This is a genomic window from Nonomuraea sp. NPDC004186 (assembly GCF_053603495.1).
The window spans coordinates 1-56,946 of record NZ_JBSGFQ010000088.1 but is presented as its reverse complement, the minus strand read 5'-3'; the positions used below and the strand labels follow the sequence as shown (position 1 = coordinate 56,946).

The 56,946-nt window shown below is 71.2% G+C and carries 47 protein-coding genes, 1 rRNA gene and 1 pseudogene; 24 read left to right on the top strand and 25 right to left on the bottom strand.

The genetic code is table 11. From position 1 onward, the window contains the following. Positions 1-81: ribosomal RNA gene (gene rrf / locus ACWEPL_RS47095) — 5S ribosomal RNA — on the top strand; the annotation flags it as partial. Between the two features lie 54 nt (positions 82-135). Here rrf and ACWEPL_RS47090 read toward each other — a convergent pair. Then, positions 136-762 carry a LysE family translocator gene (locus tag ACWEPL_RS47090; RefSeq protein WP_397367476.1) on the bottom strand — a complete coding sequence of 209 codons (627 nt, stop codon included), beginning with the start codon at positions 760-762 and terminating at the stop codon, positions 136-138. Positions 763-858: 96 nt separating this feature from the next. Between ACWEPL_RS47090 and ACWEPL_RS47085 the strand changes: the two genes are divergently transcribed. Next, positions 859-1,317, top strand: a complete 459-nt coding sequence (locus ACWEPL_RS47085) for an Lrp/AsnC family transcriptional regulator (protein WP_397367477.1) — start codon at positions 859-861, stop codon at positions 1,315-1,317. A gap of 405 nt (positions 1,318-1,722) precedes the next feature. Here the strand turns inward: ACWEPL_RS47085 and ACWEPL_RS47080 are convergent, their stop codons facing one another. Beyond that, positions 1,723-2,208 carry a winged helix-turn-helix transcriptional regulator gene (locus ACWEPL_RS47080; RefSeq protein ID WP_452440099.1) on the bottom strand — a complete coding sequence of 162 codons (486 nt, stop codon included), beginning with the start codon at positions 2,206-2,208 and terminating at the stop codon, positions 1,723-1,725. A gap of 96 nt (positions 2,209-2,304) precedes the next feature. Between ACWEPL_RS47080 and ACWEPL_RS47075 the strand changes: the two genes are divergently transcribed. Then, the gene (locus ACWEPL_RS47075) at positions 2,305-2,889 is read left to right on the top strand and encodes a dihydrofolate reductase family protein (RefSeq protein WP_452440098.1); all 585 of its coding nucleotides are present in this window, start codon (positions 2,305-2,307) and stop codon (positions 2,887-2,889) included. Between the two features lie 296 nt (positions 2,890-3,185). Here ACWEPL_RS47075 and ACWEPL_RS47070 read toward each other — a convergent pair whose 3' ends face one another. Beyond that, the gene (locus ACWEPL_RS47070; protein WP_452440097.1) at positions 3,186-4,655 is read right to left on the bottom strand and encodes a phosphodiester glycosidase family protein; all 1,470 of its coding nucleotides are present in this window, start codon (positions 4,653-4,655) and stop codon (positions 3,186-3,188) included. Positions 4,656-4,913: 258 nt separating this feature from the next. On the opposite strand from ACWEPL_RS47070, the gene trpS reads away from it, so the two are divergent. Next, a complete protein-coding gene (trpS, locus tag ACWEPL_RS47065) occupies positions 4,914-5,876 on the top strand; it encodes a tryptophan--tRNA ligase (protein ID WP_363984881.1) in 963 nt (320 codons plus the stop codon). 42 nt (positions 5,877-5,918) lie between these two features. On the opposite strand, the gene ACWEPL_RS47060 is transcribed toward trpS, so the two are convergent. From ACWEPL_RS47060 to ACWEPL_RS47045, 4 genes are read right to left on the bottom strand one after another with little or no spacing between them, the layout of a single operon-like run. Beyond that, entirely contained in the window at positions 5,919-6,956 is a 1,038-nt protein-coding gene (locus tag ACWEPL_RS47060; protein WP_452440096.1) for a methyltransferase, read from the bottom strand. A gap of 27 nt (positions 6,957-6,983) precedes the next feature. After that, the gene (locus tag ACWEPL_RS47055; RefSeq protein ID WP_363984877.1) at positions 6,984-8,603 is read right to left on the bottom strand and encodes a PucR family transcriptional regulator; all 1,620 of its coding nucleotides are present in this window, start codon (positions 8,601-8,603) and stop codon (positions 6,984-6,986) included. 57 nt (positions 8,604-8,660) lie between these two features. After that, complete coding sequence (locus ACWEPL_RS47050; protein WP_452440095.1) at positions 8,661-10,289, bottom strand: AMP-binding protein; 1,629 nt, start codon at positions 10,287-10,289, stop codon at positions 8,661-8,663. A 12-nt stretch (positions 10,290-10,301) separates the two neighbouring features. Then, a complete protein-coding gene (locus tag ACWEPL_RS47045) occupies positions 10,302-11,003 on the bottom strand; it encodes a TetR/AcrR family transcriptional regulator (protein WP_363984873.1) in 702 nt (233 codons plus the stop codon). A gap of 159 nt (positions 11,004-11,162) precedes the next feature. On the opposite strand from ACWEPL_RS47045, the gene ACWEPL_RS47040 reads away from it, so the two are divergent. Further along, positions 11,163-12,548, top strand: coding sequence for an MFS transporter (locus ACWEPL_RS47040; protein ID WP_363984871.1), 1,386 nt, complete (start codon positions 11,163-11,165; stop codon positions 12,546-12,548). Here the strand turns inward: ACWEPL_RS47040 and ACWEPL_RS47035 are convergent. Beyond that, entirely contained in the window at positions 12,545-13,243 is a 699-nt protein-coding gene (locus ACWEPL_RS47035; RefSeq protein WP_350724376.1) for an alternative oxidase, read from the bottom strand. The genes ACWEPL_RS47040 and ACWEPL_RS47035 overlap by 4 nt on opposite strands. Positions 13,244-13,501: 258 nt before the next feature. Between ACWEPL_RS47035 and ACWEPL_RS47030 the strand changes: the two genes are divergently transcribed. The 3 genes from ACWEPL_RS47030 (at position 13,502) to ACWEPL_RS47020 (ending at position 17,506) form a co-directional block, all read left to right on the top strand. Next, positions 13,502-14,782 (top strand): aspartate aminotransferase family protein, encoded by a 1,281-nt coding sequence (locus ACWEPL_RS47030; protein WP_452440094.1) that lies wholly within the window; start codon positions 13,502-13,504, stop codon positions 14,780-14,782. Then, a complete protein-coding gene (locus ACWEPL_RS47025) occupies positions 14,779-16,284 on the top strand; it encodes a CoA-acylating methylmalonate-semialdehyde dehydrogenase (RefSeq protein ID WP_452440093.1) in 1,506 nt (501 codons plus the stop codon). The genes ACWEPL_RS47030 and ACWEPL_RS47025 overlap by 4 nt, the downstream gene beginning before the upstream one ends. A 100-nt stretch (positions 16,285-16,384) precedes the next feature. After that, entirely contained in the window at positions 16,385-17,506 is a 1,122-nt protein-coding gene (locus ACWEPL_RS47020; protein ID WP_363984866.1) for an extracellular solute-binding protein, read from the top strand. A 533-nt stretch (positions 17,507-18,039) separates the two neighbouring features. Here ACWEPL_RS47020 and gabT read toward each other — a convergent pair. Continuing rightward, complete coding sequence (gene gabT / locus ACWEPL_RS47015) at positions 18,040-19,368, bottom strand: 4-aminobutyrate--2-oxoglutarate transaminase (protein ID WP_452440092.1); 1,329 nt, start codon at positions 19,366-19,368, stop codon at positions 18,040-18,042. Between the two features lie 124 nt (positions 19,369-19,492). Between gabT and ACWEPL_RS47010 the strand changes: the two genes are divergently transcribed. After that, entirely contained in the window at positions 19,493-20,974 is a 1,482-nt protein-coding gene (locus ACWEPL_RS47010) for a PucR family transcriptional regulator (RefSeq protein WP_452440091.1), read from the top strand. 4 nt (positions 20,975-20,978) lie between these two features. Here ACWEPL_RS47010 and ACWEPL_RS47005 read toward each other — a convergent pair whose 3' ends face one another. Next, positions 20,979-21,605, bottom strand: a complete 627-nt coding sequence (locus ACWEPL_RS47005) for a TetR/AcrR family transcriptional regulator (RefSeq protein WP_357734809.1) — start codon at positions 21,603-21,605, stop codon at positions 20,979-20,981. A 295-nt stretch (positions 21,606-21,900) separates the two neighbouring features. Here ACWEPL_RS47005 and ACWEPL_RS47000 point away from each other — a divergent pair, with 295 nt between their 5' ends. Then, entirely contained in the window at positions 21,901-23,328 is a 1,428-nt protein-coding gene (locus ACWEPL_RS47000; protein WP_363984859.1) for an aldehyde dehydrogenase family protein, read from the top strand. Positions 23,329-23,769: 441 nt separating this feature from the next. Here the strand turns inward: ACWEPL_RS47000 and ispG are convergent, their stop codons facing one another. Continuing rightward, complete coding sequence (gene ispG, locus ACWEPL_RS46995; protein ID WP_350724394.1) at positions 23,770-24,933, bottom strand: flavodoxin-dependent (E)-4-hydroxy-3-methylbut-2-enyl-diphosphate synthase; 1,164 nt, start codon at positions 24,931-24,933, stop codon at positions 23,770-23,772. Positions 24,934-24,972: 39 nt separating this feature from the next. Further along, a complete protein-coding gene (gene dxr / locus ACWEPL_RS46990) occupies positions 24,973-26,151 on the bottom strand; it encodes a 1-deoxy-D-xylulose-5-phosphate reductoisomerase (RefSeq protein WP_452440090.1) in 1,179 nt (392 codons plus the stop codon). A gap of 198 nt (positions 26,152-26,349) precedes the next feature. Here dxr and ACWEPL_RS46985 point away from each other — a divergent pair, with 198 nt between their 5' ends. Beyond that, positions 26,350-27,351 carry a trypsin-like serine peptidase gene (locus ACWEPL_RS46985; RefSeq protein WP_452440089.1) on the top strand — a complete coding sequence of 334 codons (1,002 nt, stop codon included), beginning with the start codon at positions 26,350-26,352 and terminating at the stop codon, positions 27,349-27,351. Positions 27,352-27,406: 55 nt separating this feature from the next. Further along, positions 27,407-28,549, top strand: coding sequence for a trypsin-like serine peptidase (locus ACWEPL_RS46980; protein WP_452440088.1), 1,143 nt, complete (start codon positions 27,407-27,409; stop codon positions 28,547-28,549). Positions 28,550-28,588: 39 nt separating this feature from the next. Here the strand turns inward: ACWEPL_RS46980 and ACWEPL_RS46975 are convergent, their stop codons facing one another. Further along, a complete protein-coding gene (locus ACWEPL_RS46975; protein ID WP_452440087.1) occupies positions 28,589-30,211 on the bottom strand; it encodes an NACHT domain-containing protein in 1,623 nt (540 codons plus the stop codon). A gap of 431 nt (positions 30,212-30,642) precedes the next feature. Continuing rightward, a pseudogene (locus tag ACWEPL_RS46970) lies at positions 30,643-31,175 on the bottom strand (NACHT N-terminal helical domain 7-containing protein); the annotation flags it as partial. Positions 31,176-31,520: 345 nt separating this feature from the next. Here ACWEPL_RS46970 and ACWEPL_RS46965 point away from each other — a divergent pair. Both ACWEPL_RS46965 and ACWEPL_RS46960 read left to right on the top strand, forming a co-directional pair. Then, positions 31,521-32,927 (top strand): alpha/beta hydrolase, encoded by a 1,407-nt coding sequence (locus tag ACWEPL_RS46965; RefSeq protein ID WP_350724402.1) that lies wholly within the window; start codon positions 31,521-31,523, stop codon positions 32,925-32,927. Positions 32,928-33,004: 77 nt separating this feature from the next. Beyond that, positions 33,005-33,847, top strand: coding sequence for a GNAT family N-acetyltransferase (locus tag ACWEPL_RS46960; RefSeq protein ID WP_355210862.1), 843 nt, complete (start codon positions 33,005-33,007; stop codon positions 33,845-33,847). Here ACWEPL_RS46960 and ACWEPL_RS46955 read toward each other — a convergent pair. The 3 genes from ACWEPL_RS46955 to ACWEPL_RS46945 are packed head-to-tail and all read right to left on the bottom strand — an operon-like array spanning position 33,844 to position 36,260. Continuing rightward, a complete protein-coding gene (locus ACWEPL_RS46955) occupies positions 33,844-34,221 on the bottom strand; it encodes a DUF3037 domain-containing protein (RefSeq protein WP_363984845.1) in 378 nt (125 codons plus the stop codon). The two genes, ACWEPL_RS46960 and ACWEPL_RS46955, sit on opposite strands and share 4 nt — an antisense overlap. Beyond that, the gene (locus ACWEPL_RS46950; RefSeq protein ID WP_355210792.1) at positions 34,218-35,048 is read right to left on the bottom strand and encodes a HipA family kinase; all 831 of its coding nucleotides are present in this window, start codon (positions 35,046-35,048) and stop codon (positions 34,218-34,220) included. Before ACWEPL_RS46950 ends, ACWEPL_RS46955 begins: the two co-directional genes overlap by 4 nt. Positions 35,049-35,090: 42 nt before the next feature. Next, the gene (locus ACWEPL_RS46945) at positions 35,091-36,260 is read right to left on the bottom strand and encodes an FAD-dependent oxidoreductase (RefSeq protein ID WP_452440085.1); all 1,170 of its coding nucleotides are present in this window, start codon (positions 36,258-36,260) and stop codon (positions 35,091-35,093) included. A 54-nt stretch (positions 36,261-36,314) separates the two neighbouring features. Here ACWEPL_RS46945 and ACWEPL_RS46940 point away from each other — a divergent pair, with 54 nt between their 5' ends. Further along, a complete protein-coding gene (locus tag ACWEPL_RS46940; protein WP_363984841.1) occupies positions 36,315-36,779 on the top strand; it encodes a MarR family winged helix-turn-helix transcriptional regulator in 465 nt (154 codons plus the stop codon). On the opposite strand, the gene ACWEPL_RS46935 is transcribed toward ACWEPL_RS46940, so the two are convergent. Continuing rightward, entirely contained in the window at positions 36,776-37,309 is a 534-nt protein-coding gene (locus tag ACWEPL_RS46935; protein WP_452440084.1) for a hypothetical protein, read from the bottom strand. The two genes, ACWEPL_RS46940 and ACWEPL_RS46935, sit on opposite strands and share 4 nt — an antisense overlap. Before the next feature lie 68 nt (positions 37,310-37,377). On the opposite strand from ACWEPL_RS46935, the gene ACWEPL_RS46930 reads away from it, so the two are divergent. After that, positions 37,378-37,920: a TetR/AcrR family transcriptional regulator gene (locus ACWEPL_RS46930; protein WP_363984837.1), complete on the top strand. Its 543-nt coding sequence runs from the start codon at positions 37,378-37,380 to the stop codon at positions 37,918-37,920. A 2-nt stretch (positions 37,921-37,922) separates the two neighbouring features. On the opposite strand, the gene ACWEPL_RS46925 is transcribed toward ACWEPL_RS46930, so the two are convergent. Beyond that, entirely contained in the window at positions 37,923-38,792 is an 870-nt protein-coding gene (locus tag ACWEPL_RS46925) for a TIGR03619 family F420-dependent LLM class oxidoreductase (RefSeq protein WP_452440083.1), read from the bottom strand. After that, complete coding sequence (locus ACWEPL_RS46920) at positions 38,789-40,036, bottom strand: LLM class flavin-dependent oxidoreductase (protein WP_355210776.1); 1,248 nt, start codon at positions 40,034-40,036, stop codon at positions 38,789-38,791. The genes ACWEPL_RS46925 and ACWEPL_RS46920 overlap by 4 nt, the downstream gene beginning before the upstream one ends. An 88-nt stretch (positions 40,037-40,124) precedes the next feature. Between ACWEPL_RS46920 and ACWEPL_RS46915 the strand changes: the two genes are divergently transcribed. The 3 genes from ACWEPL_RS46915 (at position 40,125) to ACWEPL_RS46905 (ending at position 44,502) form a co-directional block, all read left to right on the top strand. Next, complete coding sequence (locus tag ACWEPL_RS46915) at positions 40,125-40,946, top strand: TIGR03619 family F420-dependent LLM class oxidoreductase (RefSeq protein ID WP_452440082.1); 822 nt, start codon at positions 40,125-40,127, stop codon at positions 40,944-40,946. A gap of 9 nt (positions 40,947-40,955) precedes the next feature. Next, the gene (locus tag ACWEPL_RS46910; RefSeq protein ID WP_363984832.1) at positions 40,956-42,398 is read left to right on the top strand and encodes a serine/threonine-protein kinase; all 1,443 of its coding nucleotides are present in this window, start codon (positions 40,956-40,958) and stop codon (positions 42,396-42,398) included. Positions 42,399-42,504: 106 nt separating this feature from the next. Next, positions 42,505-44,502 (top strand): protein kinase domain-containing protein, encoded by a 1,998-nt coding sequence (locus tag ACWEPL_RS46905; RefSeq protein ID WP_452440080.1) that lies wholly within the window; start codon positions 42,505-42,507, stop codon positions 44,500-44,502. Between the two features lie 10 nt (positions 44,503-44,512). Here ACWEPL_RS46905 and ACWEPL_RS46900 read toward each other — a convergent pair whose 3' ends face one another. Further along, a complete protein-coding gene (locus ACWEPL_RS46900) occupies positions 44,513-45,736 on the bottom strand; it encodes a Gfo/Idh/MocA family protein (protein WP_452440078.1) in 1,224 nt (407 codons plus the stop codon). A gap of 110 nt (positions 45,737-45,846) precedes the next feature. Between ACWEPL_RS46900 and ACWEPL_RS46895 the strand changes: the two genes are divergently transcribed. After that, positions 45,847-46,953, top strand: a complete 1,107-nt coding sequence (locus ACWEPL_RS46895) for an ROK family transcriptional regulator (protein WP_452440077.1) — start codon at positions 45,847-45,849, stop codon at positions 46,951-46,953. On the opposite strand, the gene ACWEPL_RS46890 is transcribed toward ACWEPL_RS46895, so the two are convergent. Beyond that, entirely contained in the window at positions 46,950-47,474 is a 525-nt protein-coding gene (locus ACWEPL_RS46890) for a TetR/AcrR family transcriptional regulator (protein WP_449951497.1), read from the bottom strand. The genes ACWEPL_RS46895 and ACWEPL_RS46890 overlap by 4 nt on opposite strands. 94 nt (positions 47,475-47,568) lie before the next feature. Here ACWEPL_RS46890 and ACWEPL_RS46885 point away from each other — a divergent pair, with 94 nt between their 5' ends. Further along, positions 47,569-49,785 carry an MMPL family transporter gene (locus ACWEPL_RS46885; RefSeq protein WP_452440076.1) on the top strand — a complete coding sequence of 739 codons (2,217 nt, stop codon included), beginning with the start codon at positions 47,569-47,571 and terminating at the stop codon, positions 49,783-49,785. On the opposite strand, the gene ACWEPL_RS46880 is transcribed toward ACWEPL_RS46885, so the two are convergent. Further along, positions 49,782-50,114, bottom strand: coding sequence for a hypothetical protein (locus ACWEPL_RS46880; protein ID WP_397367510.1), 333 nt, complete (start codon positions 50,112-50,114; stop codon positions 49,782-49,784). The genes ACWEPL_RS46885 and ACWEPL_RS46880 overlap by 4 nt on opposite strands. Before the next feature lie 42 nt (positions 50,115-50,156). Then, positions 50,157-51,245, bottom strand: coding sequence for an alcohol dehydrogenase catalytic domain-containing protein (locus ACWEPL_RS46875; protein ID WP_452440075.1), 1,089 nt, complete (start codon positions 51,243-51,245; stop codon positions 50,157-50,159). Positions 51,246-51,380: 135 nt separating this feature from the next. On the opposite strand from ACWEPL_RS46875, the gene ACWEPL_RS46870 reads away from it, so the two are divergent. Genes ACWEPL_RS46870 through ACWEPL_RS46860 form a run of 3 tightly spaced genes read left to right on the top strand, consistent with a single transcriptional unit; the run spans position 51,381 to position 55,959 of the window. Further along, entirely contained in the window at positions 51,381-52,619 is a 1,239-nt protein-coding gene (locus ACWEPL_RS46870; RefSeq protein ID WP_452440074.1) for an ABC transporter substrate-binding protein, read from the top strand. After that, a complete protein-coding gene (locus ACWEPL_RS46865) occupies positions 52,616-55,216 on the top strand; it encodes an ABC transporter permease subunit (RefSeq protein WP_363984818.1) in 2,601 nt (866 codons plus the stop codon). The genes ACWEPL_RS46870 and ACWEPL_RS46865 overlap by 4 nt, the downstream gene beginning before the upstream one ends. A gap of 2 nt (positions 55,217-55,218) precedes the next feature. Next, on the top strand, positions 55,219-55,959 hold the full coding sequence (locus ACWEPL_RS46860; protein WP_363984816.1) for an ABC transporter ATP-binding protein: 741 nt from the start codon (positions 55,219-55,221) through the stop codon (positions 55,957-55,959). On the opposite strand, the gene ACWEPL_RS46855 is transcribed toward ACWEPL_RS46860, so the two are convergent. Further along, the gene (locus ACWEPL_RS46855) at positions 55,951-56,673 is read right to left on the bottom strand and encodes a dienelactone hydrolase family protein (RefSeq protein WP_350724442.1); all 723 of its coding nucleotides are present in this window, start codon (positions 56,671-56,673) and stop codon (positions 55,951-55,953) included. The genes ACWEPL_RS46860 and ACWEPL_RS46855 overlap by 9 nt on opposite strands. Positions 56,674-56,946: the final 273 nt, after the last annotated feature.

Sequence of the window (56,946 nt, the reverse complement as noted above, 5' to 3'; positions counted from 1 at the left end):
ATTCCGAACCCGGAAGTTAAGCTTCTCTGCGCCGATGGTACTGCACTCGGGAGGGTGTGGGAGAGTAGGTCGCCGCCGGACAATCTTTGAGGGGGGTTCGACGCCTTGTGCGTCGGACCCCCTTTTTTTTTGTGTTCAATGGGTGCCTAGCGTGGCGGCCGCGACCACCAGGAGCATCGTGCCGGAGACGGCCGAGATCCGGCGGGCGGCCTTCGGGGTCCGGGTCAGGGCGTGGCTGGCCCGTGCCGTGGCCAGGGCGAGCAGGCCGTACAGGACGGCGCAGTTCGCGACATGGAGCAGGCCGAGTACGGCGAGTTGAAAGCCCAGAGGGACGCCCGTCTCCGTGGAGATGAACTGGGGCATCAGCGACAGGTAGAGCAGCACTCCCTTCGGGTTGAGCAGGGCCGTGAGCATGCTCTGTCGCAACACCCTGCCCGTGGGCTGCGGGGTCGCGCCCGGGACCGGGGTGGCGGGGTTCCTGAGCGACGCCAGGGTCTTGATCGCCAGGAAGACCAGATATGCGGCGCCGGCGTACCGCATCGCGGGCAATGCGGCGGGGACCGCGCGAAGTGCGGCGGCGAGGCCGGCGGCGGCCAGGACCGTGTGCACGGTGTAGCCCGAGCAGATCCCCGCCACCGCCGTGAGGCCGGTGCGGCGGCCCTGGCCGAGCGAGCGGGCCATGACGTAGAGCATGTCGGGGCCCGGCGTGCAGATCAGCAGCAGGTCCATGCCGAGGAAGAGCACCAGCAGCCGGGTTTCCATGAGAACCACCTCCTTGTGGGACGGTAGTCAAGGAGGGCTGGCACGCGATGGTCTGTTCGTGCTACTTCGGGCGGCGGAGTGGCAGGATATTGCGCTGTGGACAGGATTGACCGCAGGATCCTCCAGGAGCTGCAGCGGGACGGGCGGCTGAGCAACACCGAGCTGGCTGACCGGGTCGGGCTCACACCGTCGCCGTGCCTGCGCCGGGTGCGGCAGTTGGAGGAGTCCGGCGTCATCCGCGGCTACCGGGCGCTGGTCGAAGGGGACGCGGTGGGCCGGGGGTTCCAGGCGTTCGTCACCGTGGTGATGAGGTATGAGGATCACGACACGGTGGCGGAGTTCGAGCGGCTGGTGGCGGGGATGCCGGAGGTGGTGGAGGCGCACCGGCTGTTCGGCGATCCGGACTTCCTGCTGCGGGTGGCGGTGGCGGATCTGGCGGCGTACGAGCGCTTCTACTCCGAGACCCTCTCCGGGCTGCCGGGGGTGGCGCAGGTGACGTCGCACCTTGCAATGAAGGCCGTGAAACCGGACATGGGTCTGCCGGTGGACGCTTAAGATCCGACCGCATGTCACGCGTCCACGCCCGCACGGCGCATATCGGTGGCTACCCGGCGGATGTCAGCGCCTGCACGTTGCCCGTCCATGCCCGCACGTCGCGCGTTCACGCCCGCACGTCGCGCGTCCACGTGCGCACGGCGCATGTTGGCGTCTGCGCGGCGGATGTCAGCGCCCGCACGTCGCGCCTCCACGTCGCGCCTCCACGTCCGCACAGCGGATGTCAGTGCCCGCACGGCGAATGTCGACGCTCGCACAGCGCACATCGACGCTCGCATAGCACACGTCGATGCCGCGCATGGCGTCATGGTCGTCGCGCGGCTGTGTACCTCTCAAGCGAGGGGCATGGCGTCGCGTAGAGCGTTCAGAGCACGGTGGCGTTGTGTCTGATTCCCGTTCAAGGCGTCAGAGCGCGTCGGTGTAGGCCTTGGCGAGGCGTTCCATGACGCTTGGGCCGTTCCGTTCCGGCGGCGGGGCGCCGAGGTGGATGGTCCGGAGCTCGGCCATGAACTCGTTCCACAGCTCCGGTCCGCCGGCCGCGAGCAGTTCCGCTCGCACCCGCAGCCGCTTCGTGGTCGGGCGGTGGCGCAGCCCCCACTCGCCGAGCTGCGCGAAGATCGGGACCAGCTGGATGGACGCCTCGGTCAGGCTGTAGGCGGCCCGCCGTCCGGGCCCCGCGTCCTCGCGGGTCAGCAGGCCCGCGTTCACCAGGCGCTTCAGCCGGTCGGCCAGGATGTTGGAGGCGATCCCCTCCTCGGAGCCGGCGAGCAACTCCCGGAAGTAGCGCCGGCTCCCGAACATCACGTCCCGCAGCACGAGCAGGCTCCAGCTGTCACCGAACGCCTCGACCGCGGCATTGATCGGACAACCAGAACGCGCCGACTCCGCCAACTCACACCTCACCTCCGAACTGGTTGCAATCTACCACCAGTTGGCCTAGCGTGAGATTACCGGTTGCAAATCGCAAGCAGATGCAGGAGGCAACGAATGAGCGACACCGAGCCGCAGACCGCGGGCGGAAAGGTGCTCTGGCACTTCACGATGTCGCTGGACGGGTTCGTGGCGGGGCCGAACCACGAGATGGGCTGGATGGCCGGGACCTCGTTCCGGCCGGGCCTGGTCGATGAGTACGTCGAGACCACGGGTGCCGTGCTGGGCGGTCGAGACGGCTGGGACCATTACCCGGATCCCAGCGGCATCTACGGTGGCGCCTGGAAGGGGCCCCTCTTCGTGCTCACCCATCACCCGGAGGACGCGACGCCCACCGACGGAGTCACGTTCCTGAGCTGCGACCCGGCCGAGGCGGTGCGGATCGGTCTGGAGGCGGCCGGGGGCAAGAACCTCGAGGTGTTCTCGCCGACCATCGGCCGTCAGCTGCTCGAACTGGGGCTGATCGACGAGATCGACCTGCACATCGCGCCGGTCCTGCTGGGTGAGGGCATCCGGCTGTACGACAACCCCGGTGCCGAGCCGATCCGCCTCCACCGGCTCGGTGAAGCCGACCCCGCGTCGGTCGTGAACGTCCGCTACCGGCCCGCCGCAACGGCGAAGACGAGCTCGCCTCGGCCGTGAACGTGCGCTGCCGGCCAGACGCAACGGCGAAGGCCCTCGAGCAGGTGGGCACGGCCGTGCCTCATCGGTGGAGGTGATCTCGCGTCGGGTCGTGAAGGTCCGTTTCCGGCCCGCTGCAGCGGCGAAGGTGCCCACGTGGGCGGGCGCGGCCGTGCCTCGCCGGTGGAGGTGACGTCGCGTCGGGTCGTGAACGTGCGTTATCGGCCGGCCGCAGCGGCGAAGGTGCCCGGGTAGGTGGGGTGCAGCCGTGCACCAGGGGCTGGTGGCACGGCTGCGGTTCGTTCGGGCCTGGTGTGTTACTTGGGCAGGACCAGGAGGGCGTCGCCGACGCCGCGCTCCACGCCGTCCGAGGGCCGGTTGATCAGCTTGTTGCCGACCACCATGGCCGTCGAGCCGCCCCCGTCCAGGTTGATGGCCTGCGTGGCACCCAGCCACCGCATGAACTGGGCGGCCTCGAGGAAGTTCGCCCCCACGGTCACGCCCGGGTTTCGGCCGTCGATGGTGGCGATGATGAGGCTGCCGTTCCTCGTGGTGCCGAGGAGGGTGCGCGGGTGGCGGCGCAGGATCATGTTGACGGAGTCGTGGCCGTCCTGCTTGGCGGTGATCTTCACCTTGCCGTTCCGCACGAGGCCGACGCTGCCCGCGATCACGTTGAGGTCCGGGGTCAGCGCGAGCGCCTTGTCGGTACGCAGGTCCACGACCTTGGTGTCGACCTTGACCGTCCAGTCCTGGAAGGCGTGCTCGTTGAGCCAGTCGGCGGCCAGGCCGTTGCCGTGCAGCACCCGCGTCCCGGCGGCCACTGCGGCGCCCGACTCGCGCAGGCCGACGACCTTGCCGTTGGCGTCGAGGACGGCGTCGGTCCCGCCGGTGGGCGTCTTGGCGCCCCACTCCTCGGTGTACAGCACCAGCTCGTCCGTCGTGACGGCCCGGTTGACGCCGTTGATCTCGGTCTTCTGGCCGTCCTGGGAGGTGGCGGTGACGGTGGTCTTCAGCTCGGTGATCTTGGCCGTACGACCCTTGAGCACGACGGCCGAGCGACCGGGGACGGCCTCGCTGAGCAGCTTGCCCTTGACCACGGACGCGCCGACGGGCTCGCCGCGCAGGGCCTTGTCGGTGTGGATGTTGAAGAAGCCGCCGTTGACGCCGACCAGCGCGTTCTGGGCCTTGGCGATCGACGAGACGGTCTCCCGCTTGGCCACGCTGGTGCCGAGCGAGGCCGCGAACGAGCCGCCGAACGCCCCGGCGTCGATCATCACGACTTTGACGTCCCAGGGACCGGTGGTCTTGAGCCCGTCGTCGCCGAGGTAGTCGACCTTGACCTTCAGCCCCGCTTCCTTGAGCTTCTTGGCGGTCTCCTCGGCCTTCTTCTTGTCGTCGAGGGACCAGAGGCCGACCCGGACCATGTACACGGTCTGGGAGGCGGCGTCGGCGACGCTCGGCCGTACCACCTTCTGCACGCTGGGGGTCTCGCCGGCGGCCTCCACTTCGGCGGCCTTGGCGTCGGCGGTCGTCTGCATTCCGTAGTCGCGGCCGCTCGGCATCAACACGGTCACCGTGTAGCCGTCGGTCGCCGAGCCGGCCTTCACGTCGTACATGTCGATGCCCTGCGCGACGGCGGTCATCGTCTTGGTCGGCACGGGCCTGCTGCCCAGCGGGAACTTGGCCGACGGGAACCGCACCGACGCCTGCTCCGCCGCGGCGGGCAGGGTGGTGAGGGAGAGCGCGGCGGCTATGGCCAGGCCACCGGCGAGGGTGCGTCGAGACATGAATTCTCCAGAGGGCGGAAAAGGGACCGCACCATACTGGCGAGATCATGGTCGCCAGGGCAGGCGAACACGCGAAACGGTAAAAGAGGTTACGAGATTGACACCGCAAACGGATACACTTCGCGTATGACACGCATCAGCATGTGGTGGCGGCCGACAGACGGCCGCTGATTTCCTCATGCACGGGCCGTCTTCGAGACGGCCCTCCAAGCGTGCGGTCCTCTCCGAGACGGCGTGACCTGAAAGAGAGAGACCGAAATGAACGACGTCGTACTCACCGGTGACCGTCCGACCGGATCGCTGCATCTGGGCCATTACTTCGGCTCGCTGGCCAACCGCGTCGCGTTGCAGGACAAGTTCCCGATGTACGTGCTGATCGCCGACTACCAGGTGATCACCGATCGCGATCTACCCGGCGCGATCCAACGCAACATCACCGAGCTGCTGCTCGACTATCTGGCGGTGGGCATCGACCCGGCCAAGGTGACGATCTTCCAGCACAGCGCCGTCCCCGAGCTGAACCAGCTGCTGCTGCCCTTCCTGAGCCTGGTGTCGGTCTCCGAGCTGCACCGCAACCCCACGGTCAAGGACGAGATCGCGCACAGCTCGCAGCGGGCGGTCAGCGGCCTGATGTTCACCTATCCGGTGCACCAGGCGGCCGACATCCTGTTCTGCAAGGGCACGCTGGTGCCCGTGGGCAAGGACCAGCTCCCGCACGTGGAGGTGACGCGGCTGGTGGCGCGCCGCTTCAACGAGCGCTACGGCGAGGTGTTCCCGGAGCCCGAGGCCATGATGGGCGAACGGCCGATGCTGCAGGGGCTCGACGGCGGCAAGATGAGCAAGAGCCGCGGCAACGCCATCGCCCTGTCGGCCACCGAGGACGAGACGGCCGCCCTCATCCGCAAGGCCCGCACCGACTCCGAGCGGCTGATCACCTTCGACGAGACGCACCGGCCCGAGGTGGCGAACCTCCTCACCCTGGCCGGCCTCTGCCTCGGCCGCTCGCCGCAGGACATCGCGGAGGAGATCGGGGACGGGGGCGCGTCCGCGCTCAAGAGGCTGGCCACCGAGGCGGTCAACGAGTTCCTGCGGCCGATCAGGAAGCGCCGCGCCGAGCACACCGAGGAGGAGGTGCGGCAGATCCTGACCGCGGGGAACGCGGCGGCGAGAGAGCGGGCGATCATGACACTGGACGAGGTACGGGCGGCGATGGGCTTCTAGCGGGGTTCGCGGCGGCGGGCGGTGGCGGGTGGCGGCGGGTGCTCAGCGCGGCCGGTGGGTGGGGAGTGAGGCCAGGGCCAGTTCGGTGGGGACGGAGCGGAGGGGGCGGCGGTGCCGGGGTGCGCGGAAGCCCGCGGCCCGCAGCAGCTCCGACATCTCCCGGAAGCCGCGCACCCTGCCGCCGGCCGTGACCAGGTAGTTCAGGTCCAGCAGGTGCAGCAGGGCGCGGCTGGCCCGGCCGGGCATGACGCTGTCCCCGAACTGGTCGCCCACCACGACCGTCCCGCCGGGATTGAGGGCCGCGGCCACCCGCCCCAGGAGAGTGGCGGCCTGCGCGTCCTCCAGCCCGTGGACGACGTTGAACAGCAGCGCGATGTCGTACCCGTCACCCAGGTCGCCGTCCAGGAACGACCCGGCACGCACGCTCAGCCGGGGATGGGCGGCGGTGGCCTGGAGCGCCTGCGGCAGGTCCAGCACAGTGGCGTGGAGCCGGGGGTGCCGCCGCAGCAGCTCCAGGCTGAACCGGCCGTGGCCGCCGCCCACGTCCAGCACCCGCCGGGCGGCGCGCGGCACCGGGACGGCCCTGGCCATCGCCGGAGCCTGCCGCCCGGCCAGCGCCGCCGTCCACGCCTGGAACGACCGGGACAGCTCGGGATCGCCTTCCAGCAGCTCGTAGAAGGGCGTGGCGGGCGCCCCGTCGCGCACCGCCTTCTCCAACCGGGGCCAGATGACGCACGCCGTGCGTTCCCAGAACTCCAGCCCTGCCACCAGGGACTGTGGCGAGTCCGTCGTGAACCACAGTCGTGAGGCGCGGGTCAGGCGGTAGCGGCCGCCGCGGACCCGCAGGTAGCCGAGCCCGGCCAGGGAGCGTAACAGCATGTCCGAGGAGCGGGCGTCCAGGCCGAGCGTGGCGGCGAGCTCGGCGCCGGTGGACGGCCGCTCGCGCAGGGCGTCGAAGACGCCCGTCCTGGCCGCCGCGACGAGCGCGTGCAGGCCCAGGACGCCGAAGTAGTCGAGCATCGGAGGCACGATCGACAGCCGGTGCGCCGCGGCCTCCACGGCGTTGAAGAAGAGGGGCACGAATGCGACGCTAGGCGCCCGGGGCGGTCAGCGGGGTTCGCGGCGGAAGGACTCCAGGGCCAGGAGCGCGACGTGGAGTGACATGCAGGACTCGACGTCGTCCAGATCGGTGTCGAGGACGCGTTCGAGGCGGCGCAGGCGGTCGTAGAAGGCGGGCCTTGACAGGTGGGCCTTCTGCGCGGCGACCGCTTTGTTGCGCCCCGCGTCGAGGTAGATGCGCAGGATCCGGGTCAGGTCGCCGCCCCGCTGGGCGTCGTGCGCCAGCAGCGGCCCCAGCTCCCGCTCCGCGAACGTCTGCAGCCGGGCGTCGTCGCGCAGCAGGTGCAGCAGCCCCCGCAGGCGCAGGTCGGGCAGCCGGTAGAAGGCGCGCCCGTCCGGCTGGCGGACGGCCACGTCTGCCACCTGCTCGGCCTCCAGGAAGCTGCGCCGTACGTCCCTGATGGACTCCACGACCGAGCCCGCCGCCAGCACGAACGCGAGCCCGCCCGGCCGCCACAGCACGCGCAGCCGCTCGGCGAGCGCGGTCAGCGCGGGCTCGGCCTGCGTGCGGGGCGGGAGGGGCAGCAGGACCCCGACGCGTTCCTGGTCGAGGGCGCCGACGAGGGCGGGCAGGCGGGCGTCGCGGCAGGCGGCGGCGGTGGCCTCGGCCAGCTCGCCGAGCTGGGCCTGGCCGTCGAGTGCCTGGTCGGCCGGCTCGGTGGGCCTGATGACCACGCTGATCAGCTTGCGTCCCGTGAGGGGCACGCCGACGGCCCTGGCGCGGGCGGCGGCCTCGTCGGGGTCGGCGTAGGCGTGGGTCAGGATGCCGGTGATGATCGTGCCGTGTGCCTGGCGTTCGAGGGACTCCTGGTGGCGTTCGAGCAGGCGGCCCAGGGCGAGCGTGGTGGCGGCGCGCTCGGCCAGCACCATGTCGCGCGGCGTCGGCGCCGAGTCGCAGATCAGGATCAGCCGGCCCCAGTCCTGCCCGCGCGCCCCCACCGTGGTGACCACCCATCCGGACGCGGCGTCGTACGCGGTCCGCTCGGCCGGGGCCACGCCCCTGGACCTGGCCTCCCAGCCGGCCAGCAGCGCGCCCGCGTCGCGCCCGGCGGACTCGCAGGCCAGCACCTGGTGGGCGAGGTTCTCCAGCAGCACGGGCCGGTTGGACAGCCTGGCCACCTGCGCCAGCACCTCGGCGGGCGAGGCGCCCTCGACCGACAGCTCGGTGAAGACCTCGTGAAGTTGCTCGGAGGCGCGCAGCTCCTCCAGCTGGATGTCGATGATCCGCGCGTGCACGGACTCGGTGATCTGCACGAACGGCGTCTCGCGGGCCAGCACGATGAGCGGCAGCCCGTGCTCCTCGGCCTTCTTGACCACGGCGGGCGGCAGCTCCTTGACGAACCTGCGGCCCAGCTCGACGATCAGCCCCGAGGCGCCCACGGAGGCGAGGTCGCCGATGTAGTCGGCGAGCTTCTCCGGGTCTTCGGGCAGCGCCACGCCCGTGGTGAGCACCAGCTCCCCGCCGCGCAGCAGGTGGGCGAGGTCGGCGATCTCGCCGACGTGCACCCACCGGACCCTGGTGTCGAGCCGGTCGGCGCCCGCGACCACGCGCGGGCTGCCCCGGCGTACGGTCTCCAGTGCGAGGACATCGGCGATGGTGGGCAACACGGGGCAGAGCCTAGCCGATCGTTCTGTAAGAACGGCCATGCTCCCATTTACGCTTTGTCACGCGCTGAGGTCCTCCTCCCGGTACTCCTGGCGAGGTTCCCGCACCCGCAGCTCGACCCGGCGGATCTTGCCGGAGATCGTCTTGGGCAGCTCGGCGAATTCCAGCCGCCGCACCCGCTTGTAGGGCGCCAGTTCTCTGCGGCAGTGCTCGAAGATCGAGCGAGCGGTCGCCTCGTCCGGCTCGAACCCGGGCGCGAGCGTCACATAGGCCTTCGGTACGGCCAGGCGTACCGGATCGGGGGCGGGCACCACGGCGGCCTCGGCCACGGCGGCGTGCTCCAGCAGCACGCTCTCCAGCTCGAACGGCGAGATGCGGTAGTCGGAGGCCTTGAAGACGTCGTCGGTCCGGCCGACGTAGGTGATGTAGCCGTCCTCGTCGCGGGTGGCGACGTCGCCGGTGTGGTAGAAACCGCCGCGCATCGCATCACTCAGTCCACCGACATATCCGGACATGAGGCCCATGGGGCGGCGGGCGTCCAGCGGCAGGCAGATCTCGCCGTCGTCCCCGGGCCTGCCGCTGACGGGGTCGATCAGCACGACGTCGTAGCCGGGCAGCGGACGCCCCATCGATCCGGGCTTGACCGGCTCGTCCGGCGCGTTCCCGATCTGCGCGGTGGTCTCGGTCTGGCCGTAGCCGTCCCGGATCGTGATGCCCCACGCCTTGGCGACCTGGTCGATGATCTCCGGGTTGAGCGGTTCGCCGGCGGCCACGGCCGTGCGCAGCGGCAACCGCCACCCGGCGAGATCCTCCTGGATGAGCATCCGCCACACCGTCGGCGGCGCGCAGAACGTGGTGACCCGCTCGTCCCGCAGCACCTCCAGCAGCGCGGGCGCGGAGAAGCGGTGGTAGTCGTGGATCAGCACGGTGGCGCCCGCGTTCCAGGGGGCGAAGACGTTGCTCCAGGCGTGCTTGGCCCATCCGGGCGAGGAGACGTTGAGGTGCATGTCGCCCGGCTTCAGCCCGATCCAGAACATCGTCGACAGGTGCCCGGCCGGATAGGACGCGTGCGTGTGCTCGACCAGCTTCGGCTGCGAGGTCGTGCCGGAGGTGAAGTAGAGCAGCAGCGTGTCGTCGGCTCGCGTCGGCGCGTCGGGGACGAAGAGCGGGTCCTCCTCGTACGCCTCGTGGTACGGCAGCCAGTTGTAGGCGTCGCCGACGGCGATCTTCGTGTATTCGCCGGCCCCGAACTTGCCCGCGTCGGCGGCGTTGGCGATCACATGGGCGACGCCGCCCCTGACGATGCGCTCCGAGATGTCCTTGGCGGTCAGCAGCGTCGTTGCCGGGATGATGACCGCGCCCAGCTTCATCGCGGCCAGCAGCGACTCCCACAGCTCGGCCTGGTTGCCCAGCATGAGCAGGACCCGGTCGCCCCGGCGCACGCCCTGGAGGTGCAGCCAGTTGGCGACCTGGCCGGAGCGGGCGGACAGCTCGGCGAAGGTGTAGCGGGCGGTGCTCGCTCCCACGATCTTGAGAGCGACGGCGTCGGGGGTCTCGGCGGCCAGCACCCCGTCGAACCAGTCGAGCGCCCAGTTGAACTCCTCGAGCTCCGGCCAGCGGAAGTCGCGGCGGGCGGTGGCGGCGTCGGCGTGGAGGAGGAAATCGCGGGCGGCACGGAAATCGCTCATGCCGGGATCCTGCTACGTCGGCAGCCGCCGCTCAAGGCCGTCGAGCACCGACATGAGCCCGAAGTCGAAGGCCACCTGGCGGAGGGTCTGGGGATCGTCGTAGGCGGTCATGTCCATGCGCTCCAGCATGTCCGGATAGTCCTTGACCGCCCTGGTGACCATCTCCTTCATCTCGGCGGGGTCGTACTCGTGCTCGCCCATGGCGGAGTTCCAGGCGACCTCGGGGATGGTCATGCCGTAGATGTAGGCGGTGAGTGTGCTGCCGGCGTAGTCGACGTCCATCCCCGCGAACCCGGCCAGCTTGAACATCCGGCGCATCCGGTCGGCGACCTGGATGGCGTTGGGGCCGAGCGCGGGCATGCGGCCGAGGAGGTCGGCCGACCACGGGTGGCGCAGGATCACGGAGCGCATGCTGTAGGCCAGTGCCGAGGCCGCGTCGCGCCAGCCGACGTCCTCCGGCTCGGGCATGCTCATCTCGCCCCACACCTGGTCGTAGACCAGCTCCAGGAGCTCGTCCTTGTGGGCGACGTACCAATAGATGCTGGTGGCGCCCGCGCTCAGCTTGGCGCCCAGCTTGCGCATGCTGAGCCCGTCGAGGCCCTCCGCGTCGAGGATCTCGATCGCGGCGCGGACGATCTCGTCACGGCTGCGCCCCGGGCTCGCGGTCTTGCGCGGCTCGCGAAGCCATACGGAGGCGAACTGCTTGCCGGTCATCCTCCAAGGATAAATCCACTCGCACACTGTACGAGGGTTGTCGTAATCCGCTTCGCGTTATTGCGATGGACTGCTGTACGCAGTCCATCGTACGCTGTGCGAGTGGACTCGAACACTGTACGAGACCCCCGCCGCTGGTGGATTCTCGTCGTACTCTGCTTGGCGCTTCTGGTGCTTGTCGTCGACAACACCGTTCTCAACCTCGCCATCCCCTCGCTGAACGAGGAAATGGGCGCGACGCCGTCGGACATCCAATGGATCATCGACGCGTACGTGCTGGCCTACGCCGGTCTGCTGCTCACCTCGGGCAGCCTGTCCGACAAGTACGGCCGCCGCCTGTTCCTGATCGTCGGCCTGGCCTTCTTCGGCGGCGCGTCGCTGCTGGCCGTGCTCGTCACCGAGCCCTGGCAGCTCATCGCCGCCCGCGCGCTGATGGGCATCGGCGGATCGCTGGTCATGCCCTCCACCCTGTCGATCCTGATGACCGTCTTCGACGAGACGGAGCGGCGCAAGGCGATGGCCTCCTGGAGCGCGGTGGCCCTGGTCGGCATGGTGTCGGGCCCCACCCTGGGCGGCCTCATGCTGCAGCACTACTGGTGGGGCTCGGTCTTCCTGGTGAACATCCCCATCGCGGCGATCGCCATCGTGGCGGCCGTCGTGCTCATGCCCGAGAGCCGCAGCAGCGGGCGGAAGATCGACCCGGTGGGCGTGGTGCTGTCGACGGTCGGCCTGACGGCGGCCGTGTACGTCATCATCGAGCGCGAGTGGAACGTGATCGGCATCGCGATCGCGGTCCTCGCCCTCGGCGGCTTCGTGGTCTGGGAGCGCAAGCAGGCACAGCCGATGCTGCCCCTGCACCTGTTCGCCAACCGCAACTTCAGCGGCGCGTCGTTCTCGATCCTGCTGATGGCCTTCGGCGCGGGCGCCGTGATGCTCATGCTGACCCAGTACCTGCAGTTCGTGCTGGGCTACAAGGAGATGCAGGCCGGTCTGGCCATGCTCCCCTACGGCGTGGCCGCCGCGATCTTCAACGGCGTGGGCGCCGGCCTGGGCAAGAAGGCCAGCAACCGGGTGCTGATCGGGACCGGCCTGCTGGTGATGGCCGGCGGGTTCGTCGTCATGGCCACGACCACCGGATACCTCCCGCTCCTGACCGGGCTGGTGATCATGGGCATCGGCGGCGGGCTGGCCGGGCCGTCCGCGTACTCCTCGCTCATGAGCGCCATCCCCATGGAGCACGCCGGCGTCGGGTCGGCGCTCAACGACACCGTCCAGCAGGTCGGCATGGCGATGAGCATCGCGGTCCTGGGCAGCGTGCTGGCCGGGCAGTACACCTCGCAGATGCCGGCCGGCCTGCCCGCCGCCGCCAGGGAGTCGATCGGCGGCGCGCATCTGTCGGGCTTCGCCGAGGCCGGCAACCAGGCGTTCACGTCGGCCATGCACCTGGGCTCGTGGGTCGGGGCCGCGTTCTGCGTGGCCGCAGCGCTGCTCGCCGTGGGTGTGCTGCGCCCGGCCGCGGCAGCCCCGGAACCAGTGAAGGTTTAGCGGACACGGGGCTCGCGCATGCTCTCCAGGCTGTCGAGCTTGTGGGTGCGCTCGTCGTGGCCGATCTGCCGGAGCAGGTCGGCCACCGAGCGGTAGCGGCCGTACTCGGCGGCGTACGTGCCGGGGTCGGGCACGAAGTCCAGCTCAGGGTTCTCGGCCACGAACGTCATGTACTCGTGCTCGGCGTGGTCCTCGAACTCCGCGTTCAGCCGGTAACTCCAGTCCGGCCTGACCAGGAACAGCACCCAGGACACGTGGTAGTAGAAGAACGCGATCAGCCAGGGGGCGGCCCGGTGCAGCAGCCAGGTCTGCCGCTGCCCGGTGCGCTGCACCAGGTCCTGCAGGATCAGCAGGTGCCACTGCTCGTTGTCCTGGTCGGCGCGGGCCTCCACGATCCGCTCGAAGATCCGTCTGGCCAGGGCCGAGCGGCCCCGATGGTGGTGCACGGCCCAGTAGCCCATCCGCTCCCACGCCTGGTACGGCACGCGGGCGATGATCTCCAGCATGGCGAACTTCGTGTACGAGCCCTGCTTGCCGTACATGATGTCCACGGGCTTGAACATCATCTTGGCCAGCAGGCTGTACTTCATGCGCGGGGTGTCCAGCGTGTCCTGCTGGGCCCGGCGGAGCTGCTCGCGGTCGAGCTTGGGCGGGCCGGCGGGCGCCTCGGGGCGGTGGTCGACGGTGACGGTCATCTCGATGTCTCCTTCGTTCTCGGGATGATCCGATGGTGGCCGACTCCTGTGGCCCCGGTCGTCGCCCGCCAGTGGTCATTCGCGGTGCCTCCGGCGGCGTAGTGGCCGCGTGCCGCGTACATCGCCAGGCGGACGGGACATCCCCTAAGGGGCGGCTCTTGGGGAAATCCAGGTAGTTTGCAGGGTGTAAGTGGATTTTTCCCTCGCCCGACACGTTGTAGCGCGGGGCCGGGGAGAAGAAAAGGGATACTCGGTAACATGTCGGAGCTACTCGCGCGCCATCGGGCAGTCATGCCCAACTGGCTGGCCCTCAACTACAACGACCCCATCGAGATCGTCAGCGGCAAGGGCAACCGTGTCATCGACGCAGACGGCAAGAGCTACCTGGACTTCTTCGCCGGAATCCTGACCAACATGATCGGGTACGACGTGCCCGAGGTGCGCGAGGCCGTCGAGCGCCAGATCGCCACCGGCGTGGTGCACACCAGCACCGTCTACCTGCTGCGCGGCCAGATCGAGCTGGCCGAGAAGATCGCGCGGGTCTCCGGCATCCCCGACGCCAAGGTCTTCTTCACCAACTCCGGCACCGAGGCCAACGAGACCGCCCTGCTCCTGGCCACGTACGCGCGCAAGACCGACCAGGTGCTCGCCATGCGGCAGAGCTACCACGGGCGCAGCTTCGGCACGATCGGCGTCACCTCCAACCGCGCCTGGAAGAACAACTCGCTCTCCCCGCTCAACGTGACCTTCCTGCACGGCGCCGACCGGCATCTCGCGCAGTTCAAGGGCATGTCGGACGCCGACTACATCCAGGCGTGCGTGGACGACCTGCGCCACGTGCTGGCCACCGCGGTCTCCAACGACGTGGCGGCGCTGATCGCCGAGCCGATCCAGGGCGTGGGCGGGTTCACGATGGCCCCCGACGGGCTGTTCGCCGCGTACAAGGAGGTCCTGGACGAGCAGGGCATCCTGTTCATCTCGGACGAGGTTCAGACCGGCTGGGGCCGTACGGGCAGCTCGTTCTTCGGCATCGGCAACCACGGCGTGACCCCCGACATGATGACCTTCGCCAAGGGCCTGGGCAACGGCTTCGCCGTCGGCGGCATCGTGGCGCGCGGCGACCTGATGGACGCCCCGCACGCGGTGGGCCTGGCCACGTTCGGCGGCAACCCGATCTCCATGGCCGCCGCCAACGCCACCCTCGACTACGTGCTCGACCGGGATCTGCAGGCCAACGCCGCACGTACGGGGGAGATCATCATCGGCGGCCTCAAGGAGGCCGCCAAGCGCCTGCCCGTGGTCAGGAGCGTGCGCGGCAAGGGCCTGATGTTCGCCGTCGAGCTGGAGAGCCCCGCCCAGGCCGCCCGCTTCATGGAGGAGACCAAGAAGGCGGGCCTGCTGGCGGGCAAGGGCGGCCTGTACGGGACCGCCATCCGCATGGCCCCGCCGCTGACCCTTACGGTGGACGAGGCCGTCGAGGGTCTCGGCATCATCGTGACCGCTCTGGAAACCATCAACGCAGAGGCAGCAGCTCAGTGAAGTCCGTCAAGCACTGGATCAACGGAGCGCTCGCGGACGGGGACTCCCGCGCCGCCGAGCTCTTCAACCCCGCGACCGGGGAGGTCAGCGGCCACGTGGCGCTGGCCTCCGCGGCCGACGTGGACGCGGCCGTGGCCGCCGCCGTCGCGGCCTTCCCCGCCTGGCGGGACGCGTCGCTGGTCAAGCGGGCGCAGGTGCTGTTCCGCTTCCGCGAGCTCATGTACGCGCACCGCGACGAGCTGGCCGCGCTGATCTCCGCCGAGCACGGCAAGGTCCACTCCGACGCGCTCGGCGAGGTGGCCCGCGGCCTGGAGGTCGTGGAGTTCGCCTGCGGGATCCCCCACCTGCTCAAGGGGGGCTTCTCCGAGGGCGTCTCGACCAGGGTCGACTCCTACTCGATCCGCCAGCCGCTGGGCGTCGTGGCCGGCATCACGCCGTTCAACTTCCCGGCCATGGTGCCGATGTGGATGTACCCGGTCGCGATCGCGTGCGGGAACGCCTTCGTGCTCAAGCCGTCGGAGAAGGACCCGTCGGCCTCGCTGCTCATGGCGCGGCTCTGGAAGGAGGCCGGACTGCCCGACGGCGTCTTCAACGTCGTGCAGGGCGACAAGGTCGCCGTGGACCGGCTGCTGGAGCACCCCGACGTGCGCGCCGTGTCGTTCGTCGGCTCCACCCCGATCGCCAGGTACGTCTACGAGACCGGCACCGCGCACGGCAAGCGCGTGCAGGCCCTCGGCGGCGCCAAGAACCACATGCTCGTGCTCCCGGACGCCGACCTCGACCTGGTGGCGGACTCGGCGGTGTCGGCGGGGTTCGGCTCGGCGGGGGAGCGGTGCATGGCGATCTCCGTCGTGCTGGCCGTGGACCCGATCGGCGACGAGCTCGTCCAGAAGATCGTCGAGCGGGTGGACCAGCTGGTGATCGGCCCCGGCGACGACCCGAAGTCCCAGATGGGGCCGCTCGTCACCGAGGTGCACCGCGACAAGGTCGCCTCCTACCTCGACCTCGGCGTCGAGGAGGGCGCGAAGCTGGTCGTGGACGGCCGCGAGTCGGCCGTGCTCGGCGGCGGCAAGGCCGCGGAGACGCCCGGCTTCTGGCTCGGCCCGACCGTGCTGGACCACGTCCGGCCGGGCACGCGGACGCACACGGACGAGATCTTCGGGCCGGTCCTGTCGATCGTGCGGGTGTCCTCGTACGAGGAGGGCCTGGAGATCATCAACGGCGGCCTGTACGGCAACGGCACCGCGATCTTCACCAACGACGGCGGCGCGGCCAGGCGCTTCCAGAACGAGGTCGAGGTCGGCATGGTCGGCATCAACGTGCCCATCCCGGTGCCGATGGCCTTCTACAGCTTCGGCGGCTGGAAGTCCTCGCTCTTCGGCGACACCCACGTGCACGGTACCGAGGGCGTGCACTTCTACACCCGCGGCAAGGTCGTCACCTCGCGCTGGCTCGACCCCTCGCACGGCGGCGTGAACCTCGGCTTCCCCACGAACAAGTAGGCGTGCCACGCCCGGGGCGGGCGGGACGAGCGTCCCTCCCGCCCCACTCCCCGGTAAGCTCCAGCACACGGACCCAGCACATGGGGACAGGGGGGACATCGTGAATCGTCGTCGTCGTGGTTATGCCCTGGCGCTCGCCGCGTCGGCGCTGATCGCCGGCATGGGCGCGGCCCGTCCGACCCCCACCCCCACGCGTACTCCCAGCTCCAGCCCCACCCCCACGCCGAGCGCGACGCAGAGCGACGGCACGCTCCAGATCCTCACCTACCGCGGTTACGCCGAGTACGGCGGCACCAGCCCCAAGGTCAACTGGGTCGGCAACTTCGAGAAGGAGACCGGCTGCCGGATCGCCAAGCTCGACACCGTGCAGAGCGCGAAGGAGATGGAGGACTTCTCCCGCCAGCGGGCGTACGACATCATCTCCGCCGGGCCCGTGCTGGCCGCCAAGCTGATCGAGGACAAGCAGGCGCAGCCCATCGACCCGGCCAAGGTGAGCGGCTACGACGACATCGACAAGCGCTTCCGCGACATGTCCACCGTGTCCGGCAAGGTGTACGGGGTCCCGTACCTGTGGGGCTATCACGAGTTCATCTACGACTCGACCAAGGTCAAGGGCGATCTCCAGCAGGCGTTCGCCTCCGATCGGGTGGCGCTCAAGGACAGCCCGCTGACGATCGCCGACGCCGCGCTGGCCGACGGCTCGGCGAAGGACCCGTACGAGCTGACCAAGGACCAGCTCGACCGCGCGGTGGGGCTGCTCGAGCAGGGCAAGGCGCGCACGTACTGGGGCAGCCCGATCGACCTGGTGCAGGGGTTCGCGACCGGGTCGCTCGACTACGCCCAGGCCACCCCGTACTACCGCCTGCTCCTGCAGAAGGCCGGGAAGCCGGTCAAGGCGCTCCAGACGCCCGAGACGACCGGGTGGGTGGACTCCTGGATGCTCGGCGCGAACGTCCCCGACTCCACCTGCGCCTACCGGTGGCTCAACTGGGTGACCGCGGCGAACGCGCAGCGCGACGCCGCCGCCTGGGTGGGGCTGGCCCCGGCCAACGCCAAGGCGTGCAAGGGGCGGGCCAAGCCGATGTGCGACCTGTACGGGAGAGGCAAGAAGCTCGACCGGGTCGCTTTCGCCGTACGGCCGCCCGGGGATTGCCGGGCGGAAGATGGGGAATGTACGGATTATCTCACTTGGCTGGATAGGTGGCAGAAGCTCGCCAAATGAGGCGGGCGGCCGATCCCCCTGTGACAGTGCCGCGGGCGCGCCCGTTCCCCCCTGGGCGCGGCCTGCTAGGGACGCCCCGGGCCTTCCCCCCCGTCCCGGGGCGTCTCGTCAGAGCGCGCTCGCTCAGCGGGACGGGAAGGCCACCACGGTCGACTTGGGTGTGGGCAGAAGAGCCTCGGCGCAGTCGCCACAGGCCAGGACCGACGAGTCGTCGGGCAGGCGCCCCACGCGCACGCGGGGTCGCGGCCATCTCTTGTGACAGACGACGCAGGCGTCGCCCTCGCGCTGGGCCCAGGTCAGGCCTTCAGGGTCGAACGTCAACATACTCCGCGCCGTTCTGGTCGGACTCCAGCTCATCATGCTTCCTGCAGTCATCGCCCATCCGTATACCGGAACCGTTATAACCCTGACCGTGGCCGTGAGTGTCCTGCTGAGCGTCAAGTCAGGGTGAATTCTCTACCCGAGCGACGCCACTTACACCACAAAATCGGACATCCAGCCGCAAGCCGGATGCCCGATTGATGGGGTTTGTTCTAGAGTTCCGCGATCGCCTTCTCCAGGATTCCGAGGCCCTCCTCAAGAAGGTGCTCGGGGATGACGAGCGGGGGCAGGAAGCGCAGGACGTTCCCGTACGTGCCCGCGGTCAGGACCAGCAGGCCCTCGGCGTGGCAGCGCTTGACGACCTCCTGGACGGCGGCGGGGTTCGGCTCCTTGGTGCCCGGCTCGACCAGCTCGATCGCGATCATCGCGCCCCGGCCGCGGACGTCGCCGATCACGTCGAAGCGCTCCTGGAGGGCCTTGAGGCGGGGGAGCATGATCTCGCCGATCCGGCGGGCCTTCGCGACGAGGTCCTCCTCCTCGATGGTCTCCAGCACGCCGAGCGCGGCCTCGCAGGCCAGGGGGTTGCCGCCGTACGTGCCGCCGAGGCCGCCGGCGTGCACCTTGTCCATGATCTCCGCGCGCCCGGTCACGGCGGCCAGCGGCAGGCCGCCCGCGATGCCCTTGGCCGTGGTGATGATGTCCGGTACGACGCCCTCGTCCTCGCAGGCGAACAGGTCGCCCGTCCGGGCGAAGCCGGTCTGCACCTCGTCGGCCACGAACACGATGCCGTTGGCCTTGCAGAACTCCGCGATGCGCGGCAGGAAGCCCCTGGCCGGCTCGATGAACCCGCCCTCGCCCGCGATCGGCTCGATCACCACGGCGGCCACGTTGCCCGGGCCGATCTGCTTGGTGATCATGTCGATGGCCTGGGCCGCGGCCTCCTCGGCGCAGTTCTCGGGGCCGGTGGGCCAGCGGTACGGGTACGCCAGCGGCACCCGGTACACCTCGGGCGCGAAGGGGCCGAAGCCGTGCTTGTACGGCATGTTCTTGGCCGTCAGCGTCATCGTGAGCAGCGTGCGGCCGTGGTAGCCGTGGTCGAACACGACGACGGCCTGCCTGCCCGTCGCGTGCCTGGCGATCTTTACCGCGTTCTCCACGGCCTCGGCGCCCGAGTTCACCAGGAACGTGCGCTTCTCGTGCTCACCCGGGGTCAGCTCGTTGAGCCTCTCGCACACCCGGACGTACGACTCGTACGGGGTCACCATGAAACAGGTGTGGGTGAAGTCGGCGACCTGCTTCTGGACGCGTTCGACGACCTTGGGCGCGGCGTTGCCCACGTTGGTCACGGCGATGCCGGAACCGAAGTCGATCAGCGAGTTCCCGTCGGCGTCCTGCACCACGCCGCCGCCGGCGCGGGTGACGAAGACCGGCAGCGTGGTGCCGATGCCGGGCGGGACGGCGGCCTGCTTGCGGGCCAGCAATTCCTGCGACTTGGGGCCTGGGATCGCGGTCACGACGCGCCGCTCCTGGGGAATGCTCATGATTCGACGCTACGGCGGGCTCCCACCTGCGCCGATACGTCGATATGTCACACTGAAGGTGGTCGTCTTTGCCGGAATGGACAAATTTCGCATGCCACCTACGCTCCGGACCGTCGTACGCCGCATGAGGCTCCGCCCGGTGGCCGGAATTCCCGGCCATGGGGCCCGCGGCGTGCTGGACGCCGCGGTGCGCTGGGTGGCGGTCAGCGAGCTCGCGGACCCGACGCCGTACCTGGAGGGCGGGGAACTCCTCCTCACCACGGGCATGCGGATGGAAGGCGACCAGTCCCAGTATGTCGCCCGCCTCGTGGCCCGCGGCGTCGCCGGGCTGGGCTTCGGGGTCGGCGTCTCGCACGAGGAGGTGCCCCCGGCCCTGGTGACCGCCGCCGAGGAGGCGGGGCTGCCGCTGTTCGAAGTGCCGCGCGAGACCCCGTTCATCGCGATCGGCAAGGGGGTCAGCGAGCTGCTGGCGGCCGAGCAGTACGACGAGATCAGCCGCGCCTTCGCCGCCCAGGGCCGCCTGACGCGGGCGGCGCTCCGGCCGGAGGGGATGCACGCGGTGATCGACCGGCTCGCCAAGGAGGTCGGGGGGTGGGCCGCGCTGCTGGACGAGGCGGGCGAGGTCCGCCATGCCACGCGCGGGGCCGACACGGACGCCGTCGTCTCCGAGCTCTCCCGCCTCCGCACCGCCACCCGCCCCCCTGAGCCCCGCCTCCCGGAGCCCGGCGGTGGTGGGCTGCTGCCCGCGAGCCTGGCGTTGTCGGGGCCGGGGGAGCACATCGTGGTGCAGCCGCTGGGCGGCGGTGCGCGGCCGCGCGGCTTCTTCGCCGTCGGGGCCGGCCGGCCCTTCTCGCCCGTCACCCACACGGTGATCAACGCCGCGGGGTCCCTGCTCACCTTGGCGCTGGAGCAGGGCAGGACCCAGCTGGAGGCCGCGCGGCGGGCCCGCTCCGCCGTACTGGAGCTGCTGCTGTCGGGCGCGGGGGAGCAGGCGCGGGCGGTGCTGGGGCCGCTCGGCGGGCGGCTCCCTGAGGAGCCGCTGGCGGTGCTGGCGGCGGGCGCCGACGCGCTGGAGGCGCTGGAGCCGCTCGCGTTCGCGGCGCTGCTCGCCTCCTCGGGGGAGCATCCGCTGGCCGTCGCCCTCGTGCCCGACACCGTGGCGGAGAAGGTGGCGCTGGAGGCGGACGCGCCGGTGGGCGTGAGCCTGCCGTGCGGTTACGCCCCCGAGGGCCTGAACGGCGCGCTGGACCAGGCGAGGCGTGCCCTGGCGGCGGCACCGGGGAAGGGGCTCGGCCGGGTGGTGAAGTTCGGGGAGCTGGCCGGGCAGGGGCTGCTCGGGCTGCTCGACCGGGCCGCCGCCCAGGCGTTCGCCGCCGCGCTGCTGGCCCCGCTCACCGCGTACGGGTCCCGGGCCGACCTGGTCGAGTCGCTGCGCGCGTACCTCGACAGCAACGGCCACTGGGACGCGGCGGCGCAGCGGCTCGGCGTGCACCGCCACACCCTGCGTTACCGCATGAAGCGTGTCACCGAGCTGCTGGGCCGTGACCTCGACGATCCGGGCGTGCGCGCCGAGCTGTGGCTCGCGCTCGAAGCCGTCCGCCGATGACGCGCTAATCCTGCTTCTCCACCCGGTAGCAGCAGATGGTCGCCGTCGTCACCGCTTCGTACGTGCGCCCGTCGCGCAGGTGACCGGCGCGTTCCAAGCTGATGGCCCCCTGGGCCGCCGCCCACAGCGCGTCCGCGATCTTGCGGGGCTGGGTCGGGACCAGGTAGCCGGCGGAGATGCAGTCGGCGATCACCCGGTCGAGGATGTTCAGGGCGGCGCGGGCCAGGGTCCTGGCGCGCTCGCTGGGTTCGAAACCGGGGATCGCCCGCTCGAACATCAGGCTGTAGTAACCGGGCTCCGACAGGCACGCCTGGCGGTACGCGGGCCCGAGCGCGCTCAGGTGCTCGAACGGGTTGCGCCGCGTCGGCACCGCCTCCAGAAAGCGTCGAAACCGCTCGAACCCCTCCAGGTAGAGCGCCTCCGCCAACCCTTCCCTGTTGCCGAACATCGTGTAGATGACGGTCGTCGTGCATCCCGCCTCGGCCGCGATCCGGCGCATGGTCAGGCTCTCCGGCCCGTCGCTCTCGAGGAGGTTCACCGCCACGTCGAGGAGACGGGAGCGAAGTTCGTCGTGGGTGGCGCGCTCACCCAGCAGGTAGGCGCCTTGCAGCCCCAGCGGGGCCGAACTCATGAGGCCTCCTTTGCAGCCAAGGAGCAGCTATGCGTCCTTGTGACCTCACGCTGTTCGGTCACGGGGCCCACGCCTTTCTCAGATCGGGGGCCCGCCGCGCTGGAGACCCGCAAACGATGACTTAGCCATGGCGGAGATCGCTCAAACCACTCCGCATGGTAAACATCCCGAATTGGGTCTACTTCTGTTACATCATGGGTATACCAGGGAGCTTGTACTTAACGGTGAGCCCTGGTGGGAGTCTTGTGCACCATGGTGTAAATCCCCATCTCCAGCTTGGCATAACGTCATGTGTATGGACGTGCGTACCTTCTGGCTGGCCGGCCGCGCCGCGACCGGGGACTCCGAGCTCACTGTGACCAACCCCGATGACGGCCGCGTGGTCGGGCGGCACTCCGTACCGACAGATGCCCAGGTCGAAGAGGCCATCGCGACCGCGCACGCGGTGGCGCGGGAGGCCGCCGCGCTGCCCGTGCACGTGCGGGCCGAGGCGCTGGCCCACGTGTCGCGCCGGCTCGCCGAGCGGGCCGACGAGATCGCCCACCTGATCACGGCCGAGAACGGCAAGCCGATCTTCTGGGCGCGCGGCGAGGTCAACCGCGCCGTCGCCACGTTCCGGTTCGCCGCCGAGGAGGCCCGCCGCTGGTCCGGCGACGTGCAGCGGCTCGACACCGAGCCCGCCGCTGCCGGGCGGCTGGCGTACGTCTCGCGCGTCCCTTACGGGCCCGTCCTGGCGATCACCCCGTTCAACTTCCCGCTGAACCTGGTCGCCCACAAGGTCGCCCCCGCCATCGCCGTCGGCGCCCCCGTCATCGTCAAGCCCGCCCCCGCCACGCCGCTCTCCTCGCTCGTGCTCGGCGAGATCCTGGCGGAGACGGACCTGCCCGCGGGGATGTTCTCGGTGCTGCCGATCGAGAACGAGCGCGCCTCCGCGCTCGTCCAGGACCCCCGGCTCCCCGTGGTGTCGTTCACGGGCTCCGCGCCCGTCGGGTACGCCATCGCCGACCAGGTCCCGCGCAAGCACGTGACGCTCGAACTGGGTGGCAACGCCGCCGCCGTCGTGCTGTCCGACGCCGATCTCGACTGGGCCGCGCAGCGCATCGCCCTCTTCTCCAACTACCAGGCCGGCCAGAGCTGCATCGCCGTGCAGCGGGTCATCGTCGAGCAGCCCGTGTACGACGCCTTCGTCGAGCGCCTCCTCCCGGCCGTCTCCGGCCTCGTCACCGGCGACCCGGCGGACGAGAAGACCCAGGTGGGCCCGCTGGTCTCGGAGGCCGCCGCGAAGCGCGTGGAGCAGTGGGTCGAGGAGGCCGTCGCCGCGGGCGCCCGCGTCCTGGCCGGCGGCACCCGCGAGGGCGCCACGATCGCCCCGACCGTGCTCGCCGACGTCCCGCACGACGCCAAGGTGGCGTGCGAGGAGGTCTTCGGCCCCGTCATGATCCTCCAGCGCGCCGCCTCGATCGACGAGGCCTACGCGATGGTCAACGACTCGAAGTACGGCCTGCAGGCCGGGGTGTTCACCCGCTCCCTGGACGCCGCCTTCCGGGCGAACCGGGAGCTGGAGGTGGGCGGCGTGATCATCGGCGACGTCCCCTCGTACCGGGCCGACCAGATGCCGTACGGCGGGGTGAAGGACTCGGGGATCGGACGCGAGGGTCTCCACTCGGCGATGGAGGACCTCACGTACGAGAAGGTCATGGTGCTCACGGGCCTGACCCTCTAGCGCGGGCGGCGGCGACTCGGCGGGTCGTCTGCCCGGAGCGCCGGGATGGGCGGCTCTCGGGGGTGTGACGGAGCGGTTGCGCGCGGCGAGGCGTTGCGCTGGCCGCTGGCGTCGACGGCTGCCCCGAAGGCGGCGATGGACCGGCTGCGGAGGTGGCGCACCACGCCACGAAGGCGTCGGTGCGGCCCGCAGCGGGACGGTGGGGCTCGGCGCAACGCGAGCAGCGCCCTTGAGGTGCCGGTGTGCGACTCAGCGGGTCGCGTGCTCGGGACGCGGGGTTGGGTGGCTCTCCGGGTGCGACGGCGTGCCCCACGGCGGCGGCGTGCGGCTCAGGAGCCGCGTGCTCGGGACGTGGGGTTAGGCCGGTCTCAGGGGTGTGACCCCGTGTGGTGGCGCGCCGGGAATGTGGCGGGCCACCACGGCGGGGTGAGGGGCGGTGGGTCAGCTGACGATGACCTGGGGGCCGGAGTCGTCGTCGAGGTCGACGTCGACGCCCATCTCCTCGGCCAGCCGGAGCGCCTCCTCGATCAGGGTCTCCACGATCTGCGACTCCGGCACCGTCTTGATGACCTCGCCCTTGACGAAGATCTGCCCCTTGCCGTTGCCCGAGGCCACCCCCAGGTCCGCCTCCCGGGCCTCCCCGGGGCCGTTGACGACGCAGCCCATCACGGCCACCCGCAGCGGCACCTTCAGGCCCTCCAGCCCGGCGTGCACCTGGTCGGCGAGGGTGTAGACGTCCACCTGGGCCCGGCCGCACGACGGGCAGGAGACGATCTCCAGGCCGCGCTCGCGCAGCCCGAGCGACTCCAGGATCTGGGCGCCGACCTTGACCTCCTCCACCGGAGGCGCGGAGAGGGAGACGCGGATCGTGTCGCCGATGCCCTCCGCCAGCAGCGCGCCGAAGGCGACGGAGGACTTGATGGTCCCCTGGAAGGCGGGGCCGGCCTCGGTGACGCCCAGGTGGAGCGGGTAGTCGCACTTGGCGGCGAGCAGCCGGTACGCGTTGATCATCACGACCGGGTCGTTGTGCTTGACCGAGATCTTGATGTCGCGGAACCCGTGCTCCTCGAACAGCGAGCACTCCCAGAGCGCCGACTCCACCAGGGCCTCGGGCGTGGCCTTGCCGTACTTCTGGAGCAGGCGCGGGTCGAGCGACCCGGCGTTGACGCCGATGCGGATCGGCACCCCGTGGTCGGCCGCCGCCCGGGCGATCTCGCCCACCTTGTCGTCAAATTTCTTGATGTTGCCGGGGTTGACCCGAACCGCCGCGCAGCCCGCCTCGATGGCGGCGAAGACGTACTTCGGTTGGAAGTGGATGTCGGCGATGACCGGGATCTGCGACTTCTTGGCGATGATCGGCAGCGCGTCGGCGTCGTCCTGGGACGGCACGGCCACGCGTACGATCTGGCAGCCGGACGCCGTGAGCTCCGCGATCTGCTGCAACGTGGCGTTGATGTCGGCGGTCACCGTGGTCGTCATCGACTGCACCGAGACGGGTGCGTCGCCGCCCACGGGGACGCTGCCGACCATGATCTGGCGGGAGTGTCGGCGTTCGGCGAGCGGCTTGGGACGGACCGTCGGGATGCCGAGAGCTACAGAAGACATTTCAACCCTTACTGTGACGACGGTTTCCAGTCTAGGTAGTCAGCGGGACAGCTCGATCGCGCGGGCCCGGGCCCAGGCGTCGGCCGCGAGCACCTCCTCGACCGAGTCGGCCGGGGTGACCTGGTGCTCCTCGACCACCTTGGCCACGGTGTCGACGATCGCCAGGAACGGCAGCTCGCCCCGCATGAACGCGTCGAGGCACGCCTCGTTGGCCGCGTTGTAGACGGCGGGCGCGGTGCCGCCCTCGCCGCCGACGTGCCTGGCCAGCGCGACGGAGGGGAACGCGACGTCGTCGAGGGGTTCGAACGTCCACGTGTGCGCCTTGGTCCAGTCGATGGCGCGTGCCGCGCCCGGGATGCGGCGGGGGTGGCTGAGCGCGAGCGCGATCGGCAGCCGCATGTCGGGCGGGCTGGCCTGGGCCACGGTCGAGCCGTCGACGTATTCCACCATGGAGTGGATGATCGACTGCGGGTGGACCACGACCTCAATGCGGTCGAAACCCAAGTCGAACAGCAGGTGCGCCTCGATGACCTCCAGCCCCTTGTTGACCAGGGTGGCGGAGTTGATCGTGATGACCGGGCCCATCGACCAGGTGGGGTGGGCCAGCGCCATCTCGGGTGTGACGCCGAACATCTCCTCGCGCTTCATCCCCCGGAACGGCCCGCCGCTCGCGGTGATCACGAGCTGCTTGACGCTGTCGGGGTCGTAGCCGTCGGGGCCCGAGGCCCACAGGCACTGCTGCACCGCCGAGTGCTCGGAGTCGACCGGGAGGATCTGGCCGGGCTTGGCGAGCCGCTTGACCAGCGGGCCGCCGATGATCAGGGACTCCTTGTTGGCCAGCGCGAGGGTCCTGCCCGCCTCCAGCGCGACCAGGGTGGAGGTCAGCCCGAGCGCGCCGGTGATGCCGTTGAGCACCGTGTCGCACTGCCAGGCCGCCACCTCCGCGACCCCTTCGGGCCCGCCGAGCACCGTGGGCTTCGCGCCGTGCGCGGACAGCGCGTCCTTCAGCTCGGACACGGCCGCCGCGTCGGCCACCGCGACCACCTCGACGCCGAACGTCGCCGCCTGCCTGGCCAGCAGGTCGACCCGCCCGCCGCCCGCCGCCAGCCCGGCGACCTTGAAGCCGCCGGGGTTGGCGGCGATGACATCGAGGGCCTGGGTGCCGACGGAGCCGGTGGAGCCGAGCACCACGACGGATCGGAGGGTCTCTTCTTGCACCTGTCCATTGTCCCCGCTGCAGGGCGCGCTCGGGCACGCGGTACCGACCGCGTCGAAATCCCAGCACTTATGTGACCCGAGATAACGCAGTGAATTAATGCCGGAATGCGGCTATATCGGTATGCGCAAATCTTGAGAAATCCGGATATTGCTACGGCTACCTTCCGTACCCCAGGTCCGGTTTTCGGGAGGTACGTAATGCACCGCGCAGTCGTTCTGCTTTCCATCCTCAGCCTCACCGCCGGCGGCGCCGTCCTGCTGCCCGCCGGTGGGGCGCAGGCCGGCGTACAGATGCGGCCCAAACCCGCCCAGTACGCGGCGGCGGACACCGCGTCCGAGCAGCGGCAGGTCCTGACGTACTGGACCGAGCAGCGGATGGAGGGGGCCCAGCCGCTGGACGCGCCCGGCCCGAAGAAGGGGGCGAAGATGGCGCTGGGAGAGCCTGCCGAGGGCACCCCGTGGACGGCGCCGCCCACCGGGGCGACGCGTGCCGGGGCGGAGCTGCAGTCGGCCCGGTCGTCCGGCGAGCCGTGGACCGGCTCCGGCGCGGTCGTGAAGACCACCGGCCGGATCTTCTTCACCACGCAGGGACGCAACGCGTCCTGCTCGGGTTCGGCGGTGACCAGCGCGAACAAGAGCGTGGTCCTGACCGCCGGCCACTGCGTCAAACTGAACGGAACGTTCCACACGAACTGGGTCTTCGTGCCCGGCTACAACAACGGCAACCGCCCGTCGGGCACCTGGGCGGCCACGAAACTGCTGACCACGCAGCAGTGGAACGCGAGCGAGGACATCAACTTCGACGTCGCCGCCGCCGTCGTCGCGCCGCTGGAGGGCAAGACGCTGGTGGACGCCGTGGGTGGCCAGGGTGTCGCGTTCAACCAGGGGAGAAGGCAGCAGATGTACGGGTTCGGCTACCCGGCGGCGGCGCCGTACGACGGCTCGAAGCTCATCTACTGCAGCGGTCGGACCTTCGACGACTTCCTCGCGAGCGAGGACCACGGCCTGACCTGCAACATGACCGGCGGTTCCAGCGGCGGCCCCTGGATGCTGAATTTCAACGAGTCGACCGGCCTCGGCACCCAGAATTCGGTCAACAGCTTCAAATACAACTTCGCCCCCAACTGGATGTTCGGCCCATATTTCGGGAACGAGGCGCAGAGCGTCTACCAAGCGGCACAGAGCACCAACGCACTCTGAGGTATTTACCGAAAGTAGTCACAAGAACACATCTCGTAGTGCAGACTCGGGGGGCATGACCTTGAGCACCCCCCTGCTAGCGGCCGCCCCGCTTCTGGCGGGGCTGATCGGGCCCGCCCTCCTCGGTGCGGCCCCCGGCCAGCAGCAGGCCGACCCATCCGACCACAGGGCGATGCGACACCAGATAGTCGAGCACGTGGCCGCCCGCACCAGCGCCGAGCAGCGGCGCGTGCTCGACTACTGGACGCCGGAGCGCATGGCCAAGGCGCTGCCGATCGACCTGCTGGACAGCGTGACGGACGGCGCGGGCCTGCTGAGCGGCGTGACGGGGCGCACGGAGATACGCACCGCTCCTGACGTGTCGAGCCGGCGCCTGACTCCGCGAGGCGACGGCGTGACCACGGGCGTGTCGGGTGACGGCCTGGCCGCCTGGCTGTGGGGCCGCACGCCCCGGCACCAGGCGGCGGCCGCCCGGCGGGACCAGGGGGGCGCGGCCAAGCGGCCGGAGACCAACACGATCGGCTCGCGCTGGATCACCGGCGGCGCCGTGGCCAGGACCACCGGCCGCGTCTTCCTGACCGTGCGCGGGGCGGACTTCGTCTGCTCGGCCAGCACCGTACGCAGCGCCAACAGGGACGTCGTGGTCACCGCCGGGCACTGCGTCAAGGACGGCGCGGGCGGGTGGGCCGCCAACTGGACGTTCGTCCCGGCGTACGGGATGGGCGGGGCGCAGCGGTTCGGGCAGTACGCGGCCCGCCGCATGTTCGTCGCCGGGCCCTGGTCGAGCCGTGGCGACGACAACTTCGACGTGGGCATGGTGGCGCTGGCCACGTCCGGTGGCAGGCACGTGGCCGACGTGGTGGGCACGCAGGAGATCGCCTTCAACGCCGCTCGCGGGGGCCAGGTGTTCGGCTTCGGCTACCCGGCCGACCCGCCGTACGACGGGCATCACCTGGTCTACTGCGCGGGGCGGCTTCGGGCCGACCCGTACGGGCAGAGCCGCGACCAGGGGCTGGGCTGCGAGATGACGGCGGGATCGAGCGGCGGGCCGTGGATGACCACGTTCGACCTGGCCACGGGCAAGGGGACGATCACGTCGGTGAGCAGCTTCAAGTACAGCGACGACCAGCGCACCATGTACGGCCCGTACTTCGGCGACGCCACCAAGGCCCTCTTCGACACGGCGGAGCACGCGTAGCCCAGTCGCCGATGGCGATCAGCGCAGGGATTCGCGCGCTTAGGCGACGATATGCATGACGTCGCTCTTCGGCAGGTTGGCCAGGAGTTCGTCCCGGTCGGGGCCGCTGATCAGGGCCAGATCGCCAATTATGGCCTTGACCAGCGGCGCGACCTCGATCGAATGCCAGTCCTTGATCGCGCGAAGGTAGATCTCACGACGCTCCTGGCCGCTGTCCAGTCTCAGCACCTCCAGCAACCCCCGCAACGGCACCCCGCGCCCCCAGCCAGGGTCGTCCTCGATTCCGTTTATGAACGGCAATATGGCTTGGAAAAGCGCCATCTGGTCCGCGTCGTAGCAGAAGCGGGCTTCGAGGAAGAATCGCATGATGCCACGCGCGTCCAGGAGCGGGTTAGGCAGAGGGTCGAGAGGGAGGCCAAGGCCCTCCGGGGCCAGCCGGAGGGCCATGTCCGAGAGCTCTGGGGCAGCGTCGATCATGGAAGTGAGGCTGGTCCACTCCTCGGGCGCGCACTGGGAGCGCCACAGCAGCGCGTACCTCCGCCATTCCCGGATCACCGGCTCGTGCCCCGGCATCAGCGTGCTCGCGCGCAGGTCTCCGCAGACCAGCGCGAGCAGCACCAGGTTCGCCGAGTAGTAGGCGAACCGCCGCTGAGGACCGGCCTCCCACGGCCGATACCGGTAGGGCGGCTCGTCGCGCGACTCCAGCCGCCGGAACAGCCGGACGATCAGCGGCTGCCACTCCGGCTTCGCTAGCTCTTGCAGGAAGTCGATGACGGGACGGCGGCTGGAGAGCGTCGCCCAGGACAGCAATGTCCTGAGCAGCCCGTCGTCGACCTCGCGCAACACCGAGTCGGCGTCTCCGACGATCTCGTTGAGGAGAGCGGCCACCAAGCGCGCGATGAGGAACTCGCCGAAGGTCGCGTGCAGGAATTCGTAGGTGTGGAGCACCTCCTTGTCGCGGGTGGCCCGGGCCTCGTGCACGAAGAAGAACTTGCCCGGTGCCAGGTCACCCGAGCTCAGCGGGGCGGCGAACCCCGCACCGGCCTCGGGCCGGTCCAGCTTCAGCGCCTTCAGATCCTGGTCGAACTCGGTGCTGGTCGCCCACTGCCGCCCTCGGTTGAACATCGAGAAGGCCACGCAGGCGAGATGCACCAGCTCCCGCTCGACCAGCCCGGCCACCTCGGCACGCGGATGCGCCTTGTCCAGCTCGCGCTCGACGAACCTCCGCACCAGGCGCTCGTAGAGCTCCGCCTGGCCCAGTTCGGCGGCGGAGCGCAGGGCGTTGCTGTCGGCGTCGTACAGCGCGAGCATCAGCAGGAGCAGCGGCTGCCCGGCGAGGGCGGCCTGCCGGTCCACCACGTCGGGGGTGAGCCGGCGCAGTCCATGCTGCTGGAAGTAGGCGGCGTTGGCGTTGTTCCAGATCCGCAGCCAGTGTGCGATCTGCTGCTGGTCGAACGGTGCCAGGCTGACCACGCAGGTGCCCTCGGGGAAGCTCGCCCGGTTGGCGACGGCCGTGCGGCTGGTGACGATCACGGCCACGGCGCGCCCCGCGTCCGACTCCCGCTGCTGGAACCTGGCCACCTTCTCCAGATAGTCGGTCTGCCGCACCCCGGTGGCCTGCAGCAACTCGTCGAACCCGTCGAGGAACACGACGGGCAGCACCCCGTCGTGCCCGCACCGGGCTGGCCGAGCACGACCAGCGGCCGCTCCGTGGCGCCCCTGCCCGTCAGGAAACCGGCCAGGAACCCGGCGAGATCCTCCCTGACCTCGGCCTCCTCCCACCAGGACTCGGCGCTCGGGTCGTCGGACGCGGTCGTCTCCGCGACCTGGTAACGAGGGGCGAGGTAGGCCTGGTCCAGCGTGGGCAGCTCCATGCCCGCCGGGACGTGCCCCGTCTCGGCGACCGGGCGGGTCAGCGCGACCTGGTGCAGCCGGGACACGGTCTCCAGCTGGGCGGGCAGCGCGGCGCCAGAGGCGAGCATGCCGAGCAGTCGCCGCAGCTCGGCCAGGCCCTCGCGGGTCGCCTGGTGATCGACCTGCCCGGCCCAGAACGCGAACTCCGGGACGTCCAGGGCCAGCCGCCGGTAGGCGTCGGTGTAACGGCGCAGGGCCGCTTCGACCAGGGCGCCGTCCCTGAACACCGCGCGGACCTGCTCCCACTCGTGCTCGCGGAGCCGCTTGCGGATGTCGGACAACGTCAGGCCATGGCCGAACGTCATGTACGTGCCCTCGACCTGTTCGATGTTCCGCTCGAAGGGCCGGTGCGGGGCAGGACACGGGATCTCTGGCACATTCATGACCACGCACTGGTCGTCCTTGCCTAACCGCAGCTGTTTGGGATCGAAGGGCAGCTCGAAGTCCTCCAGCGCCTCCAGTAGGCGGTGACGACGAGGATCGCGTGCGCGGCCTCCAGCCTCTCGGTACGGCTGCGCCACACCTTGCCGGAACGCCAGTCCCGCCACCGCCCCAGCAGGTCGTTCCCGACCTTGATGAGCTCGTTCTTGGCCTCGATCAGGTCCCAGACCCCCAGGGTGCCGACCCCCAGCAGGGTGTCCAGGGCCTTGACCGCCGGGTCCTGCCCGCCCAGGAGCCGGACCGCGTCGACGTACCGATATCCCCTCGCCATGCCGGGATGGTAGGCCGTCGCCGGGCCATCCGCGCCCCGATGTACCACGATCACTTCGTGCAATCGCGCGATTACAAATTGGCAAGCTTTTCCCCATACTCAACGTGATCAACCGGTCGCTCGCGGGAGCATCGCAAGGCCTATCAACAGGGAGGGGGCCGGGTGAAGCGGGTCGTTGGGGTTGTCGCCGGTGTCGCGGTGCTCGTCGGAGGGATAGCCAGCGGGGATGGGACGGCGGTGGCCAGCGGTGCGAGACAGGCGCCGGCGGCCATCGCCTGGGGACCGTGTCCGATAGGGAGTAGCGGGAGGCCGGCGCCGGCCAACCTGGAGTGCGGCACCCTGCGCGTGCCGCTCGACTACCGGGAGCCGTGGGGCCAGACGATCGAGCTGGCCGTCAACCGCGTCCGGGCCAGGGTCTCCAGGAGCGCCAACTACCTGGGCGCGCTCCTGGTGAACCCGGGCGGGCCGGGCGCGCCGGGGCGGAGTCTGGCCGAGTTCGTGGCCTCGTCCCTGCCGTCGGACGTGAGCGAGCGCTACGACATCGTCGGGTTCGACCCGCGCGGCGTCGGGGGCAGCGAGCCGACGCTGCACTGCGTGGACCCGGCGGTGTTCTTCAAGGCCCCGAGGCCGGACGCGGTGCCGAAGGGACCGGCCGAGGAGCGGGAGCTGCTCGACAGGGCGCGCGAGTTCGCGGACCGGTGCGGCGCGCGCTGGTCCTGGCTGCTGCCGCACCTCACCACCGAGAACTCCGCCAGGGACATGGACTCGATCCGTGCCGCGCTCGGCGAGCAGAAGATCAGCTACCTCGGCTACTCGTACGGCACCTACCTGGGCGCCGTCTACGCCACGCTCTTCCCGGCCAGGGTCAGGCGGCTGGTCATGGACAGCACGGTCGACCCCACGGGCGTCTGGTACGACGCGAACATCCGGCAGGACAGCGCCTTCGAGCACCGTCACCGGCAGTTCCTGGCCTGGACGGCCAAGCACAACGACGTCTACCGGCTGGGCACCTCGCTCAAGCAGACGTCGTTCGCCTACTACGCGATGCGCGACCGGCTGCGGGCCCGCCCGGCCGGCGGCATCGTGGGGCCGAGCGAGCTGGACGACACCTTCACGGTCGCCGGGTACAGCGACCGGGTCTGGCCCGCGTTCGCCGCGGCCTGGTCCGCGTACGTGCGGCAGGGCGACGTGAAGGGCATGGTGGACATCTACAAGAAGCACGGCGAGGACGACAAGGCGGACGAGAACGGCTACGCCTCCTACCTGGGCGTCCAGTGCAGGGACGCCAAGTGGCCGCGCAAGTGGGAGAAGTGGCGCGAGGACATGACCCGGCTGCACCGCCGGGCGCCGTTCCTGACCTGGCCGAACGCCTGGTTCAACGCCCCGTGCGCCTTCTGGCCGGTGCGGGGCGGGACGCCGATCGAGGTGCAGGGCTCGTCGAACCTGCCGCCGGTGCTCCTCATCCAGTCCCGTGACGACGCCGCGACGCCGTTCAAGGGGGCCCTGGAGATGCGCAGGCACTTCGTCCGCACGGGCATGGTGATCGACGCCGGCGGCAACCACGGCGTGTCGCTGACGGGCAGCGAGTGCGTGGACGAGCACCTGGCCGCGTACCTGCGGGACGGCACGGTGCCGCCGCGGGACGTGGAGTGCGCCGCGCAGCCCGAGCCGCGCCCGTCGACCCACATGACGGCGGACGCCGTGAGCCCTCCGGCCGGCCTGCTCGGGATCCTCGGCACCCTTGGGCTCTGACTGACGTCAAGAAAGGATTACCGTGGCCGTCACCCACTGAGCCAATCGGTGCCCCTTCGCGTAGTGTGACCTTTGTGATGCTGCGTACATCGGCGTCGCGCGTGCTCGACGACAGCGACCGGGACGAGGTCCTAGCCCTGCTGGACACCGACCCGGTCGCGAACGTCTTCGTCTCCTCCAGAGTGCGGGCCGTCGGACTCAATCCGGCGAGGCTGGGTGGGCAGATGTGGGGGTTCGGCGCGCGAGGCGGCCTTGTGTCACTCTGTTACGCCGGGGCCAACATGGTGCCCGTCAACGCCGGCCCCGAGGCCGTGCACGCCTTCGCCGACCGTGCCCGCAAGCAGGGGCGCCGCTGCTCCTCCATCGTGGGCCCGGTCGACGCCGTCTCTCTGCTGTGGGAGCGTCTCGAGCCGCACTGGGGCCGGGCGCGGGCCATCCGCTGGGCTCAGCCGGTCATGGCCACCTCGCGCACGCCGCCGGTGCCCGCCGATCCGCTCGTACGCCGGGTGCGGCCGGAGGAGTTCGACATCCTGCTGCCCGCCTGCGTGGCCATGTTCACCGAGGAAGTCGGCGTCTCGCCCAACCTCGGCGACGGCGGCGCGCTCTACCGGACCAGGGTCGCCGAGCTGATCAGGATCGGCCGCTCCTACGCGCGCATCGACGACGGCCGGGTGGTGTTCAAGGCGGAGGTCGGCGCCGTCACGCCGCAGGCCTGCCAGATCCAGGGTGTCTGGGTCGCCCCCGAGCTGCGGGGGAAGGGCCATGCCGTGGCCGGCATGGCCGCCGTCGTGGAGGCCGCGAGGAGCCTGTTCGCCCCCGTGGTCACGCTGTACGTGAACGACTTCAACCTCTCGGCCAGGGCCGTCTACCGCAAGGTGGGCTTCCAGGAGGTCGACACCTTCATGTCCGTCCTTTTCTAGATACGGACGAGTTTGTCGAACAGCCTGGCCAGCTCGGTGTCGGGGTCGGCGGTGAGGCCCGCGTGCACGGGCCCGGTCTGGATGATCGTGCTGCGCGGCGCCGTCAGCCAGCGGAACCTGCCGCCGAGCGACTCCTCGGCCAGCGGTCCCGGCCGCTCACCGCAGGCCAGCTCGTACGCGCTGAGCGCACGGCGTACCTCGTCGAGGTCGGCGTTCGGGTCGAGGGCGCGCAGCCGGGCGGCGTCGAGCTGAACCCGCGCGCACAGGTAGCCGCGCGGCTGGCAGTAGAGGAGCACGCCCGCGTTGATCAGCTCGCCGCGCTCGACCTTGGGCATGACGCGGATCACCGCGTACTCGTAGACGTCCCTGGTCACCGGCTTCCTCCCCGCCAGAACCCGCCCACCGACCCCGGGCCGCCGCGCGGCGCCTTCGCCTCGCCGCGCACGAGCCACTCGCGCGGCCCGTGCGCCCGCTCCATCAGATGATCGACGTACGCCTCGCGCACCGCCTCCGGGCCGTCGAACCCCGGCTCGCCGTCCAGCCACTCGTCGGGCACCATCGCGGTCACGCTCACCAGCAGCTCCCGCGTGATCCGCGCGGCCAGCTGGTCGCCCGCGGCCTCGACGTCACCGGCGAAGGGCGCGAGCACGTGGTCGCCCGCGTCGAACTTCCGCTGGGGGTCGGCCGTGCGCCAGTTGTGGTGGAACCAGAGCGCCGCGCCGTGGTCGATCAGCCAGGTCTCGCGGTGCCAGACCAGCATGTTGGGGTTGCGCCAGCTGCGGTCGATGTTGTGGATGAGCCCGTCGAACCACACCACCCTGGCCGCGAACACCGGGTCCGCCGCCCACGCCAGCGGCTCGAACCCCAGCGCGCCCGGCAGGAAGTCGACCGCCAGGTTGAGGCCGGTGCTGGCCTTGAGCAGGTCCTGCACCTCTTCGTCCGGCTCCCGGATGCCGATCTGCGGGTCGAGGTCGATGAGCTTGAGATCGGGGGTCCTGAGCCCCAGCCTGCGGCCCAGCTCGGCCGCGACGATCTCGGCGACGAGCACCCGCCGCCCCTGACCCGCCTCGCGAAACTTCACCACGTACGTGCCCAGGTCGTCGGCCTCGACGACGCCGGGCAGCGAACCACCTTCACGCAACGGGGTCACGTAACGGGTGGCTGAGATCCTTTCCAGCACAGGACGAAGGCTATCGCCCATCCCGGCTCCTCCTTCTCCCGGGACGGCGCGCGACGGGACCGGTCAGCCGGCCGGGCGGCGGAAGGGGGCGAAGGGGTGGTCGCGGGAGGCGTCGACGGCGGTGAAGGCGTAGTCGAGCATGCGGCGCTCGTACGCGGCCTTGGCGCCGGCGAGGGGCTGCCCCTCGGCCGCGGCCGCCGCGAGCAGCTCGCTCAGCAGGTGGGCGTCCCGCAGGCCCACGTTGGCGCCCTCGCCCCGGCCGGGGCTCATGCTGTGCACGGCGTCGCCGACCAGTGTGACCGCGGGCTCGGCCCAGGGCTCCACCCGCCGTGCCGAATGGAGCTGCAGCACAAACGTCGCCTCCGGGTCGGCCGCGCGCACGATGCGCCGCACGCCCTCGTGCCAGTCCCGCATCGTGTCCATGGCCAGCCGGTGCAGCCCGGCCGGGGAAACGCCGTCGGGCCGGGGGCCGGACACGGTCATCGTCCATGAGAAGTAGCCGGGGACGTCCGTCAGGTGTGTGCCGGGAGCGTGGCGGGCCACGGCCTCGGGCACGGGGGTGAGCGGGCGGCAGGTGGCGACGGCGACGGCCGTGCCGTCGGGGGCGGTGATCCGGTTGAAGGAGTCGATCAGCTCGGGCGGCGTGGCGGCCAGCAGTTCGGGCGTGATCCACGTGCGGCCGTACAGCGTCCAGCCGAGGTCGTCCACCACGGTGCCGGGCAGGAGCTGCGCCCGCACCCGCGAGCCCACGCCCTCCGCACCCACGAGCAGGTCGCCGTCCACCTGGTGGCCGCCCGCGAAGTGGGCGCGCACGCGGCCGCAGTCGAGTCGCTCGTACCGCTGGTAGTCCATGCCGAACCGGACCTCGCCCGCCGGCTCGGCCAGGAGGATCTCGCGGAGCGTGAGCCGGTTGACGCCCAGGCCGTCGACGCCCGGCCGCTGCTCGGGGATGTCCTTGGCGAACTTGGGCCGCAGGCCGGCGTCCATGAAGATCATGCGGGTGGCCGGGCGGATGGAGGTCGCCACGGCCAGGTCGAACAGGTGGTCCGGCAGGCAGGCCCGCAGCGCCCGCGCGCCGGTGTCCTTGAGGCTGATGCGGTAGCCCTGGGGGCGGTGGGCGGCCGAGGGGTCGCGTTCGAAGAGGGTGACGGCGAGGCCCGTCCGGCGCAGGCCCTGGGCAAGGCAAGATCCGGCGATTCCGCCTCCCACGATCAAGACGTGTGTGTCGGTCATGTCGCGACTGTAACTGTCGCGACAGTAAATGTCCATGCGGGGTATTCTCGGGAGATGAACGAGAACCGTGCGCCGCAGTCGACGTTCGAGCTGGTGCTGGGGGGAGGGTCGCTGCTCGTGCAGGTGGGCAGGGAGCTGAACACCGAGACCGAGCGGCGCCTGGCGCCCCTCGGGCTCACGGCGCAGCAGGCCGCGCTGCTGCTGCACGCCTCGCGCGGCGGCGGCACGCCCAGCCTGCTGAAACGCCGGCTCGGCACGGACACGGCCGGGATGACCAGGCTGCTCGACCGGCTGGAGGCCAAGGGGCTGCTGCGGCGGGAGCGGCATCCCGAGGACCGGCGCTCGATCGTCATCGAGCTGACGGACGAGGGGCGGGCGCTGGTGCCCAGCCTGCCGCCGATCTTCGGGAGGATCAGCCACCAGGTGTTCGCGGGGTTCTCGCCGGAGGAGGTCGCGCAGGTCACCGACATGCTGCGGCGGATCCTGGAGAACCTCGCCGAGGAGGGGCCGGGCGCCTAGAGAGGCCGGGTGGCGCGGGCGCGGAGGGTGGCGAGCATGATGCGGCGGATCAGGCCGCTGCCCAGCCGGATCGCCATCCAGTACCGCAGGAACGCGCGCCGCGCGTCCTCGCTCGTGGCCACCACGCGGGTCTCCGTGACGAGCCTGATCCGCCCCTCGCCCGCCTCGTCCAGCCGGAAGCTCAGCGTGCCCTTGGCGTAGCCGGGACGGTCGAACGCGTGGAAGTCGGCGGCGCCGGAGATCGTGCCGCTCTTCTCGGCGTGCCCGAGGCGCCACCACTGCCCGATGAGCCCCATGACCAGCTCGTGCCCCGGGTCCTCGCCGAGCGGCGTGAAGCGGGGCGTGCTCCGGTGCGGCCGGCCGCCGCTGAGGCGCGCGGCCAGGTTGCGGACGGCCACGACGGCCCGCAGGTCGAACGAGCCCGGGTCCGCGACGGCGGCCCAGACGCGCTCGCGGGAGGCGTTGATCACGATGGAGTGCCGCTCGGAGGCGTCGGGCCGCGGGATGAACCGGTCCGTGAGCGTGGGCATGGGGGCCACCTCTTTCCATACGGATGCGTATGGTCTGACTATACGGTGGCGTATGGAAGGATGGGAGGGTGGGTCGGTTGAACGCGGACGACTGGGCGCGGGCCGCGCTGGAGGCCCTGGCGGAGGGTGGGCTGGCCGCCGTGGCCGTGGAGCCGGTGGCGGTGCGGCTCGGCGTCTCGAAGGGCAGCTTCTACTGGCACTTCCCCAACCGCCAGGCGCTGGTCGAGGCGGCGCTGCGGCGGTGGGAGGCCGGCACCGAGGAGATCATCGCCCGGCTGGAGCCGGTGCCCGATCCGGCCGAGCGCATGCGGACGCTGCTGGAGTGGGCCTTCGGCGACGGGCGTGACGCCGCCGTCTCGTTCCGGCTGATCAGCGAGGCCGACGACCCGGTGGTGGGCCCGGTGGTGCGGCGGGTGAGCGAGCGGCGGCTGGCGTTCATGCGAGCCGTCCTGGAGGAGGTCGGCCAGCCGCCGGACGAGGCGGCCCGGCGGGCGCTGACCGCGTACGGCGGCTATCTCGGCCTGGCCGCCCTGGCCCGCATCGGCGCGGTGACGGAGTCGCCGAAGGGCCTGGCCGAGGCCCTGGAGGAGCTGGGCCTGCGGCCTCGGTGACGTCAGAGCTTGGCGATGACCTCCTCGGCGAAGCGCTCCATGGTGGCGATCTTGAGTTCCAGCGTCCCCTCGCCGTACCTGGCCTTCTCCTCCGGGGTGGCCAGCCACCACGGCGCCGCCATGGTCCCGGTGACGCCCTTGGCGGCGAAGCGGCGGTAGGTGTCGGCGTCCGGCATCACCGCGAGCGGCGCGATGATGTCGAGGGGCTGGCTCCGGCCGCTCTCGTCGAGGTGGCCGCGGAGCGTGGCCAGCACCACGTCGAACTGTTCCTCCGTGTAGATCCGGTTGCCGATCCAGCCGTCACCCAGCCGGGCGGCCCGGCGCAGGGCCGCGTCGCTGTCGCCGCCCACGTAGACGGGGATCGGCCGGTCGGGGGTGGGCGAGATCGACAGCTCGGGCAGGCCGTCCAGGGCGACCGTCTCGCCGGCCCAGAGCGAGCGCAGCGTCGGGAGCATCGCGTCCAGCCGCCGTCCCCGCGTGTGGAAGTCCTGCCCGGTGCCGACGAACTCCTCCTTGCACCAGCCCACCCCGACCCCGAACGTCACGCGGTCCCTCGACAGCACCGCCGCCGTGGACACCTGCTTGGCCACGGTGAACAGGTCGCGGGCAGGCGCGATGTAGACGTTCGGGGAGAAACGCAGGGTCGTGGTCACCGCCGCCATGGCGCCGATCGTCACCCACACGTCCGGCCAGTGCGTACGCGCGTCCCAGCGCGGCCGTCCGGACCGCGAGTACGGGTACGGCGAGGCGAAGTCGGCGTAGAACAGGTGGTCCGACAGCGTGAGCGTGTCGAACCCGCACCGCTCGGCCGCCCGCGCCAGCTCCAGGAACTGGTCGGTGTCGACGAACGAGGCCCCCAGCCAGAATTTCATTGGAACTCCGGGATGACCTTGGTGGCGAACAGTTCCAGGTTCCGCTTGACCGTGTCCAGCGGCAGCACGCCCTGCTGTCCCTGCATGTAGAGCCCGAACCACTCCAGGTCGGGCATGCGGTCGAGCATCCGCTGGATCCCGCGCTTGACGTCGTCCGGCGTGCCGAACAGCGCCATCTCCACGTCGTTCATCCGCTTGGCGTCGCCCTTCTCGGGGGAGATGGGCTTGTGCTTCTCGTCCTCCTTCTTGCGCAGCACCTCCAGGTAGCCGAACGGGCCGAAGAAGGCGGCGAAGTCCTTGGGGATGCTGCGGCCGAAGGTGTTGATGGCCTCCTCGGTGGTGTCCGCGATGCCGACGATCTTGAGGATGCCGGTGTGCTCGCCCAGCTTGTACTCGCGGCCCTGCTTGGCCGACTCCTCCTGGTAGAGCTTGGCCTTCGCGGCGTGGTCGTCGGGATTGGGGGTGAACATCCACGGCAGGATGTCCTCCTGGGCGGCCCTGATGACCGACCGGTCCGAGATCGTGAACGGCTGCCACAGCTCGGGGTGCGGGTTCTGGTACGGCCTGGGGCAGACCGAGACGGCCTGCACCTTGCCGTCCTCGGAGAGCTCGCCCGGCGCGCCGAACGTCTGGGTCCACTCCAGCGCGGGCCATCCCTCGATGCCCTCGAACGGATACGGCACCTGGTAGTCCAGCACGTCCGACTTGTAGCGCAGCGTCTCCTGCGTCCACGCCATCTTCATGATCTTCAGCACCTCGCCGAAGACGTCGAAGTTCCGCGTGTCGGAGGCCGACCCGTCGGAGCGCGCGGCGGCGGCGTGCCAGCGCTGGCCCAGCACGTTCATCCACCGGTTCTGGTAGCCGCGCGCCACGCCGAGCCGCAGCCGTCCCTTGGAGAACTGGTCGAGCAGCGCCACGTCCTCGGCGGCTCTGATCGGGTCCCAGGCGGGCAGCACCAGGCCGAGCGGCGCGAGCAGGATCCGCTCGGTCCTTGCGGCGAGGTCGGTGAGGAACATCAGCGGGTTGACCGAGAACTCCATGCCTTCGGAGTGGAAGTGGTGCTCGGTCATCATGAGCGCGTCGAACCCGAGCTGATCGGCGTGCACGGCTATCTCCCGCACCTCGTGCAGCAGCTTCTGGTACGACTCCGTGTCGCGCCCGATCGGGCGTTTGGCCTTGGCGTTCTCCTCGGCCGCGTACCCGGAGCCGGGAATCTGCGGATTCAGGAAGATAGAAAACTTCACCGGGGACCTCTTTCCGCGGAATGGTCTTCTGCAAGGTACTCTGGAAATCTTAACCGAGCAATCGCTTGGTTAACTAGGAGGAGGTCCCATGAGACTCGGGGTCACGATGTTCACCACGGATCTGGCCATGCCGGTCCAGGACCTCGCCCGAGCTGCGGAGGAGCGCGGCTTCGACTCCCTCTACGTGCCCGAGCACACCCACATCCCGGTCTCGTGCCGCACCCCTCCCGCGGCGGGGCAGGACGTGCTGCCCGAGGAGTACAAGCGCACGCTCGACCCCCTCGTCGCCCTGTCCTTCGCCGCCGCCGCGACGCGCCGGCTGCGCGTCGGCACCGGCATCCTGCTCGCCGCCCAGCGCGACCCCATCGTGACCGCGAAGGCCATCGCCACGCTCGACCACCTCTCGGGCGGGCGCGTCGTGGTCGGGGTCGGCTTCGGCTGGAACGTCGAGGAGATCGAGAACCACGGCGTCCCGTACGCGCGCCGCCGCGAGGTGGCCAGGCGGAACATGCTCGCCATGCGGGCGCTGTGGCGGGACGAGGTGGCCTCGTTCGACGGGTTCGAGCCGTCCTGGTCCTGGCCCAAGCCGGTCCAGGACCCGCCGGTGTACGTGGGCGGCGCGGCGGGGCCGAAGCTGTTCGCCCACGTCGCCGAGTACGCCGAGGGCTGGATGCCGATCGGCGGCAAGGGGATCAGGTCGGCGCTGCCGATGCTCCGCGAGGCGTGCGACAAGGCCGGGCGGCCGATGGCCAAGGTGATCCCGTTCGGGACGCTGCCGACGGAGGAGAAGCTCGACTATTTCGCCGGGCTCGGCATCGAGGAGGCGGTGGCCACCTTGCCCAGCGCCCCTGCGGATACGGTGTTGCCGATCCTTGATGATTATGCGCGACTGATCGATTGCCCGGCATAATCAGGAGATATGTCCGCACTCCGAGCCGATGATCCGCGACAGCTGGGATCGTACCGCCTGTCGCGCAGGCTCGGCCAGGGCGGACAGGGCGTCGTCTACCTCGGCCACTCCGAGCAGGGCGCCCAGGTCGCGATCAAGCTGCTGCACGCGAGCCTGTCGGGCGACCCCGACGTGCGGCGCAGGTTCCTGGGAGAGGTCGAGGCGGTCCGCAGGGTGGCCGCGTTCTGCACGGCGCAGCTGATCGACGCCGATCTCGAGGGCGACCGGCCCTACCTGGTCAGCGAGTACGTCGAGGGCCCCTCGCTCCTGGAGCACGTGGTCGCCAAGGGGCCGCGCCTGGGCGGGTCGCTCGAACGCCTGGCCATCGGCACCGCCACCGCGCTCGGGGCCATCCACCGGGCCGGGGTGGTCCACCGGGACTTCAAGCCGGGCAACGTGCTGCTCGGGCTCGACGGGCCGCGGGTGATCGACTTCGGGGTGTCCCGGCTCATGGACACGGCGGCCACCACCAACGCGATGCCGGTCGGCACCCCGGCGTACCTGTCGCCCGAGCGCATCAAGGGCGAGCCCGCCGGGCCGCCCGCCGACCTGTGGGCGTGGGGGCTGACGGTCGCGTACACGGCCACGGGGCGGCACGCGTACACGGCGGACACCTACCAGGAGGTCCTGGCCAGGATCCTGTACGGGAAGGCGGACCTCGGGCCGCTGACCGGGCGGCTGCGGGAGATCGTGGCGGCCTGCCTGGCGCCGGAGCCGGGAGAGCGGCCGGACGCTGAGGAGGTGCTGCGGCGGCTGCTGGGACAGGCGGCCGGGGGCGGCGACGTGCTGTCCTCGGGCGCGCAGGCCGCCGTCGGCCCGTCCGGTGCCTCGCCCGTCACCGGGTCCGGCAGGACGTTCGCCGATCGCGAGCTGAGCACCGCCGGGCTCCGGCTGGTCATGGAGACCGCGCCGCCCAGCGCCGAGCCGGGGCGCATCCACGACCCCGACCCCACCACGAGCTTCCCCGCCGTCAGCCGCGACACCGCTCCCGAGCCCCCGCCCCGCAGGCGGGTGAAAGCCTGGCAGGTGGGCGTGGCCGCGGCGGGCGTGGCCATGGCGGTGGCCGGGTTCGTGTTCTGGCTGCGCGGCGCCCAGGAGCCGGGGCTGGTCGGGACGTGGACGGGCTCGGCCGAGCACTTCACCGCCCAGCGGGTCTTCCCCGTCGAGCTGCGCCTGGGCCCCGACAACGACGGCGGGGCCATGCTGTGGGGATCGGACCTGCACTGCTCGGGACGGCTCCTGCGGCAGGGGAGCGGGATGGTCTTCACCCTCGACCGGGTCACGGGCGACGAATGCTATCCGGGGACATTGCGGATGATCCCGACGTCGGCGTCGAACCAGATGGACATCAAGGTGACGCGCGAAGGTAAGGACGAGGTGACCTATTCGGGCACGGTCACCCGCGCATCCTGACCAGCTGTGTCACGGTCAGGCGGCGATGCCCTGACCACAGTTGACTCGGGGCGGCCCGTTGCTTTCAGTAGAAAGCAGGCGAGGGTGGCGGCGAGGGGAGACGCCCGTGCCGACGGCGCAGCCGCTCAGAACGGGGGACCCGCAGCGACTCGGACAGTACGAGCTGTCCGGGCGGCTGGGTGAAGGTGGTCAAGGCGCGGTCTTCCTGGGCTGGAGGAGCGGGGAGACCTACGCGGTCAAACTGCTGCACGGACCCGTGGGTGACGAGCGGGCGGCATTCCTGCGGGAGGTCGAGCTGGCCAAGCACGTGGCGAGGTTCTGCACCGCCCAGGTGATCGACGCCGGGTTCGACGAGGGGCGTCCGTACATCGTCAGCGAATATGTCGACGGGCCGTCGCTGCACAGGGAGGTCGCGCTCACCGGGCCGCGGCGGGGCGGGGCGCTGGAGCGGCTGGCGGTCAGCACGGTGACCGCGCTCACGGCCATCCACCGGGCCGGGATCGTGCACCGCGACTTCAAGCCGCAGAACGTGCTGCTCGGCTCGGACGGGCCGCGCGTCATCGACTTCGGCCTGGCCAAGGCGCTGGACGCGGCGGCCACGGTGAGCGGGCGCGGGGTGGGCACGCCCGCCTACATGGCGCCCGAGCAGATCACGGCGTCGGCCGTCACGGGGGCCGCGGACGTGTTCTCGTGGGGCGCGACGATGTGCTTCGCGGCCAACGCCACCGCGCCGTTCGGGCAGGACTCGGTCGCGCCGGTGCTGCACCGCATCCTGACCGCGCCGCCCGAGCTGGGACGCCTGGACGGGCGGCTGCGGGCCCTCGTGGAGGCGTGCCTGGACAAGGACGCGCGCAACCGGCCCACCAGCAGGGACCTGCTGTTCGAGCTGCTGGGGGAGTCGGAGGTGCCGCCGGAGGTGCTGAGCTCGCCGCCGGCCCACATCCTGCGGGTGCCGCCGCTGGTGCCCGGGCAGCGCTCGTCGGAGCGGGAGCCGATGGCCGAGCCGGAGGCCACGGGGGTGGCCGGCGGCTACCTGCTGCCCGACTCCCGCGCCGCCGCGTCCGCGCCCACGGAGGAGACCGGAGCGTTCACGCCCACGGAAGGGAGCGTGTCCGCGCCCGCGTCGTTACCCGCGGGCTCCGGGCCGGGGAACGATCCATCACCGGCGGGAATGTCCAGGGTCGCCTGGCCCAGGGCCGCGATCGCGGTCTGCGCGGCCCTGCTGGTGACGGCCGCCGTGCTGCTCACCGCCCACATACCCACGGCGAACACGGCCGAGCGGCCCCAGGCGCCGCAGGGGGCCGGCCCGTCGGTCTCCCCGCAGTCGGATCCGGTGAAGTCCCGGCCGCCGGCGGACAGGACGACCGCGCAGAAGGTCCCGCTCAAGACCACGGGGACGCTGGAGGCGCGCGGGCCCACGACGCCGCCGCCGTCGGCGGTGCGCCCCGCCGCGGTCCCTGTCCCGGCCCTGGCGGGTATGGACAAGGGCGCGGCCACGAAGGCGATCAAACAGGCCGGGCTGGTGCTCGGCACCGTCACCCAGCTCGACTCGCCGAAGCGGATCGGCCAGGTCCTCAGCGCCCAGCCCGCCCCCGGCATGCTGGTGACCAGGGGCAGCAAGGTCTCGCTGGAGGTGTCGGCCGGGGTGCCCGTGCCCGCGGTCACGGGCCTGCAGCGCAAGGCCGCGGAGAGCGCACTCACCGACGCGGGCCTGGCGGTGGGCGCCGTCACCCGCTCCTGCATCGACCGGCCGGACGGGCAGGTGCTCTCCACGCAGCCCAAGGCGGGCGGGCGCGTCACGGGCGGCACCTCGGTGGCGCTCACGGTCGCGCGCAACGGCGCCACGGTCCCGTCGGTCGTCGGCCAGGCGCTGGAGGACGGGCGGGCGGCGCTGGCCGCGGCCGGGTTCACGGTGCGGACGAAGGGCCAGGTCGTGGACGACGAGTCGCGGGTGGGCACGGTCCTCGACCAGAGCCTCCAGCCCGGCACCTGCGCCAGGCCGGGCAGCGCGATCGAGATCGCCTTCGGCCTGGCCGGCCAGTCGGGCCCGGACCCGGGTGAGCCCGGGGAGACCCCCACCACCGGCCCGACCTCGGAGGAGTGACGACTCACGCTCAGTCCTCAGGAACGGTGACGGTCTGGCCATGCAGCCGCGACCTCTCGGCGGCCCAGGCGATGAGATGGCTGTGCAGGCTCTCGCCAGGCGAGGAGAGGATCGAGGAGCGGTCCCGGGTGGCGACCGCTGTCAGGAACGCGTCGACCAGCGCCTCGTCACCGCCCCCGTGGCCGCCCCGAGCCGTCGCGTCCCCGGTGGGGCGGGTGTCGACGGTCTCCTCGCGGCCGGTGACGAAGTCGAAGACGGTCAGGCGGTCGCCGTCGCCCTCGATCCAGCCCCGGGTGCCGAAGATCCGGGTCTGCCGGTGGAGGGAGGGGGTGAAGGCGGTCATGGTGAACGACGCGGTCGTGCCGCCCTCGAACTCCAGGTTCACGACCTGGTGGTCGACCACGTCGTTGTCGCAGGCGTACACGCACCTGCCGTACGGGCCCGTCCGCAGCGCCGCCAGCACGCCGGCCTCGGAGACGTCGTCGGTGAGCACCGAGACCGGCCACTGCGCGCGACCGGCCAGCGGCAGGTAGATGCGCTTGGCCGAGTACGGGCACGTCGCCTCGACGGCGCAGTCCAGGCAGCGGTCGGCGGCGCCCTCCGGGCGGTTCTCCGGGCGGAAGTGCTTGAGCCCGCCGAACGACGACACGCGCGTGACCTGCCTGCCGGTAAGGTGCACCAGCCAGTCGAGGTCGTGGCTCGACTTGGCCAGCAGCATGAACGTGGACTCGTCGGAGCGGCGCCAGTTGCCCCGCACGTACGAGTGCGCCTGGTGCCACCACCCGACCGGCTCCAGGTGCTGGATGCTGACGATCTCGCCGATCCTGCCCTCGTCCAGCAGCGCCTTCAGCGCCCGCGTGTACGGCGTGTACCGCAGCACGTGGCAGACGGCGAAGACGGCGTCGGACCGTCCGGCGGCCGCGACGATGCGCCGGCAGTCGTCCTCGGAGACCGCCATCGGCTTCTCCAGCAGGATGTCGTAGCCCAGCTCGGCGAAGCGCACCGCGGGCTCGACGTGGTCCCTGTCCTGGGTCGCGATGATCACCGCGTCCGCCTGGCGGGGGAGCGCGGCCAGCTCGCGCCAGTCCGCGTACGCCTCGGCCTCCGGGAACCTGGCCCGGCGGGCCTCCAGCGGATCGGCCACCGCGACCACCCGCGCCCGGCCGCTCCCGGTGGCGTGGCGGGCATAGGAGGAACCCCGCGAACCCGCGCCGACGATGGCGAGTGTGACCATTTCGCCTCCATATATGTAACCAGTTCACGTATGTCGGGCCGATGCTAGGATCCTGGCTGGTGCTCGTCAATGGGGAGTCGCGGGGGAGTTATGAGGGAAGGTCTCATAAGTTGACCGAGCTTCGCCCAGGTGACGCGTCCCTGCTGCGCAAGGTGAACACCCAGGTCACGCTCAGGGCCCTGCGCCGCGAGGGTGTGGCCACGCTGACCCGGCTCGGCCGCATCACCGGGCTGTCCAGGCAGACGGTGGAGGCGGTGCTCGACGAGCTGGGCGAGCGCGGCCACGTCAGGGAGGTGCCGCCCGACGAGGGCGTGATGGGGCGGCCCGCGCGGCGGTTCGGGTTCCGCGCGGACGCGGGTCACGTGGTGGGCGTGGAGGTCGGGGGCGACGGGATCGTGGCCGCGCTGGCCGATCTCAACGGCGAGGTGATCGCCTGGGAGCGGGCCGACGTCTCCGGCGACGCCGCCGCCCACGAGCGGCTGGAGGCGGCCCGGCGTACGGCACTGAAGTGCGTGGACGGCGCGGGCGTCGCGCGCACGCGGGTGTGGGCGGTCGCGGCGGGCACCCCGGGCATCGTGGACCGCACCGGCCGGGTGACGTTGTCGATCACGCTGCCCGGCTGGACGGGCGTGGACCTGGCGGAGCTGGCCGGGCGCTGGTTCGGCTGCACGGGGCTGGCCGCCAACGACGCCAACCTCGCCGCGCTCGCCGAGCACTGGCGCGGCAGCGCGCAGCACGCCTCCGACGTCGTGTACGTGCTCATCGGCCACCGGGCGGGCGCGGGCATCCTCATCGGCGGGCGGCCGCACCCGGGGCGCAACGGCGCCGCCGGCGAGATCGGCACGCTGCGCCAGGTCGGCTGGGAGGACGCGGCCCGCGAGCTGGTCAAGGACGCCTCGGCGGCCGAGGCGGCCGAGGTGTTCGAGGCGGCTCTGGCGGGCGACCGCGACGCGGCGCGGCGGGTCGACCGCTACGCCGAGAACCTCGCGATCGGCGCCTCGGCGCTCGCGCTGGCCATCGACCCCGACCTGCTGGTGCTGGGCGGCGGTCACTCGCAGGCCGGCGACGTGCTGCTCGAACCGCTCCGCCGGCACCTGGCCGAGCTGTGCGTGAGCGTGCCGGAGGTGGTGGCCTCCACGTTCGGGGACGAGGGTGTGGCGCTGGGCGCCGTACGCCTCGCGCTCGACCGCGTCGAACGGGAGGTGCTGGGTCTCTAGAAAGCCCGGCAGGCCTCCAGCAGCACCTCGCGGACCTGCTCCTCCGGCAGGTCCATGGTCCTGACCGCGCCCCACTGCAGCGCGCCGAGCAGGGCCCAGCTCTTCAGTCTGGTCTCCGGGTCGGGGTCGTCGCCCACGAGCCTGCCGAAGATCTCGTCCCTGAACGTCCTGACCGTCGCGCGCTCCGACTCCGGCGCGCCGGGGTCCTCGGCGGCCAGGTCCTCCATGAACAGGCGGATCACCGAGCGGTAGCGCACCGCGAAGGTCACCAGCGCGTCGACGAACGCCTCCCTGTTCGGGAAGTCGGTCCCGAGCAGCGCCAGCATGTCGTCCCCCGCCGGGGCGAGTAACTCGGAGGCCAGGCGGTCCTTCGGGTGGAAGTGGTAGGCGACGGCGGTCTTGGTCAGGCCCACGGCCGCGGCGATGTCGGCCAGCGAGGTGCCCGCGTAACCGCGTTCGGCGAACAGCTCTCTGGCCGCGGCCAGGATCCGGGTCCGGGTGTCGTCGGGTGTGGTCATCATCTCATTTCCATGCGATGCATCCCCTCCGGATATTTCCTGCTTTATCGTAGTCCTGTACGACCGTACAGGACGGCCGTCGAGAGGGACTTGGGCGATGACGCGGTTTCTTGGGCGGCTGGGCGGCTGGTGCGCGCGGCACGGGCGGTTGGTGCTGGCGTTGTGGGTGGTCGTGGCGGTCGCGCTGATGGGCGGGAGCCTCGTGCTCGGCAGCCCGGTCAGCAACGACGCGACGATTCCCGGCACCGACGCGCAGCGGGCGCACGACCTGATGAAGACCGGCTTCGGGCCGGGGTACGACACCGGCGGGACGGTGCAACTCGTCCTCTACTCCGCGGGCGGGCCGCTCGTCGAGAAGTCGCGCAAGAAGGCCGTCGAAGACGTCCTGGCGAGCCTGCGCACGATGCCGCACGTCGTCGGGGTGGACACCCCGTTCAGGCGCGGCGGCATCTCCGCCAGCCTGCAGATCGGGCTCATCGCCATCCGCCTGCAGGGCCACGACGGCACCAAGGTCGCCGAGAACACGCGGGCGCTGTCGAAGGCGGCCGACCCGGCGCGGGCCGCCGGGATCGAGGTGGTGGCGGCCGACAGCTCCACCCCCGCCGACAAGGACATCAAGACCGGGCCCAGCGAGATCATCGGCGTGGTGTGCGCGCTGCTGGTGCTGGTGTTCGCGTTCGGGACGCTGGCGGCCGCGCTGGTGCCGATCTTCACGGCCCTGGTCAGCGTCGCCACGGGGCTCGGCGTGATCGGGCTGCTCGGGCACGTGCTGGACATGCCCAAGCAGGCGGGCATCATGGCCACGATGATCGGGCTGGGCGTGGGCATCGACTACGCGCTGTTCCTGCTGTCCAGGCACCGGCGGCTGCTGGCCGACGGGGTGCCGGTGGTGGAGTCCGTACGGCGGACCGTGGCGAGTTCGGGCGGGGCCGTGGTGTTCGCGGGCGGCACGGTGATCATCGCGCTGAGCGCGCTCATGCTGGGCGGGTTCCCGCTGCTGGCGACGCTCGGCTGGGTCACCGGCATCTCGGTCGTCACCGCCGTGCTGACCTCGGTCACCCTCGTCCCCGCCCTGCTCGGGGTGCTCGGCCACCGGATCAACGCGCTCAAGGTGCCGTTCCTGCGCGGCGGCGGTTCGTCCGGGTCCGGATGGGCCGGCCTGGGGTCCTGGGTGGCGCGCCGGCCGTGGCAGGTGCTGTTCGGCAGCGTGCTGGCGCTGGGCCTGCTGGCCGCGCCGGCGCTGGCCTTGAAGCTCGGGCCGCTCGACGACGGGTACGGCACCAAGGGCTCGGAGCCCAGGCGGGCCTACGAGCTGATGGCCGCCGGCTTCGGCGACGGGATCAACGGTCCGCTGCTCGTGGTCGCCGAACTGCCCGCCAAGGTGGCCGACCAGAAGGACCCGGTCGTCGACCAGCTCGCCCGCGAGGTCGGCGACGTCGACGGCGTCGCGCACGTGGCCACCCCCAAGGTCAACTCCTCGGGCCGCTCGGTCATGCTCCAGGTCGTCACCGAGTACAAGCCCAGCGACCCGCGGGCGTCCGACGTGGTCAAGGACATCAGGGCCATCGCGCCGCCCGGGGTGAGCGTGCACGTCGGCGGCAAGGTGGCGGCCATGACCGACGCGGGCACCCGGATGTCCGAGCGCACCCCGCTGGTGATCGGCGTGGTGGTGCTGCTGAGCGCCCTGCTCCTGCTGTTCGCCTTCCGCGCGCCCGTCGTCGCGGTGAAGGCCGCGGTGATGAACCTGATCTCGCTCGGCGCCGCCTTCGGCGCGCTCGCCCTGGTGTTCTCGATCGGCCTGGGCAGCCGCCTCGTGGGCATGGACGCCCCGGCCAGCTCCTCGTACCTGGAGACGGTCTTCTTCTCGGTGCCGATCGAGAGCTTCGTGCCGCTGATGCTGTTCGCGGTGCTGTTCGGGCTGTCGATGGACTACGAGGTGTTCCTGCTGACGGCGGTGCGGCAGGCGTACCTGCGGCACGGGGACAACACGCGGGCGGTGGCGGAGGGGCTCGGCTCGACGGGCCGGGTCATCACGTCGGCGGCGCTGATCATGGTGGCCGTGTTCGTGGCGTTCATCGCGTACCCGGACCCGATGGTGAAGACGTTCGGGGTGGGGCTGGCGGTGGCCATCGCGGTGGACGCCACGATCATCAGGGGGTTCCTGGTGCCGGCGACGATGGTCCTGCTCGGGCGGCTCAACTGGTGGTGCCCGCGCTGGCTGGACCGCCTCCTGCCGAACCTCTCGGTGGAGGGTCACGAGGAGGAGGAGCGGCCCGCGCCCGAGCGGCCCGAGCCGGTCAAGCTGGGGGTCTAGTCGGCGTCGGCGAGGTTGCAGGCGGGGACCCAGCCGACGATGCCGGTGGCCGTGTTGCGGCCGTGGTGCCACAGGATGCTGTCGAAGTAGTCGTCGCACTGGAAGAAGCCGTGCTCCTCCGACCGGTCCGACTCGAAACCCTGGCCCGGATAGCCGAAGCCGACGAGTACGGCGTCCCTTCGCGGGTCGCTCCAGATGACCACGCCGTCGGTGCCGAAGTCGTACACGCCCTTGGCGCCGGCGGGCTCCGGGCCGGTCATGGCCAGGGCCGTCAGAACCGTGGCCATGGCGGCCCGCCGGACGCGCACCCTGAGTCTTCTCTCCGTCATGACACACAGGGTAAGAGTGCGGTGACGCCGGGTGTTCGTATTTCAGAAGGTGATGACGGTACGCGCCACCGAGCCCTCCCGTACGTGCGCCACGGCGTCGTTGATCCGGTCGAGCGGCAGGCGTTCGGAGATGAGGCCGTCGAGGTCGAGGCGGCCCCGCAGGTACTGCTCGGCCAGCATGGGCAGGTCGCGGTGGGGCGCGGCGTCGCCGCCCTGGGTGCCCATGAGGCGGCGGGAGGCGAACAGCAGGCCGGGGTCCACCTCCACGGCCTGGCCCTGGGGCGGGCTGCCGACCATGACCGTGGTGCCGCCGGACCGGGTCGCGGCGAAGGCCTTGGACAGGACGCCGGGTGCGCCTGTCGCGTCGAAGGCGTAGTCGACGCCGCCCTTCACCAGCTCGTCCACCTGCCGTGGCAGGTCGTCGGCCACGATCGTGTGGGTGGCGCCGAAGCGCCCGGCCAGCTTGAGCTTCTGCTCGGCCACGTCGGCGGCGATGATCGTGGTGGCGCCCGCCAGCACCGCACCCTGGATGACGTTGAGGCCGACGCCGCCGCAGCCGACGACGAGGACGCCCGCGCCGGGCGGGACCTCGGCGACGTTCATGACCGCGCCGACGCCGGTGACGACCCCGCAGGCCAGCAGGCACATGGCATCCAGAGGCGCGTTTTTCGCGATTTTCACGCACATGGCCTCGGCGACGACCGCGTACTCGGCGAACGAGCCGATGCCGATGAACCGGCGCGTCTCCTGCCCGTCCAGGGTGATCCTGGGCGCGCCACCCATGATCGTCTGCAGCCTGGCAGGGCCCGAGCACAGGTGGAACCGGCCCGCCCCGCAGTGGCGGCACCGCCCGCAGGGGCCGTTCATCGAGACGATGACGTGGTCGCCGGGCCGGACGCCGGTGACGCCCGCGCCGACGCTCTCCACCACTCCGGCGCTCTCGTGCCCGAGGATGAACGGCAGTTTGCCGACCACCGGGCTCTTGCCGTCGATGGCCTTGAGATCGGAGCCGCACACGCCCGACGCCTTGATCCGCACGCGGACCTCGCCCGGACCCGGATCGGCGATCTCCACCTCGCGGATCTCCATGGGGGCGTGGAAGCCGGTCAGGACGGCCGCGCGCATCAGCATGCGCCACACGGTAACCCGGTCTCGCGATTGCGAGCAAGCGGTTGCTCGGTCACCCCCCGGTTGACACTCTCCCTGGGCGAATTTACGCTCGGCGCAAAACCAAGCGAGCGCTAGGCCAAATCGCGGGAGGCCAGGATGGTACGGCGGGTCGCGGCGGCACTCACGGTAACAACGCTGCTCGTCTCCGGGTGCGCGGCCCAGCAGAAGAGCCCGGTCGGCTCGGCGGCGCCCGGCGTGACCGACACGACGGTCAAGGTCGGAGGCGTGCTGACCAAGACGAGCGCCAGCGGCTACTCGACCAAGGACGCCGAGATCGGGGCGAAGGCCAGGTTCGAGCGGGCCAACGCCGAGGGCGGCGTGAACGGGCGGAAGATCGAGTTCATCGGGGCGGAGGACGACGGCCAGGACGCGGCCAAGGGAGACGCGGCCGCCAAGAAGCTCGTGCAGAAGGACCAGGTCTTCGCCCTCGTCCCCGTGCACGCCCCGAACTTCGGCGGCGCCGCCTTCCTGGAGCAGCAGGGCGTGCCCTGGTTCGGCTGGGCGACGGGCCCGCAGTGGTGCGGCACGAAGACCGGATTCGGCTACAACGGCTGCCTGGCGCCCAAGCAGGGGGCGGGCTCCCAGACGTGGTGGGGCAGGCAACTGGCCGACCTGCTCGGCGGCGCCCAGGGCAAGAGCGTGTACGTCCAGACCTCCGACTCCAGCGGCAGCAAGTACGGCGGCACCACCATCTCCCAGTCGTTCACCGCCGCCGGATTCAAGCTGGTCGGCGTGAACTCCGGCCTCCCGGCCGCAGCGCCACCCCCTGACTGGCTCCCGTACGTCAACAAGATCATGACCTCGAACGGCGGCAAGGCCCCCGACGTCGTGGTCTCCGTGATCGCGGGCACCAAGTTCAACGTCGGCCTCTATTCGGCGCTCAAGCGGGCCGGCTACAAGGGCGTGCTCACCGACGCGACCAGCTACGACGCCGCCATCCTCAAGGACCAGGCCAGCGCGCAGGCCCTGGAGGGCGTGATCGCGGCGCCGATGTTCGAGCCGTTCGAGTCCACCGCCCCCGAGATCGCCCGGTTCAAGCAGGACGTCGAGAAGGTCGCGCCGGGCGCCGTGCCCACCCAGCACATGGCGATCGGCTACTGGGCCGCCGACATCTTCCTCGACATGCTCGGCAAGGCCGGCAAGGACCTCACCCGCGAGAAGTTCCTGGCCGTCGGCAACGGCGACTACCTCTACGAGAACGCCGGGTTCGGCAGGATCCAGTACCCCAAGGACCACAGCGAGCCGAACGGCTGCGGCGCGCTGGTCAAGCTGGAGAAAGGCGCCTTCCAGGTGGCCAAGAGCATGAAGTGCTTCGACAACGTGCCGCTCAAATGATCCTGGGATACGTGCTCAGCGGCCTGGTCACCGGGGCGATCTTCGCCGTCATGGGGTCGGGCCTGACGCTGTCGTACGCGGCGACCGGGGTGTTCAACTTCGCCCACGGCGCCGTCGGATTCCTGTCCGCCCTGCTGTTCTACGAGCTCAACCAGGCGGCCGGGCTGCCCGCGTGGCTGTCGGCCCTGGTGTCGGTGGCGCTGTTCGCGCCCGCGCTCGGATACGTGCTGCACAGGACCATGTTCGGCGGGCTCGCGCAGGCGGGCGAGACCGCGCAGATCGTCGCCACGATCGGCCTGACGATCGCGCTGCCCGCGCTGGGCCTGCTGGTCGTGGACCTGGCCGGGCTGCCGAGCGCGGACGCGACCTCGCTGCCGCGCGGCGTCGGCCCGCATCCGGCGCTCTCCTTCGAGGTGCTCGGGGCCCGGCTGGACACCGACCAGCTCATCACGTTCGGCTTCTCGGCGGTGGCGGCGGCCGGGCTGTGGGCGTTCATGCGGCACTCCCCGTACGGGCTGCGCATGCGGGCCGCCGTGGACCGGCGCCGCCTGGCCACGCTCCGGGGCATCGACGCGGACGCCACCTCGGCGCTGGCCTGGATGCTCGGCTCGGGACTCGCCGGGCTCGCCGGCGTGCTGGCCGTGTCCGTGCTGGGGCTGGACGCGACGGCGTACACGGTGCTGCTGTTCGCCTCGGCGACGGCGGCGGTGTTCGGGCGGCTGCGCTCGATCCCGTGGACGTTCGCGGCCGGGCTCGCGCTCGGCGTGGTCCAGAACCTGGTCGCCGGATACACCGACTTCCTCGAAGAGGTCACCGGGCTGCGCACGGCCGTGCCGGTGATCCTGCTGTTCGCCGGGCTCGTCCTGCTGAACAGGTCGCGCGAGCGGGTCGCGGGCAGCGCGGCCGAGGACGCGCCCCCGCCCGACCACCTGGCGGGGCTGCCGCCGTGGCGCCGCAGGATGCCGTGGGCGCTCGCCCTGGCCGCGCTGCTCGGGTTCACCTTCCTCGCGTCCGAGTACTACGTGGGAGTGGCCGCGCAGGGGCTGGTGCTGGCGCTGATCTTCTGCTCGTTCGTGGTGGTGACCGGCATCGGCGGCATGGTCAACCTGGCCCAGGCCGCCTTCGCCTCGATGGCGGCGCTGACCTGCGGATGGGCGTTCTCGTCCGGGCTGCCGTTCTTCGTGGCGATCGTGCTGGGCGTGCTGGCGGCCGCCGCCGTGGGGATGCTGGTGGCGCTGCCCGCGCTGCGGCTGGGCGGGCGGGTGCTGACGCTGGCCACGCTGGCCATGGCGCTGCTGGCCGACCAGGTGCTGTTCCAGGTGGACGCGTTCAGCAACGGGACCATCGGGTGGCCGGTGCCCGCGCTGGGGCTCGGCTTCGCGGACACCTCGGATCCCCGGGTGCGGGTGGTGGTGCTGCTCGTGCTGATCGGGGCGGTCGCCCTGCTCGTACGGAACCTCGAAAGGTCGGCCTCCGGGCGGGCGATCCTCGCGGTCAGGTCGGCCCCCGCCGCCGCGACGACGTCCGGGCTGTCGGCGCCCCGTACCAAGATCATGCTGTTCGCGCTGGCGTCGGCGATCGCCGGGCTGGGCGGGGTGCTGTTCGCCGTCTCCAAGGGCTCGATCACCGCCACCGACCTGCCGGCGTTCTCCGGGTTCGTGTGGCTGGCCGTGGTCGTGCTCCAAGGCGTGCGTCGTATCGGCGGCGCGGTGCTCGGCGGCCTGATCGCGGTGGCCGTGCCCGAACTGCTCGCCACCTGGGGCGTGTCCGCGCACGTCGGGGCCATCCTGTTCGGGGCCGGCGGCGTGATCCTGGCCAAGCACCCCGACGGGGTGCTCACCCAGCTCGCCGGGCTCCGCCACCGCCGCCGCACCCCGGCGGAGCCTGTCCCGGCGCCGCCGCCCGTGCAGGTGGAAGGGCCGCTGTTCAGGCTGGAGGGCGTGGTCGCCGGTTACGCGGACAGCACGGTGCTGCGCGGCGTGGACCTGGCCGTCCGGCCCGGCGAGGTGGTCGCGCTGCTCGGCGCCAACGGGGCGGGCAAGTCCACGGCCTGCGCGGTGGCCGCCGGCGACCTGGCCGTCACCAGCGGCCGGATCCTGCTGGACGGCGAGGACGTCACCGCCTGGCCCGCGCACCGCAGGGCCCGCGCGGGCATCCTGCTCGCGCCCGAGGGCCGGGGCGTGTTCCCCGGGCTCACGGTGGAGGAGAACCTGCGGACCTGGCTGCCCGACCCGGGCCCCGTCTACGAGCGCCTTCCGCAGCTCGCCGAGCGCCGTACCGTGCTCGCCGGCGCCCTGTCCGGTGGCGAGCAGCAACTGCTCACGCTCGCGCCCGCGCTGGTGCGGCCGCCACGGGTGCTCATCGCCGACGAGCCGTCGCTGGGGCTGGCGCCCATGATGGTGCGGCAGGTGTTCGACGTGTTCGCCGAGCTGCGTTCTCGTGGCGTGGCGCTGCTGCTGGTCGAGGAGAAGGCCACGGAGGCGCTGGCCCTCGCCGACCGGGTGGCGTTCATGCGGCTGGGGCGCGTCACGTGGGCAGGGCCGCGCTCGGAAGTGGACAGCGAGCGGCTGACCGCCGCCTACCTGGGGGTGCGGTGAACATGCTGGCCGTGGAGGGCGTGTCGGTGGCGTTCGGCGGGGTCAGGGCGCTGGACCAGGTGTCGTTCGAGGTCGCGGCGGGTCAGGTGTGCGGCGTGATCGGGCCGAACGGGGCCGGGAAGACGACGCTGTTCGACGTGGTGTCGGGGCTGCGCCGGCCGAGCGAGGGCCGGGTCAGCGTGACGGGCCGGGACCTGACCGGGGTGTCCCCGGTCAGGCGGGCCAGGGCCGGGGTGCGGCGCACGTTCCAGCGGACCCAGGTCTTCGGCCGGCTCACCGTGGCCGGCAACGTGCTGGCCGCGCTCGACTGGCACGGCGGCGGTGGCGGGCTCGCCGCCGACCTGGTGGGTTGGCCCGCCCGCCGGCGGCTGGAGCGGGAACGCGGCGAGCGCGTGGCCGAGGTGCTGGAGCTGTGCGGGCTCACCCCGCTGCGCGACGCGTACGCCGCCGCGCTCCCCGTCGGGCAGCGCCGGCTCGTCGAGCTGGCCAGGGCCCTGGCCGACCGGCCCCGCCTCCTGCTGCTGGACGAGCCCACCTCGGGCCTGGACGCCTCCCAGACCGCACGCCTCGGAGAGGTCGTCAAGGCCCTGGACACGACCGTGCTGCTGGTCGAGCACGACATGGGCTTCGTCATGGACACCTGCGACCGGATCGTCGTGCTGGACCTCGGCAAGGTGATCGCCGCCGGCGCGCCGGGCGAGATCCGGGAGGATCCGGTCGTCAGGGCCGCCTACCTAGGCTGAGTGGCGCTCGGTGAACGACAGGATGCGGCGCCAGGAGTCCTGGCACGCGTCCTCCCACTCGGCGTACGTGCGGTCGAAGTACGAGTGCGGCGCGCCCTCGTAGACGACCTTCTCGTGCTCCGTGCCCACCCGGTCGAGCGCCGCCTCGAACGTCTCGAACTGCTCGGGCGTGGTCGCCGTGTCCGCGCCCGCGAGCAGCATCAGGAGGGGCGCGCCGGGCCCGGTCGCCGGCTCCTCGATGGCGCGCAGCGCGCCGTAGAAGCCGATGCCGCCCGCCAGGCCGTTCCCCTCGTACGCCTGCCGCCACGAGTGGGCGCCGCCCATGCAGAAGCCGACCGTGAAGACCGGGCCGTCGAGCTGCTCGGTGGCCGCCCTGGCGTCGGCCCTGACATGCTCGGCCTTGAGCTGCCCGACGTGCTTCATGAAGTCGAAGTCGTCGTCCCGCTCGCCGAGACCCGCCGTGCGGCCGAAGTAGTCGATCGCGATCGTGCGGAATCCCGCCTCGGCGAAGCGCACCGCGAGGTCGCGGTAGTACGGGTGCAGCCCGCGCACGTCGGGCAGGATCACCACGCTGCGGCCGTTCGGCTCGGCGGGCTCGGCCCGGTAGGCGAGCAGCCGGTTGCCGTCGGCGGCCGTCAGCTCTATCTGCTCGTGAGAGGCCACCTCGCCCTGGATCGGCGGTGCGGGCGGCCTGCTGTCGGTGGAATGGCACATGAGGTCAGCATGCCCGCCGTGATTCCGGCTATCCAGGTACTCGGAGTGGCAGGTTCGGCGTGTCCCGGCAGGGCGATCCACGGGCAGACTTGTACCCATGAACCGGGAACTCGGGGCATTTCTCCAGGCCCGCAGGAACGAGGTCACGCCCGAGGACGTGGGCCTGGCGAGCGGGCCGCCGAAGGCCTCGATCTCGTGCGGCTCCGGATGGACGGTGTCGTCCACGCGCAGGAGCAGCGGCGACAGGAACGCGCCGCGCTCGGGGTCCGCGCC

Excerpts from the sequence above, each read along its gene's own strand:
- ACWEPL_RS47090 (WP_397367476.1), bottom strand. The coding sequence starts at position 762 with ATGGAAACCCGGCTGCTGGTGCTCTTCCTCGGCATGGACCTGCTGCTG.
- ACWEPL_RS47075 (WP_452440098.1), top strand. The coding sequence starts at position 2,305 with ATGAGCGACACCGAGCCGCAGACCGCGGGCGGAAAGGTGCTCTGGCAC.
- ACWEPL_RS47070 (WP_452440097.1), bottom strand. The coding sequence starts at position 4,655 with ATGTCTCGACGCACCCTCGCCGGTGGCCTGGCCATAGCCGCCGCGCTC.
- trpS (WP_363984881.1), top strand. The coding sequence starts at position 4,914 with ATGAACGACGTCGTACTCACCGGTGACCGTCCGACCGGATCGCTGCAT.
- ACWEPL_RS47050 (WP_452440095.1), bottom strand. The coding sequence starts at position 10,289 with ATGAGCGATTTCCGTGCCGCCCGCGATTTCCTCCTCCACGCCGACGCC.
- ACWEPL_RS47045 (WP_363984873.1), bottom strand. The coding sequence starts at position 11,003 with ATGACCGGCAAGCAGTTCGCCTCCGTATGGCTTCGCGAGCCGCGCAAG.
- ACWEPL_RS47035 (WP_350724376.1), bottom strand. The coding sequence starts at position 13,243 with ATGACCGTCACCGTCGACCACCGCCCCGAGGCGCCCGCCGGCCCGCCC.
- ACWEPL_RS47030 (WP_452440094.1), top strand. The coding sequence starts at position 13,502 with ATGTCGGAGCTACTCGCGCGCCATCGGGCAGTCATGCCCAACTGGCTG.
- gabT (WP_452440092.1), bottom strand. The coding sequence starts at position 19,368 with ATGAGCATTCCCCAGGAGCGGCGCGTCGTGACCGCGATCCCAGGCCCC.
- ACWEPL_RS47010 (WP_452440091.1), top strand. The coding sequence starts at position 19,493 with ATGAGGCTCCGCCCGGTGGCCGGAATTCCCGGCCATGGGGCCCGCGGC.
- ACWEPL_RS47005 (WP_357734809.1), bottom strand. The coding sequence starts at position 21,605 with ATGAGTTCGGCCCCGCTGGGGCTGCAAGGCGCCTACCTGCTGGGTGAG.
- ACWEPL_RS47000 (WP_363984859.1), top strand. The coding sequence starts at position 21,901 with ATGGACGTGCGTACCTTCTGGCTGGCCGGCCGCGCCGCGACCGGGGAC.
- ispG (WP_350724394.1), bottom strand. The coding sequence starts at position 24,933 with ATGTCTTCTGTAGCTCTCGGCATCCCGACGGTCCGTCCCAAGCCGCTC.
- ACWEPL_RS46985 (WP_452440089.1), top strand. The coding sequence starts at position 26,350 with ATGCACCGCGCAGTCGTTCTGCTTTCCATCCTCAGCCTCACCGCCGGC.
- ACWEPL_RS46980 (WP_452440088.1), top strand. The coding sequence starts at position 27,407 with ATGACCTTGAGCACCCCCCTGCTAGCGGCCGCCCCGCTTCTGGCGGGG.
- ACWEPL_RS46960 (WP_355210862.1), top strand. The coding sequence starts at position 33,005 with ATGCTGCGTACATCGGCGTCGCGCGTGCTCGACGACAGCGACCGGGAC.
- ACWEPL_RS46950 (WP_355210792.1), bottom strand. The coding sequence starts at position 35,048 with ATGGGCGATAGCCTTCGTCCTGTGCTGGAAAGGATCTCAGCCACCCGT.
- ACWEPL_RS46945 (WP_452440085.1), bottom strand. The coding sequence starts at position 36,260 with ATGACCGACACACACGTCTTGATCGTGGGAGGCGGAATCGCCGGATCT.
- ACWEPL_RS46940 (WP_363984841.1), top strand. The coding sequence starts at position 36,315 with ATGAACGAGAACCGTGCGCCGCAGTCGACGTTCGAGCTGGTGCTGGGG.
- ACWEPL_RS46935 (WP_452440084.1), bottom strand. The coding sequence starts at position 37,309 with ATGCCCACGCTCACGGACCGGTTCATCCCGCGGCCCGACGCCTCCGAG.
- ACWEPL_RS46925 (WP_452440083.1), bottom strand. The coding sequence starts at position 38,792 with ATGAAATTCTGGCTGGGGGCCTCGTTCGTCGACACCGACCAGTTCCTG.
- ACWEPL_RS46915 (WP_452440082.1), top strand. The coding sequence starts at position 40,125 with ATGAGACTCGGGGTCACGATGTTCACCACGGATCTGGCCATGCCGGTC.
- ACWEPL_RS46910 (WP_363984832.1), top strand. The coding sequence starts at position 40,956 with ATGTCCGCACTCCGAGCCGATGATCCGCGACAGCTGGGATCGTACCGC.
- ACWEPL_RS46900 (WP_452440078.1), bottom strand. The coding sequence starts at position 45,736 with ATGGTCACACTCGCCATCGTCGGCGCGGGTTCGCGGGGTTCCTCCTAT.
- ACWEPL_RS46890 (WP_449951497.1), bottom strand. The coding sequence starts at position 47,474 with ATGATGACCACACCCGACGACACCCGGACCCGGATCCTGGCCGCGGCC.
- ACWEPL_RS46885 (WP_452440076.1), top strand. The coding sequence starts at position 47,569 with ATGACGCGGTTTCTTGGGCGGCTGGGCGGCTGGTGCGCGCGGCACGGG.
- ACWEPL_RS46880 (WP_397367510.1), bottom strand. The coding sequence starts at position 50,114 with ATGACGGAGAGAAGACTCAGGGTGCGCGTCCGGCGGGCCGCCATGGCC.
- ACWEPL_RS46875 (WP_452440075.1), bottom strand. The coding sequence starts at position 51,245 with ATGCTGATGCGCGCGGCCGTCCTGACCGGCTTCCACGCCCCCATGGAG.
- ACWEPL_RS46870 (WP_452440074.1), top strand. The coding sequence starts at position 51,381 with ATGGTACGGCGGGTCGCGGCGGCACTCACGGTAACAACGCTGCTCGTC.
- ACWEPL_RS46865 (WP_363984818.1), top strand. The coding sequence starts at position 52,616 with ATGATCCTGGGATACGTGCTCAGCGGCCTGGTCACCGGGGCGATCTTC.
- ACWEPL_RS46860 (WP_363984816.1), top strand. The coding sequence starts at position 55,219 with ATGCTGGCCGTGGAGGGCGTGTCGGTGGCGTTCGGCGGGGTCAGGGCG.
- ACWEPL_RS46855 (WP_350724442.1), bottom strand. The coding sequence starts at position 56,673 with ATGTGCCATTCCACCGACAGCAGGCCGCCCGCACCGCCGATCCAGGGC.